This window comes from Streptomyces sp. AC558_RSS880, from assembly GCF_019049255.1.
Lineage (GTDB): Bacteria > Actinomycetota > Actinomycetes > Streptomycetales > Streptomycetaceae > Streptomyces.
This window is the reverse complement of record NZ_JAGMUJ010000161.1, coordinates 425,640-482,678: the sequence shown is the minus strand read 5'-3', so window position 1 is coordinate 482,678 and position 57,039 is coordinate 425,640. Positions and strand designations below refer to the sequence as shown.

The window sequence follows — 57,039 nt, the reverse complement described above, 5'->3', positions numbered from 1 at the left end:
AGGGTGGTACCGGGGTCGTCGGGGATCCCGGCGGGCCGCCCCGACCGCGACAGGAGGATGCCCGTGCCCGCTGCCGCACTGAAGCCGAAGCCCTTGCCCACCCAGTCCACCGCGAAGCGTCCCGTGCTGCTCGAACTGCCCTGCGCCCCGGTGGAGAAGCGCCCGCTCCCGGCGGGCCGCCCGCGCGAGTGGTACATCACGCACAACCGCCGGCTCAAGGCGATGCGGCTCGCCATCGCCCTGCTCGACTCCGGCGTCTACCTGCCGGGCCAGGCCCGCAACGACAAGATCCGCACCACGGCGGCACTGATCGGCGTCCACCCGCCGTCGGACACCACGTGCCACATGGTGCGCGCGTTCATGCGTGACAACCGCTGAGCCGCGGACCGGTGCCGGGCGCCTCCCCGCGTGGGGTGCCCGGCACCGCCGTGCCGCGCGCTGAGGCAGTATGGGCGGGTGAGGACACCGTCCTCACCCCGAAGTCACCGCGGCCCGCGGGCACTTGTGCCGGCGGGCCACGCGGTCGCGCCCCTGCCGGAGGAGAAAGGTACGACGGTTGACTGAGGAGAGGACGGTCCCGGTCCCGTCGTCGTGGATGACGCTGTCCGGCCGGTACGGCCGCGCCGTCGCCCGGGCCTGCGACATCGCCATGGCGCTGGGGGTCCTGATCGCGGCGAATCAATACAGCGAGGACTACGACCTGGTCCTGGGCTTGCTGATGGCACTGTGCCTGCTGGCCCGCAGACGGTTCCCCGGCACGGTGATGGTGGCCGTCCTGGCGCTGACCGTCGTCCAGTTCGCCCTGGACGACGCGCCCGACACCCCGCTGGCGTCGTCGCCCGCCGCGTACGACGTGGCCGTGCTGTTCGCCATGATCTCGGTCGTCCATCATTCCCGGACCACCTGGATGCCGTATCTCGCGGGCGCCGCGGTGTTGTTGGCCACGTTGGCCGGAACGGTGGGGATGCCGCCCCTGGGTATCGAGCCGTTCGCCGATCTCGAGGTGCTGCTGACCTTCTGGGGACTGACGCTGACGGTCTGGCTGACGGCTTTCGTCCTGCACACGCGGCGGCTCTACGCCGAGAGCCAGGCGGACCGCGCCGTGCACGTCCAGCGGGAACAGGAGCAGCGCGTCCGGCTGGCCGCGGCCCGGGAGCGGGCCGACATCGCCCGTGAACTGCACGACGTGGTGGCGCACAGCCTGGCCGTGATGATCCTTCAGGCCGACGGGGCCGAGTCCGTGCTGCGGAAGTCGCCGGACATGGCCCGGTCCGCGCTGAAGACGATCGCCGCCACGGGCCGGGACGCGATCGACGACATGCACCGCATCGTCCGGGTGCTGCGCGAGGGAAACCCGGACTCCGCCGACAGCGGCCCGCCACGGCGCCTGGTCACCCTCGACGAGATCGAGGTCGTCGCCGAACGCGCACGGGCCGCCGGGCTGACGGTGGAGGTGTCGATCGAGGTCGGCGAGGGACGGCTGGCGCCGGCGGAGGAGATGACGGCCTTCCGCATCGTCCAGGAGTGCCTCACGAACGTGCTCCGCCACGCCGGAGCCGGGGCCGGGGTCGACATCCGGCTCCACGAGGAGCAGGGCACACTGCTGATCAGCGTGGCCGACGACGGGGCGGGCACCCTCGCCGGCCGCGGCGTCGGGGGCTCCGGAGGGAACGGACTCGTGGGGATGCGGGAGCGGGTGGAGCTCGCCGGCGGCACCTTCGAGGCCGGCCCCCGGCTCGGCAGCGGATGGCACGTACGTGCCTCGATTCCGACAAGGAAGAAGTGATGACGCAGGCAGACAGGCCGATCCGGGTGGCCGTGGTGGACGACCAGCCGCTGATCCGGGCCGGGTTCTCCATGGTGCTGGCCGGTCAGGACGACATCGAGGTCGTCGGGGAGGCGGAGAACGGGGCGGACGCCCTCGACCTGCTGCACAAGGTCGAGGCGGACGTCGTCATCATGGACATCCGCATGCCCGTCATGGACGGCATCCAGGCCACGGAGCAGCTGATGCTGCGGGACGACCCGCCCGGGGTGCTGGTGCTGACCACCTTCGACAACGACGAGGACGCGTTCGCGGCGCTGCGCGCCGGAGCCGGCGGCTTCCTGCTGAAGAACGCCCCCGCCGCGGAGGTCGTGAACGCCATCCGGGTCCTGGCCGCGGGGGAGTCGGTGGTGGCGCCGCGCATCACCCGGCTGCTCCTGGACCGGGTCTCGGACCGGCTGGCACCGGCGAACGGACAGGCCGAACGGCTGGACGCCCTGACCGCGCGCGAGCGGGACGTGCTCGCCCTGGTCGCCCGAGGGCTGTCCAACGCCGAGATCGCGGCGGAGCTGTACGTCGCGGGGGCCACGGTGAAGACGCACCTGGGCAACCTCATGGCGAAGCTGCACCTGCGGGACCGTGCCCAGGCCGTCGCGTTCGCCTATGAGTCCGGACTGGTCCGTCCCTCCCCCTGAGGGTGCAGAAGTGCCCCCGGGGTCTGCCCCCCGGGGGCGCAGGGATCACCCCGTCCGGTGTGCCAGATCCGCCGCCTCCGATCTCGGATCCGTGGCCGATGTCCGGCGGGCCGCCGAACTCCAGACTTCTCACTGTCGCCGAACGCGGCCGAGAAGACCTCTGGAGGACCCGATGAACACCACGCCCACCACGCGGAACCGCAAGCGCAACCGTCTCGTCATCGGCGCGGCCGCGGCCGTGATCGCCGCGGCCCTGGCCGCCGGGGCGGGCTACTGGTGGCTGGACCGCGACGAGCTCAGCCAGGCCTCCGCCGAGGACTGCCGGCTGGCGCAGCGCATCATCACCGAGGCCGAGGAGATCTCCACCGGCCCCGTGCCGGACGCGGAGAAGTGGTGGCAGGAGACCGGCGACGAGCGCCGCGCGCAGATGAAGGACGGCTACCTCGGAGCCAAGATCTCCCGGTACGAGGGATGGGCGCTCGCGACCGCCCAGAAGTCCCCCGAAGCGCCGTCCGCGAAGGACGTGAAGAACCTCCAGGAAGAGGCGCAGGGGCACTGCTCGGACTCCGGCGTCACCCTCTCCATGCCGCCGCTCGGCGCCTGACCCGGATCGCGAGAACCGTCCCCATGGCTGTCCACACCGCCGCCCGCGACCGCGCACCGGACGACGTCATCACCGCCACCGCCCTGGTGAAGACCTACCGTCAGGGCACCACCGAGGTACGGGCCCTCGACGAGGTGTCCGTCGGCATCCGGCGCGCCCGGTTCACCGCCGTCGTCGGCCCCTCCGGGTCGGGCAAGTCGACCCTGATGCACTGCGTCGCCGGACTCGACACCGTCACCTCCGGCAGCATCGTCCTGGACGGGACGGAGATCACCGGACTGTCCGACCGGCGGCTGACCCGGGTGCGCCGGGAGCGGATCGGGTTCGTCTTCCAGTCGTTCAACCTGCTGCCGCAGCTGACGGCCTACGAGAACATCGTGCTGCCCGTCACCATGACCGGCGGGCGCCCTGACCGCGAGCTGGTGGACCACCTCTGCGAGGTCCTCGGCATCGCCCACCGGGTCTCGCACCGCCCGTCCGAACTGTCCGGGGGCCAGCAGCAGCGGGTCGCCGTGGTCCGGGCGCTGGTGGCCCGGCCGGCCGTGGTCTTCGCCGACGAACCCACCGGCAACCTCGACTCCCGGGCCGGCGCCGAAGTCCTCACCATGCTGCGCCGGTCCGTCGACGACCTCGGGCAGACGGTCGTGATGGTCACCCACGACCCCGCGGCCGCGCGGTACGCGGACCGGGTGCTGACCCTCGCGGACGGACGCGTCGTGAAGGACGAGCACGCCACTCCCTCCGGGCGGGCCACCGCACTCACCACCGACGTCATGGGGAGGCGGCGATGAGGTATCCGTGGCGCGCGACCGTCCTGGGCTCCCAGGTGGCGGAACTCCTGAGACGGCCCGGACGGTTCATGGCGACCGGACTGTCGCTGCTGATCGCGGCGTTCGTCGTCTTCGGGACCGTCATGACCCAGCAGATCCTCACCGCGACCGCCGTCGAGAAGTTCCGCGGAACACCCGAAGCGGTGTCGATCGTGGTCACGCCCGGCGACGAGGGGGCGGACATCGGCGAGTCCCGCCTCCGTGAGATCCGGAAGACGCCCGGAGTCGTCGAGGCCGTCGGCCGGATCGACGACGGCATCCCGCTGGGCGGCAGCGCCGTCGACCGCTACCTCGGTCTGTCCGCGGACCCGGGCACCGGCGCCCTGGCGGAAGTCCGGCTGCTCGACGGCACGTACCCGTCCGGCCCGGGCAGGCTCGCCGTCAACACGCAGGCCGCGGAGGAATACGATCTCGCTCCGGGAACGTCGCTCACCCTGCTGCAGCCCGACGGCGAAGCCACCCGACGGGTGACGGTCGAGGTCAGCGGCATCGTCCGCAGCACCGCCACGAACGACGTGGAGCCCACCGGGTACGCTCCCGGGCCCCAGCTCCGGAAGATCCTCGGCGCGTCGGGCTACGCCCGCGTCGACATCCGCACCGACACCGCGTCCTCCGCGTCCGTCTCCGCGGAGCTGACCGAGCGGATCCGGCAGGCGGTGCCCGGAGCGGAGGTGCGGCCCGGGGACGAGGTGCGGGACGAGGAGGCCCGCGAGGCGGTGGCGGCGGCGCAGGACAACCTGGACCTGGTCACCGTCTTCCTCGCGGTCGCCGTCGGCGCGGCGGTCCTCGTCGCGACCTCCACCTTCCGCATCGTCTTCACACGGCGCGTACGCCAGCTGGCGCTGCTGCGCGCCATCGGGGCGACCCCGCGACGGCTCGCCGCCGCGCTCGTCGTCGAGGGGACGGTGGTCGGCCTGCTGGCCGGCGCGATCGGTGTGCTGGCGGCCTGGGGCTGCGGGCAGTTCGTCCCCCCGGTCGCCGGGCGGTTCGGGCACGACCTGTCCGCCGCCTCCCAGGTCCCGCTGACGGAGGCCGCTCTCACCGTGCTCGGCACCGGTCTGCTGGCCGTCCTGGCGGTCCTGGCCCCGTCCCTGAGCGCCTCCCGGGTCTCCCCGCTGCAAGCCCTGCGCACCGCGGCGTCCGAGGAGAGCACGGTGAGCGGCATCGGCCGGACCCTGCTGGGCCTGCTGTGCGCGGCGGCCGCCGCGTTCCTCGCCTGGCAGCAGTACGACGGGCTGCCCCAGCCGGGCGACACGGAGTACGACCGGTTCACGGCACTGACCGTCGTGGTCCTCTCGGGCGGGCTGGCCTTCCTGGCCCTGATCGCCCTCGGCCCCCATGCGGTCCGGCCGGTGCTGTCGGCCGTCGCCGTGCCCCTGCGCCGCACCGGTGCGGCCGGCCGCCTCGCGGTGGCGGGTGTCGGGGGTGCGCCGCGCCGAGCGGCCTCGGTCTCGGTCGTCGTGGCCCTCGGCGCCTGCCTGGTCGGCTCGACGCTGACCTGCCTCGCCTCCCTGGACGCCTACGAGCGGTACCGGCAGGCGGTGGAGGCACCCGCCGACTTCCGCCTGTACCCGAGGGACAGCGAGACGCTGGACAGGTCGCTGGCCGCCGATCTGGCCTCCCACCCCGGCCTGGCCGACGTGACCGCCTTCCGCACGGCGGAGGTCACCGAAGGCACCTACAGCGCGACGATCTCCGACCTCGACCTCGGCGCCGTCCGCTCCGGAGTGAGCCTGACCACCCGCACCGGCTCCCTCGACGACCTCGGCCCCGCCCACGTCGTCGTGGACGCCGACCGTGCCCATCGGCTCGGCGTCCAGGCCGGCGACCGCGTGACGCTGAAGTTCGAGGGCCGCCCCGTCGAGCTCACCGTGGCGGCGACGCTGACCGGAGCCGGCCCCTGGGGAGGACAGTTCTTCGTCCCCGCCGCCGATCTCACCCGGATGGGAGCGGACGCCGCGCCCACCGTGGTCACCGCCGACGCCGCGGAAGACGGCGCTCAGGGGCGGACAAGCGCACAGCGGGCCATCACCGACACCTTGACCGGCCCGGAGCGCGGCGACGGCCGCGTCGTCGCCGAGGACTCGGCCGGACAGGCCGGCGAGTCGGAGGACCTGCGGACGACGGCCACGACAGTGATCATGCTGCTGGGGCTGACCGTCCTGGTGGCGGTCGCCGGAGTCGCGACCACGGCGAGTCTCACCGTCGTCGAGCGCAAGCGTGAGTTCGGGCTGCTGCGGGCCCTGGGCCTCGGTGGAACGGCCGTGCACCGCATGGTCACGGTGGAATGCGCGCTCTACGGCGTACTGGGCGGGATCCTCGGTCTGGCCCTCGGGCTGCCGTACTCCTGGCTGGTGGTCCGTGTCACCCGGGCGGACGCCCCGTTCAGCGTGCCGGCCGGGGAACTCGCGGCGGTCTTCACCGCCCTCGTCCTGGTGACCGCCGCCGCGGGCATGATGCCCGCCCTCCGGGCCTCCCGCACCTCGCCGACGGTCGCCGTCGCCCAGACCGACTAGCCCGAGACGCGGGCCGGAGCCTGGCGGGCACGCCGCGTCGCCGGGATCAGTACGGGCGGAAGTTGACGTAGCCGAGCAGCACGATCACCGCGACGACACACCCGAGCACGACGGCCGTCGACACCCACGACGAGCGGCCCGACGATCCCCGGTACTCCGGTTCACCGCGGAACGGGACCGGTCCGGGCGGGTTGTCCTTCCAGCGCGCGGCGAGCATCCGGGCCCGCGCCGACGGCTCCTTGTGCGTGGCGCCGTCCGCCCACTTGATGTCGAACTCCCGCTCCTCGTCGTCCCTTTCGGACATCCCCGTGACCTTCTCTCGAACAACGGTGTCGGACCAAGGATCCCCCCTCCGGGTACGGAGAGGGAAGCTTTCCGGACACACGACGGCGCCCCGCCCCCGGAGGAACCGGGGGCGGGGCGCCGTGGCCCGATCACACGTCGAAGTAGAGCTCGAACTCGTGCGGGTGCGGGCGCAGCTGCAGCGGGGCGATCTCGTTGGCGCGCTTGAAGTCGATCCACGTCTCGATCAGGTCCGGCGTGAAGACGTCGCCCTGGAGGAGGAACTCGTGGTCGGCCTCGAGGCGGTCGAGGACCGCGCCGAGGGAGGTCGGGACCTGGGCCACGTTCGCGTGCTCCTCGGGAGCCAGCTCGTAGAGGTCCTTGTCGATCGGCTCGGCCGGCTCGATCTTGTTCTTGATGCCGTCCAGGCCCGCGAGCAGCAGGGCCGAGAAGGCCAGGTACGGGTTGCCGGAGGCGTCCGGGGCGCGGAACTCGACGCGCTTGGCCTTCGGGTTGGAGCCGGTGATCGGGATGCGCATCGCGGCGGAGCGGTTGCGCTGCGAGTACACCAGGTTCACCGGGGCCTCGAAGCCCGGCACCAGGCGGTGGTACGAGTTCACCGTCGGGTTGGTGAAGGCCAGCAGCGACGGCGCGTGCTTGAGGATGCCGCCGATGTAGTAGCGGGCGGTGTCCGACAGGCCGGCGTAGCCCTGCTCGTCGTAGAAGAGCGGCTCGCCGCCCGCCCACAGCGACTGGTGGACGTGCATGCCCGAGCCGTTGTCACCGAAGATCGGCTTCGGCATGAAGGTCGCGGTCTTGCCGTTGCGCCAGGCGACGTTCTTCACGATGTACTTGAAGAGCTGCAGGTCGTCGGCGGCGGCGAGCAGGGTGTTGAACCGGTAGTTGATCTCGGCCTGGCCGGCGGTGCCCACCTCGTGGTGCTGGCGCTCGACCTTCAGGCCGGCCTTGGCCAGCTCCAGGGACATCTCGGCGCGCAGGTCGGCGAAGTGGTCGACCGGCGGGACCGGGAAGTAGCCGCCCTTGTAGCGGACCTTGTAACCGCGGTTGTCCTCCAGCGCACCGGTGTTCCAGGCGCCCGCCTCGGAGTCGATGTGGTAGAAGGACTCGTTCTCGGACGTCTTGAAGCGCACGCTGTCGAAGACGTAGAACTCGGCCTCGGGACCGAAGTACGCGGTGTCCGCGATCCCGGTGGAGGCCAGGTACGCCTCGGCCTTCTTGGCCACGTTGCGCGGGTCGCGGGAGTACTGCTCGCCCGTGATCGGGTCGTGGATGAAGAAGTTGATGTTCAGCGTCTTGTCACGGCGGAACGGGTCGACCCGGGCGGTCGACAGGTCCGCGCGCAGCGACATGTCGGACTCGTGGATGGCCTGGAAGCCACGGATCGACGATCCGTCGAACGCCAGCTCCTCGTCCGGGTCGAACGCCTCGGCAGGGATCGTGACGTGCTGCATCACACCCGGGAGGTCGCAGAACCGGACGTCGATGAACTTGACGTCCTCGTCCGCGAGGTACTTCTTGGCGTCGTCGGCGTTCTGGAACATCCAGCTCCTCCTACTCCCGACCGTCCCGCCGGGGTGGTAGACCGTTCGTGTGGCCAGTGCGGGTGGCACACGCTCCCCTCGACCCTAGGGACGGGTCATTTCTCGGGCGTGACCCATTTGTTTCGCACAAGTTAACCGGCCCCTCTCCCACGGTAGCCCCGGCGCACCCCGCCGTCCTGTGGTCATATCCGGGCGCAGTACCGTGGACGGGTGGACAACAGGCAAGCAATCGGATCATGGCTCTCCGGGCCCCGCGCGGCCCTGGAGGACGCCGGTGCCGAGTTCGGTTACCGGGGTGAGCAGCTGGGGCTGCCGGAGGACGGACCGGGCTCGATCGCACGCCCCGGCCGCAGGCTCGGCGCCCTCGCCGTGGACTGGGGTCTGTGCGTCCTGATCGCATACGGCCTGATCACCGACGGCTACTACGGACAGACGACCAGCAACTGGGCGCTGCTGGTGTTCCTCGTGCTGAGCGTCCTCACCGTCGGCACGGTCGGCTTCACGCCCGGCAAGCGGTTGTTCGGGCTGCGGGTGGTCGCCCTCGACACCGGCCGGGTCCAGCCGCTGCGCGGGCTGGTGCGCTCCGCGCTGCTGTGCCTCGCCGTCCCCGCGCTGATCTGGGACCGTGACGGCCGCGGCCTGCACGACCGGCTGGCCCGTACGGTCGAGGTGCGGATCTGACACCCGCTTCCGGCGGATGTGACGGGGTACGCCGACGGGGGCGCCGGAAGTGATTCCGGCGCCCCCGTCGGCGTAGAGGAAGGGGTGGGTCAGCGGCCCCTCGGTCCGCCGCCCTTCGGCAGCCTCATGCCCTTGGGCATCGGGCCCTTCGGCAGCGGCATGTTGCTCATCAGGTCGCCCAGGGCGCGCAGCCGGTCGTTGGTCGCGGTGACCTGCGGGCCGGTGAGCACGCGGGGCAGCTTGAGCATGGTCGTGCGGACCTTCTTCAGCTCGACCTGGCCCTCGCCGGTGCCCACGATCAGGTCGTGCACCGGGACGTCCGCGACGATGCGGTTCATCTTCTTCTTCTCGGCGGCCAGCAGGCTCTTCACCCGGTTCGGGTTGCCCTCGGCGACCAGCACGATGCCGGCCTTGCCGACCGCGCGGTGCACCACGTCCTGGTTGCGGTTCATCGCCACCGCGGGGGTCGTCGTCCAGCCCCGGCCGATGTTGTCGAGCACGGCCGCGGCGGCGCCCGGCTGTCCCTCCATCTGCCCGAAGGCGGCCCGCTCGGCCCGGCGCCCGAAGACGATCGCCGTCGCGAGGAAGGCGAGCAGGAGGCCCAGGATGCCGAGATAGATGGGGTGCCCGATCAAGAAGCCGATCGCGAGGAAGACACCGAAGGTGACGATTCCGACAGCCGCGAGTACAAGACCGATCTTCTTGTCGGCCCTGCGGGTCATCTTGTAGGTCAGGGCGATCTGCTTGAGTCGCCCGGGGTTCGCAGCGTCCGCTGCGGTTTCCTTCCTCGCCATGCCATGAAGTCTACGTGTCCCCGCCGGGGGCGGTCGGTCAGGGGCGGGTCGTCAGGGACGGAGTGCTCAGGGGCAGGGTGCTCGGGGACGGGGCGCTCGGAGCCTGGTCGAGGACGCGCTGTGCCTCGAGCCGGTCCTTGGCGCGGCGGCGGTCCTCCAGCACCGAGGTCCAGGCGTTGCGGCGGGCGGTGCGCTGGCCGCCGCTCATCAGCAGCGACTCGACGGCGCGCAGTGCGGTGGTGAAGGACGGGATGGCGGTGGCGCGGACGGGCGCGGCCTGCATGGTGGAGGTCTCCCTCGGTGCCGGTGGACAGGGGTGTACGTGCGGTGATTCCAGGCTCACTGACTGGTGTTACCAGGGCGTGACCGACCGGTCAAACAGGCATGAAGCCTCGGTGGGAGGGTCCGGGACGCCGACGCGGCCCCGACCTGTGCCCTCAACTGCGAGGACGGTCGGGACCGCGTCGTCTCGGCCATTACTGGCGGGTAGGGCCTTGTGCGTGAATTCACACGCCGTCGGTGGCGTGGTGCCGGCCGGCTCCGGGCGCCGTCGGACGGGCCCGGGAGGGCGCCGTCGGACGGCCGGGGGAGGGTGCTGCCGGACGGGCCCGGGAGGGGGTGCTGCCGGACGGCCCGGGAGGGGTGCTGTCAGACGGCCTGGGAGGCCACGTACGCGCCGCGCTTCTCGACGGCCATCTGGTACAGGCGGCCGGCGCGGTACGAGGAGCGGACCAGCGGGCCGGACATCACGCCGGAGAAGCCGATCTGCTCGGCCTCCTCCTTCAGCTCCACGAACTCGTGCGGCTTCACCCAGCGCTCCACGGGGTGGTGGCGCACGGAGGGCCGCAGGTACTGCGTGATGGTGACCAGCTCGCAACCGGCGTCGTGCAGCTGCTTCAGCGCCTCGCTGACCTCCTCGCGGGTCTCGCCCATGCCGAGGATCAGGTTGGACTTGGTGACCAGGCCGTAGTCGCGGGCCTCGGTGATGACCTTCAGGGAGCGGTCGTAGCGGAAGCCGGGGCGGATCCGCTTGAAGATCCGGGGCACCGTCTCGACGTTGTGCGCGAAGACCTCGGGGCGGGAGGAGAAGACCTCCGCCAGCTGCTCCGGTACGGCGTTGAAGTCGGGGGCGAGCAGCTCGACCTTGGTGCGGCCGGCCTCGCGCTCCGCCGTCTGCGCGTGGATCTGGCGCACGGTCTCCGCGTACAGCCAGGCGCCGCCGTCCTCCAGGTCGTCGCGGGCGACGCCGGTGATGGTGGCGTAGTTCAGGTCCATGGTGACCACGGACTCGCCCACGCGGCGCGGCTCGTCACGGTCGAGGGCCTCGGGCTTGCCGGTGTCGATCTGGCAGAAGTCGCACCGCCGGGTGCACTGGTCGCCGCCGATGAGGAAGGTCGCCTCGCGGTCCTCCCAGCACTCGTAGATGTTCGGACAGCCGGCTTCCTGGCAGACCGTGTGCAGCCCCTCGCTCTTCACGAGGTTCTGCATCTTGGAGTACTCGGGGCCCATTTTCGCCCGGGTCTTGATCCACTCGGGCTTGCGCTCGATGGGGGTCTGGCTGTTGCGGACCTCCAGGCGCAGCATCTTGCGTCCGTCGGGTGCGACTGCGGACACGACCGGCTCCCTAGCGATTGATTCTTCGGCGTGCTCAAGCGTACGCCCGTTGATTTGAATGCCCGGCGAGGGTGTCGGCCTGCTGAGGGAAGCCGCCCCCGGTCCTCGCTGCGGCCTGTTCGGCCGTGACGTGCAACGCCGGACGGGCTGTTTTTATGCCGGTGCCTTCTCGATGACCCGGGGCTTCGGTTCCGCGTTCTCCAGGATGTCCCGGAGGTGGCGCTCCGCGACGGGGAGCACCTCGGCGATCGTGATGTCGCGGCCCAGCTCGTTCGCCAGGGAGGCGACGCCCGCGTCGCGGATGCCGCACGGGATGATCTTGTCGAACCACTTGTTGTCGGGGTTCACGTTCAGCGCGAAGCCGTGCATCGTGACGCCCTTGGCCACGCGGATGCCGATCGCGGCGATCTTGCGGTCCTCGCGGCGCTGGCCGGCGTTGGAGGGCGCGTACTCCGGGCCGTTGAGGCGGGGGTCGAACTCGTCGTCGTGCAGCCGGGGGTCGAAGTCCAGGGAGAGTCCGCCGAGCGCCGGGCGCTGCTCCACCGGGTCGCCCAGCACCCACACCCCGCTGCGGCCCTCGACCCGCGTGGTCTCCAGGCCGAACTCCGCGCAGGTGCGGATCAGGGCCTCCTCCAGGCGGCGGACGTGCGCGACCACGTCCACCGGGCGGGGCAGCTTCTGGATCGGGTAGCCCACCAGCTGGCCGGGGCCGTGCCAGGTGATCTTGCCGCCGCGGTCCACGTCGATGACCGGGGTGCCGTCGAGCGGGCGTTCGCTGTCCGCGGTGCGGCGGCCGGCCGTGTAGACCGGGGGGTGCTCCAGGAGGATCACGGTGTCGGGCACCTCGTCGGCGAACCGTGCCGCGTGCACCCGGCGCTGCTCGTCCCAGGCCACCTGGTAGTCCACGGCCTCGGCCCCGAAGCCCATCCGCACGAACCGCAACTCGCTCACGGCAAGCGCCTCCCTAGAAGGTCGTCAGGCACGAAACGCGCCCACGCCACTGTACGACCGTTCGAGTGGGTGCCGGTCGGCGGCGTCCGGTCGGCGGCGTCCGTCCGGGGTGGCCGTCAGCTTTCGGGCAATCCTCACACGATCGGATGAATGCCGGGTGAAGCCCGCGATCGGGTGCTTACTCTCCGCTACATTCGCGCCGTCCACGTGGCCATAAGGGCTGCTCACAGGCAATCCGGGCACCTCGCTCAGCCGGAAGGCAGGAGACCGCACCGCAGATGACGGAACGACCCGCGCAGCGCACCCCCAACCGACAGCTCGCCGCGCTCATCGCAGAAGCGGGGTTCTCCAACGCGGGACTCGCCCGGCGCGTGGACCAGCTCGGTCTCGAACACGGGCTCGACCTGAGATACGACAAGACGTCCGTCACCCGCTGGCTGCGCGGGCAGCAGCCTCGCGGTACGACGCCGGCGCTGATCGCCGAGGTCTTCACCCGGCGTCTGGGCCGCCGCCTGACCGCGCAGGACCTGGGGCTGGACGCCTGTGCGCCGGTCTACGCGGGGCTGGAGTTCGCCGCCACCCCCGAGGAGGCCGTCGACATCGTCAGCGGGCTGTGGCGCAAGGACTCCGGCAGCCACGCCGAGCTGCGGAAGATCGCCTTCACCTCGGCGGGGCTGGTCGTGCCGAGCCGGGACTGGCTGATCGGGCGGGCGGACGAGAAGGTGGCCCGGGCGGAGCCGCCGGTGCCGGTACGGGTGCCGGCGCAGGGCCGGCCGCCGGTCCGTCCGGCCGAACTGCTCGCGCGCCGGCGTGCCACGGCCGAACGCGGTCCGGGCCACCGGGTCACCGGCGGCGACATCGCGGCGCTGCGTTCGGTCGGTGAGCTGTTCCGCACGCTCGACGACGCGTACGGCGGCGGGCACGCCCGCCAGGCCCTCGTGCGGTACCTGGAGCACGAGTGCGAGCCGATGCTGCGCGGCACGTACGGCGAGCAGACCGGGCGGCGGCTGTTCGCGGCCGCCGCGGACCTGACGCGGCTGGCCGGGTGGACGTCGTACGACATCGCGGCGCACGGGCTCGCGCAGCGGTACTTCGTGCAGGCACTGCGGCTGGCGCAGGCGGCGGGGGACCGGCCGTACGGTGCCTACGTCCTGGTCACCATGAGCCGGCAGGCCGTCTACCTCGGGCACGGGCGGGAGGCCGTGCAGCTCGCGCGGGTCGCCCAGCAGGGGGCGGGCGGGTCAGGGCCGCCGGTCGTGCAGGCCCTGCTGCACGCGGCCGAGGCGCGGGGGCACGGGGTGCTGGGGGAGGTGCGGGCCTGTACGGCGGCGCTGGTGCGCGCGGAGCGGGCGCTGGAGGGCGCGCGGCCCGGTGACGAGGTTCCGTACTGGGCGCGCTTCTTCGACGAGGCGCAGCTCGCCGACGAGTTCGGGCACTGCCACCGGGACCTGCAGCAGTTCCGGGCCGCCGCGCAGCATGCGGAGCGGTCGCTGCGGTTGCGGGCGCCGGGGTACGCCCGGAGCCGGCTCTTCTGCCGGATGGTGCTGGCGACCGCCCGGCTCGGCCTGGGGGAGCTGGACCAGGCGTGCCAGCTGGCCGCCGAGGCGGCCGGTCAGGCGGCGGAGATGCGGTCGGTGCGGGCCGTCGAGTACGTCCGGGACTTCGAACGGAAGCTGGAGCCGTACCGGGACGCGGCTCCCGTGCGCACGTACCGCGACAGGATCGCGGCGTACGGCTGAACCCGCGTCCGACGCCTGCGGCGGGTGGGGGTGCGGGGCGCGGACGCGCCGGCCACTACGGGCGCCCACCCCCCGCCTCGTCGCTTTGCGAGTGCCCCGTGTTGGTGCGGGCCGGGGGTGGGTCGCGCGGCCCGGCGCTTGCGGGGTACCGTCGCGCCCACCCGTGCCGCCCCAGCGGCACGACTGCCCGCGGTCGCGGGAGACGGAAGGGGCCGGGCGCGCCCCCACCCCCGGCTCACGCCGCGCGAGCACTCGGTACCGGATCCGCCGTGTGCATGGACCGGTCCACCCCCAGATCCGCCAGGATCGCCGCCGCCGCCCGGTGCGCCGAGTGCAACGCCCCCTGCACCGTCCCGGTGTCCCGATGATCACCACACACGTACAGCCCCGCCAGCAACCGCACCGGCCGCCGCAGATCGTGCGGCGGCCGCATCACCGGCACCGCCTCCGCGGTGTGGTGCACGCCCAGCGTCTCCCAGCGCGCCGTCGACACGCCGTACAGCCGGGCCAGGTGCATGCGCACGGCCGTGTCGATGCCCGGTGCGGGCGGCCCCAGGACCGTCGAGCTGACCAGTGTGCGCCCGGCCGGGGCCCGGGACGGGTCGACCCGGCTGACGACCGCCGTGTGCGCCACCGGCCCGCCCCGCTCGGCGTCGAGCAGCAGCGAGGCACCGGTTCCCGGGGCCTCGTCGGTGCTGTGGTGCACCACCGTCACGGGGTGGAAGTCCGGCACCCGCAGCCCGGGCAGCAGCTCGGCGGCGGCCCGCGCCCCGGTCGCGACCAGCACCGCGCCGCACCGGAACTCCCCGTGCTCCGCGGTGGTCACCGAGGTCGTCGACACGGAGGTGACCCGTACCCCCGTGTGCACCGTGCCCGGCGGCAGCGTCCGCGCCAGCGTCCGCGGCAGCGCCTCGGCACCGCCTTCCGGCACGCACAGCCGTCCGCTCGCGAACGCCCGCAGCGCCAGATCCGCGCACCGGCTGGACGTGGTGAGATCCGGATCGCACAGCAGGGCGGCGAGCAGGGGGCGCAGAAAGCCGTCGATGGTCCGGGCGGGCAGGCCCCGGGCCGGCAGCGCCTCGGCCGCCGTCGTCTCGGGCCGGGCCAGCAGCCGTTCCACCGGCGTGCCCGCGAGCTTGCTGAACGCGGCCCCCAGGCGGGCCTGGTCGACCGCCGTGCCCAGCGGGGCACCGGTGCGGCTGCGGGGCACGGACACCTGCCGTCCGGGCACGGCCACCGGCCTCCTGGGCCCGCCTCCCGGCCGTGGGGCGCTCGCCAGGGCGCGTACGGCATGGAGTGCGCTCCTCGCGCTCCGCGCCCCCCTCACGCCCGGCTGCACCCCCGCACGATGGTGCCGTCCGTCGCTGTGCAGCAGGACGCCGGGCGCGAAGGGCCGCAGCACCAGCCCGTCGAGGCCCGAGGACGGCCGTAGTTCGGGATACGCCGTGGACAGCAGCCGTCCGATCCGGTCGAGCCGGAAGCCGTCGACCTTCTCGGTCGCCATCCGGCCGCCCACCTCGTGGGCGGCCTCCAGGACCAGGGTGGTGACTCCTGCGCTGGTCAGCCGTCGCGCCGCGGAGAGTCCGGCGACCCCGGCTCCCACGACGACGACGTCCGCCTGGTACGTGGGCTCAAGCACGTGCCCCTCCTCGAGGTTGCGCGGGCGCTGGAGACGTCATGCCCTCAACAGGCCCCAGGGATACCCGAGTTCTGCTCGAGGTTAGGGCCGTGGCCGAGCACCTGGTCAGTCGCGCATGGACAGAGCACGGGCGCACGACGGTCGCATACGCACGCCGGTTGGGCACGATGTGGTCGCAGAGGGCTCAGAGCCGGATCGGTTCCGGGCGGACCGTGGTCACGTCCGTGCGCTCACAGCGCCGCCCGGACCGCCCCCTCGATCCGGGGGAACGCGAACCGGAAGCCGGACTCCAGCAGCCGTGCCGGCAGCACCCGGGCGCTGCCGAGGACCTCCCCGGCCATCTCCCCGAGCACCGTCCGCAGCACCGGTGCCGGCACCGCGAACACCGCCGGCCGGTGCAGCACGCGCGCCATCGCCCCGGTGATCTCACGGTTGGTCACCGGATGCGGGGCGGTCAGGTTGAACGGCCCGGACAGCCCGTCGGTGTCCAGCAGATGGCGCAGCGCGGCCACCTCGTCGTGCAGCGCGACGAACGACCAGTACTGGCGTCCGTCACCCAGCCGGCCGCCCAGCCCGGCCCGGAACAGCGGGAAGAGCCTGCCCCATGCCCCGCCCCCGCGCGCCACCACCAGGCCGGTGCGCGCGAACACCGTCCGCACGCCCGCCTCCCGCGCCGGTGCCGCGGCCGCCTCCCACTCGACGCACAGCTCCGGCAGGAAGCCCTCGCCCGGCGGAGCGCTCTCGTCCACCGTCCGGTCGCCGGTCTCGCCGTAGTAGCCGATCGCGCTGCCGTTGAGGAACACCCGGGGCCGTACGTCCTCGGGCAGCCCGGCGACGGCCTCGGCGAGCGCGGTCGTGCCCACGACCCGACTGGTCCTGATCCGTGCCTTGTAGGCCGCCGTCCAGCGCCGGTCGCCGACCCCGGCGCCCGCCAGGTTGACCACCGCGTCGCACCCGGCGAGGCCGGCCGCGTCCACCGACCCGCGCTCCGGATCCCACCGGACCTCGTTCGCCGCCCGGGGCGCGCCCCGCACCAGCCGGACCACCTCGTGCCCGTCCGCCGTCAGGGACCGCGCCAGCGCGCCACCGATGAGCCCGGACGCACCGGCCACCGCGATTCGGGAACGTTCCATGGCGTCCATCCTGCCCCTCACGGCACGGAAATCACGGCCGGGACGTCAGGGCCCGGCCGTACAGTGGCCCTCATGTCCGAGCCGTCCATACGCATCGCCCGTTCCGGTGACGAGGGGGAGCTGGCCCGCCTCGACCGGGAGACCTGGTCCACCGTGCACGCCGTCGTCCCGCGGCCGGCGGACGACTCGTTCTTCAGCGAGCGGTCCGGGCCCCGGGAGCACCTCGTCGCCGAGTACGGGGGACGGATCGTGGGGTACGTCCGCCTCGGCTTCGCCACCGAACTCGCCAGCAACGCGCACGTGCGGCAGATCCGCGGCCTCGCCGTCGCCGAGGAGGCGCGCGGCCGGGGCGTGGGCCGGGCCCTGGTGCGGGCCGCCGTCACGGAGGCACGGGAGCGCGGCGCCCGCCGGATCACCCTGCGCGTGCTCGGCCACAACACCGTCGCCCGCACGCTGTACGCGTCCGAGGGCTTCGTCGTGGAGGGCGTGCAGCCGGAGGAGTTCTTCGTCGGGGGCGAGTACGTCGACGACGTCATGATGGGCCGGTCGCTGGTCTGACGGGGCAGACGGGGCCCACGAGGCAGACGGGGCCCACGAGGCATACGAGGACTACGACGTCACCGGCTCCCCGGTGTCCACCGGTGCCGTCGCGTCCGCCGCGCGCTCGGCGTCGCCGGCCACCTCGTCCGCCGTCAGCACGTAGCCGGTCTCCGCGTCCGAGGTGGAGCGCGCGAACACCACGCCGTACACCCGGCCGTCCGTGGTCAGCAGCGGGCCGCCGGAGTTGCCGGGGCGGACGGTCGAACGGATCGAGTAGATCTCGCGGGTGACCGCCGCGTCGTTGTAGATGTTCTGCCCCCGGGCCTGGAGCCGGCCGGCGACCGTCGCCGCCTGCAGGTTGAGGTCGCCGTCCTGCGGGTAGCCCGCGACGACCGCCGAGTCGCCGCGGTCGGCGTCGTCGTCGAACTCCAGGACGGGGGCCCGCAGCTCCGGCACGTACAGCACGGCCACGTCCTTCCGCGGGTCGAAGAGCACCACCCGGGCCTCGTGCGTCCGTCCCACCCCGCCCACGCGCACGGTCGGCTCGTCGATGCCGGCCACCACATGGGCGTTGGTCATCACGTGCTCCGTCGCGTACACGAAGCCGCTGCCCTCGCGGCCCTGGGCGCCCGCGACGCCCTCGACCTTCACCGTGCTGCGCTGCGCGGCCCGGGTGGCGGCCGCGGTGACGCTGTCGCCGGTGGGCGCGGCGACCTCGGCGGTCGACTCGTTCTCGAACGGGTTGAAGACCTGCGGGAAACCCGCCTCGGTCAGCGCCGACGTGGCCCGGGAGAACCATCCCGGGGTGGTGTCCGGCATCGCGTCCTGCACCGCGCCCAGCAGCCGCGAGTCCCGGATCGCCGACGTCACCAGCGAGGAGGAGGACGCGCCCAGCACGCTCGCCACCACCCACGCCACGATCAGCACGGCCACCGAGTTGGCCACCGCCCCGCCGACCCCGTCCGCCACCCGCAGCGGGCCCCGGTCCAGCTCCCGCCGCAGCCTGAGCGCCAGCCGCCCCGCCAGCTCGTGGCCCGTCACGGCCGGCAGCAGCACCGTGAACACGGCCGTCAGCGTCGCCCGGGTCGTCCCCGGCGTCACCGGGTCCATCACCCACGGCAGGATCCACACGCCGACGACCGCACCGCCCACGAAACCGGCCAGCGAGACACAGCCCGCCAGCAGCCCGCGCCGGTAACCGGACGCCGCGTAGGCCAGGACGACCAGCAACAGCAGGATGTCGAGCAGGTCCACGCACGCCGCCTTTCTCTCGGGACCACCGGCCCATCAGTACGTGGGGGAGGGGCCCGGTGATCAGCCACGCGCGCGACGGCCGCGGAAACGCGGCCACGCGCGCGTGTACCGGGGAAAACGTCGCGGACCAAGGCGATGGTTCCACCGGGTGGCGCAGCACGGATCGCGGACGTGGGCGGACCGGCCCACAGTGGGCTCATGCGTGTCCCCAGGAGACCGCGCGGAGCGCGGCAGCGCCGCCCCCACCGGATACCCGGCGGGCCCGGCGTCCCGCGCCCGCCACGGGCCGTCACGGTGTCGCTCGGCTGTCTGCCGGGCGTGGCCGCCGCCGTCGCCCTGGTGCTGTGCGCCTACGGCGTCGAGCACGCCGCCGAGGACGCCGCCGCCCTTTCCGCTTCCGCCGCGCGGGCCTCGGCCCTCCACCAGGCGCCCCGGCCGGCCGTCGTGCCCCGCTCCGCCTGGCTGGGCGACACCGCGCGGGAACAGCCGCCGCCGCGCTACGACGACGAGGTCGTCGCCGTCTTCGTCCACCACACCGACTCGCCCAACGGCTACGACTGCGCGGACGCCCCCGGCATCATCCGGAGCCTGTACGACGGCCAGACCGGCGCCCGTGACTGGGACGACCTCGGCTACAACTTCGTCGTCGACCGCTGCGGCACCGTCTACGAGGGCCGCGCGGGCGGCACCGACCGCCCCGTCACCGGCGCCCACACCCAGGGCTTCAACCACCGCACCACCGGGATCGCCGCCCTCGGCACCTTCACCGAGGGCGTGGAGGTGCCGCCGGAGATGCTGCGCGCGATCGCCGCCGTGGCCGCCTGGAAGCTCGGCACGTCCGGCACCGACCCGCGCGCCGACGTCCGGCTGGTCTCCAGCAACGGCGGCAGCCGCTACGCGGCCGGCACCACCGCCACCCTGCCCGCGGTCGCCGGCCACAGTGACGGCTACATGACCGACTGCCCGGGCGCCGCCCTCAAGGCCCGCCTCCCGGAGATCAGGACCCTGGCGGCCCGCCTCCAGGGACGCGCGACCGAGGACACCGTGCCCGACGACACCCAGACCGCAGTACGGAACGACAACGACACACGGAACGAAGAGCAGGTCCCATGAACGACACGCCTGACCGAAGTACCACCTGGGCGGACGCCCTGCGCCGCCCCTGGACGGCCCTGTGCGCCGCCGCCGCCGTCGTCCTGGGCCCGGCGGCCCACACCGCCTCCGCCCTCATGCAGGCCAACGCCGCCCCCCTGCGCCACGCGCCGACCCCCCACCGGCGCCTGTGAACCGGCAGGCGGCTCAGCTCCCGAACCGCTCCCACAGCCGCGGGTAGCGTTCGGCGAGCAGGGCCTCGTTCTCGAAGTCGAGCGGCGTGCCCTCCGGCTCCACGGGGGCCGGGGGCAGGTCGAGGTCGGGCGCCACCGTGCCGGTGAGCTGCTCGTACGCCTCGTCCGCCGCGTAGCCGAGGTCCTCGCCGTCGCCGTCGATCTCCTCGTCGAAGTCGTCCAGCAGCTCGGCCAGCGCGTCCGGGTCGTGCAGCGCCCCCTCGAACACCTCCCGGCCCTGGCCGATCAGCCAGCACCGGAAGTAGTCGAAGGCGTCGTCGCTCGCCCCGCCCAGCAGCACCCAGGCGGCACCCCACAGGTCCCAGTGGTACGCGCGGTGGTAGCGGGACTCGAAGTGACGGGCGAAGTCCAGGACCGCCTCCGGGTCCAGCCGCACGAGCCGCTCCACCAGCAGATCGGCCTGCTCCTCCGGATCGCCCCCGGCGTCCTCGCGGGCGGTGTCCACCAGCTCCCAGAACTCCGTCTCGTCCATCACGAGGTCAAGCATCGGCCCTACGGCCCCCGGACGCACTCTAGGGGCGCGGGGAACTGCGCAAACGGGGGTCCGGGGGCAGCGCCCCCCGGGGACGGGACGGGAAGGGGCGGCGGGGGCGAAAAAACAGGGACCGAAGACCCCCGTCACCCCCCGTACAACCCCGCCAACCGCACAGCCTCCGCCGCGAACCGCTCCCGCAGGGACAAAGGCGCCAGCACCTCCACCTCCGCCCCCAGTGCCGTCAGCTGCTCGTGGGCGACCTCCTCGGACTCCACCGGCAGGGTCACCGTCACCCGCCCGTCGTCGCCGTCCGGCTCACCCGCCCGCGCCAACGCCTCCCGCGCGGCAACCGGATCCACGGCGTGCGGCAGCCGGCGCACGCCCTCCGCCGACAGCCGCACCACCACCTCCGCGCGCAGGATGGACCGCGCGAACTGCTCCGCCCGCTCCTCCCAGAACGCCGGCAGATCGAAGTCCGGCTCCCGCTCGAAACGCTCCTCATCCGCCGCCACCGCCGTGAACCGGTCGATCCGGTACACCCGGAAGGAGCCGCCCCCGGCCACCCGCGCGCACAGGTACCAGACGCCCGCCTTGAGCACGAGTCCGTACGGCTCCAGCTCCCGCTCCACATCGTGCTCGCCGCGCCGGTAGCGGGCGGTGATCCGCCGGTCGTCCCACACCGCGTTCGCGACCGCCGGCAGCAGCTCGGGCGTGACCGGCTCGCGGAACCAGTTCGGGGCGTCCAGGTGGAACCGCTGCGCCGCCGTACGCGACGCGTCCCGCAGGGACGGCAGCAGGGCGGCCGACACCTTCAGCCGGGCCGCCGAGGCCGCGTCCTCCAGGCCCATCTCGCGCAGCGCCCCCGGCACCCCGGACAGGAACAGCGCCTCCGCCTCGCCGCGCGCCAGCCCGGTCAGCCGCGTCCGGTAGCCGCCGACCAGCCGGTAGCCGCCGATCCGCCCCCGGTCCGCGTACACCGGTACCCCGGCCTCCGACAGCGCCTGCGCGTCCCGGGTGACCGTACGCTCCGACACCTCCAGCTCCCGCGCCAGCTCGGCGGCGGTCATGGAGGGCCGGGACTGGAGCAACAGCACCATCTTGATCAGCCGGGCGGCACGCATGGGCCCCATCATGCAGGAGGCCCCCGCCGAGTGGGCGGGGGCCTCCTGTCGTGATCCGAGCCTTACAGGCCGTACTTCTCGCGCGCTTCCTTCACGGACGCCGCCTGGACCTCGCCGCGCCGGGCGAGCTGGGCCAGGGCCGCGACGACGATGGACTCGGCGTCGACCCCGAAGTGGCGGCGGGCCGCGTCACGGGTGTCCGACAGGCCGAAGCCGTCGGCGCCCAGCGACGTGTAGTCCTGCTCGACCCACTGCGCGATCTGGTCCGGGACCTGGCGCATGTAGTCGGAGACCGCGAGGACCGGACCCTCGGCGCCCTGGAGCGCCTGCCGGACGAACGGCACCCGGTCCTCGCCGCGCAGCAGCGCCTCGTCGGCCTCCATGGCGTCCCGGCGCAGCTCCGTCCACGAGGTGGCGGACCAGACGTCGGCGGCCACGCCCCACTCCTCGGCGAGCATCCGCTGCGCCTTCAGCGCCCAGTGGATCGCCGTACCGGAGCCGAGCAGCTGGATGCGCGGCGCGTTCGCGGCCGGGGACAGGCCCGCGGACTCCGCCGTGTTGAAGCGGTACAGGCCCTTGACGATGCCCTCGTCGATACCGGCGGCCGACGGCTTGGCGGGCTGCGGCAGCGGCTCGTTGTAGACCGTCAGGTAGTAGAAGACGTTCTGGTCCTCACCCGGCAGGGCCTCGCCGAACATCCGGCGCAGACCCTCCTTGACGATGACGCCGATCTCGTACGCGAACGCCGGGTCGTACGTCAGTGCCGCCGGGTTGGTCGCCGCGATGACCGGCGAGTGACCGTCGGCGTGCTGGAGGCCCTCGCCCGTCAGCGTCGTCCGGCCCGCCGTGGCGCCGACGAGGAAGCCGCGGCCGAGCTGGTCGCCGAGCTGCCACATCTGGTCGCCGGTGCGCTGCCAGCCGAACATCGAGTAGTAGATGTAGAACGGGATCATCGTCTCGCCGTGCGTCGCGTACGACGTCGAGGCGGCGACGAACTCGGCCATGGCACCGGCCTCGGTGATGCCCTCGTTGAAGATCTGGCCGTTCTTGGCTTCCTTGTAGTACATCAGCTGGTCGCGGTCGACCGGCTCGTACGTCTGGCCCATCGGCGAGTAGATGCCGAGGGACGGGAAGAGGCTCTCCATGCCGAAGGTGCGCGCCTCGTCGGGGACGATCGGCACCCAGCGCTTTCCGGTCTCCTTGTCGCGGACCAGGTCCTTGACCAGGCGGACGAACGCCATGGTGGTGGCCACGTTCTGCGAGCCGGAGCCCTTGTCGAAGGCGGCGAACGCCTTGTCGGCGGGCTGGGGCAGCGGCGCGACCGGGTGCACGCGGCGGGCCGGGGCCGGACCGCCGAGGGCGGCGCGGCGCTCCTGGAGGTAGCGGACCTCGGGGGAGTCGGCGCCCGGGTGGACGTAGGGGACCACGCCGTCGACGAACTGCGCGTCCGAGATCGGCAGTTCGAGCCGGTCGCGCATCGCCTTGAACTCGTCCACCGTCAGCTTCTTCATCTGGTGGTTGGCGTTCTTGGAGGCGAAGCCCTCACCGAGGGTGTGGCCCTTGACGGTCTGCGCCAGGATCACGGTCGGCGCGCCCTTGTGGGCGAGCGCGGCCTTGTAGGCGGCGTAGACCTTGCGGGACTCGTGGCCGCCGCGCGAGAGGTGGAAGCACTCGAGGATCTTGTCGTCGCTCAGCAGCTTCGCCATCTCGACGAGCGCCGGGTCCTTGCCGAAGAAGTCCTCGCGGATGTAGGCGGCGTCGCGCGTCTGGTACGTCTGCACCTGCGCGTCGGGTACCTCGCGCAGCCGGCGTACGAGGGCGCCGGTGGTGTCGAGCCGGAACAGCTCGTCCCAGGCGGTGCCCCACAGGGTCTTGATGACGTTCCAGCCGGCGCCGCGGAACTGGGCCTCCAGCTCCTGCACGATCTTGAAGTTGGCGCGGACCGGACCGTCGAGGCGCTGCAGGTTGCAGTTGATGACGAAGGTCAGGTTGTCCAGCTGCTCGCGGGAGGCGAGGGTGAGCGCGGTCGTCGACTCGGGCTCGTCCATCTCGCCGTCGCCGAGGAACGCCCAGACGTGGGAGTCGGAGACGTCCTTGATGCCGCGGCTGGTCAGGTAGCGGTTGAACCGCGCCTGGTAGATCGCGGAGATCGGGCCGAGGCCCATGGAGACGGTGGGGAACTCCCACAGCCAGGGCAGGCGGCGCGGGTGCGGGTACGACGGCAGGCCGTTGCCGCCCGCCTCACGGCGGAAGTTGTCGAGCTGCTGCTCGCCGATCCGGCCGTCGAGGAAGGCGCGGGCGTAGATGCCGGGGGAGGCGTGGCCCTGGATGTAGAGCTGGTCGCCGGAGCCGTCACCCTCCTTGCCGCGGAAGAAGTGGTTGAAGCCGGTCTCGTAGAGCCAGGCCGCGGAGGCGAAGGTGGCGATGTGGCCGCCGACGCCGTACTTGCTGCCGCGGGTCACCATGGCCGCCGCGTTCCAGCGGTTCCAGGCGGTGATCCGCTGCTCCAGCGCCTCGTCGCCGTCCACGGCGGGCTCGGCGGCGGTGGGGATGGTGTTGACGTAGTCCGTCTCGAGGAGCTTCGGCAGCGCGAGGCCGGCGCCCTCGGCACGCTCCAGCGTGCGGCGCATCAGGTACGCGGCACGGTGCGGCCCGGCCGCCTTGGTGACGGCGTCCAGGGAGGCCTGCCACTCGGCGGTCTCCTCGGGGTCGCGGTCCGGGAGCTGGTCGAGCTCGCTCGGCTGGATGGCGTTGGGGTCGGTCGTCATGTCGCCGCCTTCCTCAGTCGAAGGGGGTTCCCTCATCGGTAAGGGTTCGGGGATGCCCTTGGTCTTTGGCAGGACAGGGCGGAGGGCTCGGGTGCGAGCCCGGGGCGACTGTAACCCCCTGATCGATGATCGATCAAAGGGTTGAGGGCGATAATCTCTTGATGACAAGAAAGTAGGCACGCGGTGCCTTGGGAAGTGGCACTCGGTGACGCTTTTGTGCCATGTTTTTCCAGGTGAACGGGCGTTTGAGCGATGGTTCGCTCGGGTGGGATGCGTGAGGAGCCGGGTCAGGGCCGCGGCGCGCACCCCAGGACGTGCGCCTTCACGAGCTCCGCGATGCGCGGGTCCCGCCTGTGGAACGCGGCGACCAGTTCCTCGTGCTCCTCGGCGTACGACTGCTGGACCGTGCCCAGCCAGCGGATGGACAGCGCGGTGAAGACCTCGATGCCCAGGCCCTCCCAGGTGTGCAGCAGCACCGAGTTGCCGGCCGCGCGGACCAGCTCACGGTGGAAGGCGACCGTGTGCCGCACCTGGCCCGTTCCGTCGGTCGTGCGGTCGGCCTCGTACAGGGCGGCGACGTGCGACTCCAGCGCCGAGCAGTCCCGTGCCAGCCGCTCCGCCGCCAGCTCCGCCGCGATCGCCTCCAGGCCGGCCCGGACGGGGTAGCTCTCCTCCAGGTCGGCGGCCGTCAGGTTGCGCACCCGTACGCCCTTGTTCGGTGCCGACTCGATCAGCCGCAGCGACTCCAGTTCGCGCAGCGCCTCCCGCACCGGCGTCTGGCTGACCTCCAGCTCGGTCGCGATCCGCCGCTCCACGATCCGCTCGCCCGGCTGCCAGCGTCCGCTGATGATCCCCTCGAGGATGTGCTCGCGGATCTGTTCGCGCAGCGAGTGGACGACGGGCGCTGTCATGAGGGCTCCTTAGGGGCGTTTGACGCTTAGACAATAAGGCCGGCCCGCCGCGGTCGAGGGGCGCTCGGTGATGCTTTCGCGCAGGTGAGACAAGGCTTACACGCCGCCCTCTCTGCGCCGAACAGGTGGTTTGATCCGATTTTCGGATCAGATGGAGTACATCATGTGCTGTGAGTGATTTGCCCGTATCAAAATGATCGTGCAACTTCCCTTGAGTCAGACGGGACACAAGCGACGATGATGCGAGTCAAACGGTCCAGACCCCCGCGCCCCCGGGCCTTCGCCCGGCGGCATGCTCTTCACCTGGGTGGCGCGATGCTCTTCGCCGCGACACTGGTCGGCGTCTCGCCGTCCGGGGTCGCGGCGGCACCCGGTCCCAGCTGGGTCGACTACGACCCCGGCAAGTGCGGCTACAGCCCTCACCACCTCTGCAAGGGCGAGCAGGGGCCCCCTGGTCCGCCCGGGCCTCCCGGTCCGCCCGGACCCGCTGAGCCGTGCGTGAGCATCGACAGCTACAACCGCGGCTCGCAGCAGTACACCGGCGTCATCAACCCCGACCGTGAGATCTCGGTCGGCACGCGGAGCCTCCAGCCGAGCCCGGGCGCGTACACGTGGTCGAACCTGTCGGACAACCAGAACGCCCCGACGAACGGCTGCAGCATCACGGTGAGCGAACAGGGGAACACGCTGAACGTCCAGGTGATCACCACCACCGGCACGGTGGTCGAGACGTTCTGCAGCGTCCCCGGGAACCAGCTCGTGTGCACGTCCCCGTGGACCGCGGTCAACCCGCAGCCACCGGCGTGATCCCCCGCTGACCGACGCGGCCCCGCGCCCCCCTACGTCGGTGCCCCCACCCGGAGACTCCGGGTGGGGGCACCGACGTATGTGCCGAAGGCGTTTACAGACCGAGCTCGACCTCGAACTCGCCCGCCTCCAGGATCGCCTTGACCGCCGTCAGGTAACGGGCCGCGTCGGCACCGTCCACCAGGCGGTGGTCGTAGGAGAGGGTCAGGTAGGTCATGTCGCGGACGCCGATGACCGTACCCTCCTCGGTCTCGATGACGGCCGGACGCTTGACCGTGGCACCGATGCCGAGGATCGCGACCTGGCCCGGGGGCACGATGATCGTGTCGAACAGCGCGCCGCGCGAACCGGTGTTGGAGATGGTGAAGGTCGCGCCGGCCAGCTCGTCCGGGCTGATCTTGCTCGCCCGGACCTTGCCCGCCAGGTCGGCCGTGGCCTTGGCGATACCGGCGATGTTGAGGTCACCGGCGTTCTTGATGACCGGGGTCATCAGGCCCTTCTCGGAGTCCACCGCGATACCGATGTTCTCGGTGTCGAAGTAGGTGATGGTCCCCTCGGCCTCGTTGATCTTGGCGTTGATCGGCGCGTGGGCCTTCAGCGCCTGGGCCGCGGCCTTGACGAAGAACGGCATCGGGGAGAGCTTGACGCCCTCACGCGCCGCGAACGCGTCCTTGGCGCGGGCGCGCAGCTTCATCAGGCGGGTGACGTCGACCTCGACCACCGAGGACAGCTGGGCCTGCTCGTGCAGGGCCTTGACCATGTTGTCGCCGATGACCTTGCGGATCCGCGGCATCTTCACGGTCTGACCGCGCAGCGGGGAGGCCTCGAGGGACGGGGCCTTCTTCGCGGCGGGCGCCGCCGCTGCGGCCGGGGCCGGGGCGGCGGTGGCGGCCTTCGCGGCCTCGGCGGCGGCGATGACGTCCTGCTTGCGGATGCGGCCGCCGACGCCGGTGCCCTTGACGGTGGACAGGTCGACGCCGTTCTCGGCGGCGAGCTTGCGCACCAGCGGGGTCACGTAGGCGCCCTCGTCCGTCGGCTGGGCGGCGGCCGGGACGGCCGGAGCGGCAGCCGGGGCCGGGGTGGGCGCCGGAGCGACCGGGGCCGCGGGCGCCTGCGGGGCCGGGGCCGGAGCCGGAGCGGGGGCCGGAGCCGGAGCGGGCGCCGGGGCGGCCGGAGCCGGGGCGGCCGGAGCCGGGGCGGCCGGAGCCGGGGCGGGCGCGGGCTGCGCCGGGGCCTCGGGGGCGGCCGGGGCGGGGGCGGCGGCCGGAGCGGCACCCGCCTCGCCGATGACGGCGAGCTTGGCGCCGACCTCGGCCGTCTCGTCCTCGCCGACCACGATCTCCAGCAGCGTGCCGGAGGCGGGGGCGGGGATCTCGGTGTCGACCTTGTCCGTCGACACCTCCAGCAGCGGCTCGTCGGCCTCGACGGTGTCACCGACCGACTTCAGCCAGCGGGTGACGGTGCCCTCGGTGACGGACTCGCCGAGCGCGGGCAGGACCACGTCCGTGCCCTGGGCGGAGCCGCCGCCGGCGGTGGCCTCGGCGGTGGGCGCCGGGGCCGGGGCGGGCTGCTCGGTGGAGGGCTGGGCCTGCGGCTCCGGGGCGGGAGCCGGCGGGGCGACCTGCTCGGCGGCGGGGGCCTGCTCGGCCGCAGGGGCGCCGCTGCCGTCGTCGATCAGCGCCAGCTCGGCGCCGACCTCGACGGTCTCGTCCTCGGCGACCTTGATGGAGGACAGCACGCCGGAGGCGGGAGCGGGGATCTCGGTGTCGACCTTGTCGGTGGAGACCTCGAGCAGCGGCTCGTCGGCCTCGACGCGCTCGCCCTCGGCCTTCAGCCACCGGGTGACAGTGCCCTCGGTGACGCTCTCGCCGAGCGCCGGAAGGGTTACGGAAACCGCCATGGTTTCGGTTGCTCCTTTAAAAGTGCGGAAGTCTGTGTCGTCGCGCCCGATGACCGAGAGCGTCAGTCGTGGGAGTGGAGGGGCTTCCCGGCCAGCGCCAGGTGGGCCTCGCCCATCGCCTCGTTCTGCGTCGGGTGGGCGTGGATGAGCTGGGCCACCTCGGCCGGCAGCGCCTCCCAGTTGTAGATCAGCTGGGCCTCGCCGACCTGCTCGCCCATGCGGTCGCCGACCATGTGGACGCCGACCACCGCACCGTCCTTGACCTGGACGAGCTTGATCTCGCCCGCGGTCTTCAGGATCTTGCTCTTGCCGTTGCCCGCCAGGTTGTACTTCAGAGCGACGACCTTGTCCGCACCGTAGATCTCCTTGGCCTTGGCCTCGGTGATGCCGACGGAGGCGACCTCCGGGTGGCAGTACGTCACCCGCGGGACACCGTCGTAGTCGATCGGAACGGTCTTCAGACCCGCCAGACGCTCCGCCACCAGAATGCCCTCGGCGAAGCCGACGTGCGCGAGCTGGAGGGTCGGGACCAGGTCACCGACGGCGGAGATGGTGGGAACGTTGGTGCGCATGTACTCGTCGACCAGGACGTAGCCGCGGTCCATGGCGACGCCCTGCTCCTCGTAGCCCAGGCCCTGCGAGACCGGGCCGCGGCCGATGGCGACGAGCAGGACCTCGGCCTCGAACTCCTTGCCGTCCGCCAGGGTGACCTTGACGCCGTCCTGGGTGTACTCGGCCTTCTGGAAGAAGGTGCCCAGGTTGAACTTGATGCCGCGCTTGCGGAAGGCGCGCTCCAGCAGCTTGGAGCTGTTCTCGTCCTCGACCGGGACGAGGTGCTTGAGGCCCTCGACGATCGTGACGTCGGCGCCGAAGGACTTCCACGCGGAGGCGAACTCGACGCCGATGACGCCGCCGCCCAGGATGATCGCGGACTTCGGCACGCGGTCCAGGACGAGGGCGTGGTCGGAGGAGATGATCCGGTTGCCGTCGATCTCCAGGCCCGGCAGCGACTTCGGCACGGAGCCGGTCGCCAGCAGGACGTGGCGGCCCTGGACACGCCGGCCGTTGACGTCGACGGAGGTGGGGGAGGACAGCCGGCCCTCACCCTCGATGTAGGTGATCTTGCGGGAGGCGACCAGACCCTGCAGGCCCTTGTACAGGCCGGCGATCACGTCGTCCTTGTACTTGTGCACGCCCGCCATGTCGACGCCCTCGAAGGTCGTCTTGATGCCGAACTGCTCGCTCTCGCGGGCCTGGTCGGCGATCTCGCCCGCGTGCAGCAGGGCCTTGGTGGGGATGCAGCCGTTGTGCAGGCAGGTGCCGCCGAGCTTGTTCTTCTCGATCAGGGCGACGTCCAGGCCCAGCTGTGCCCCGCGCAGGGCCGCGGCGTAGCCACCGCTGCCACCGCCGAGGATCACTAGGTCGAAAACGGTGCTGGCGTCGTTCGCCACGTCACGTCCTCCATGCATGTGCGCCACGCCGGTCTCCAGTGACCGGTCGGCGGCTGGTGTCCGGCCGCTCTATGTTCTCGGCCCTTAGGTGGGGCCCTGTCCTGCCGAGCCCCATCTTCGCACCTGTGGGACCCGAACGAGACGCCGGGCCGTGGTGTGAGACACCCCACGTCCCCGAAGGGGGCTGCCCCTCCGACCCCGGACGCACGGGCGTGCGGGGGTTCCCCGTGCCCCGCAGCCGACCTGAAGGGGCGCTGCCCTTTCGGCCCCGGACCTGCGGGCGGGTGGGGGTGGCTCGCGCAGTTCCCCGCGCCCCTTCAGGGGCGCGGCCGGCGGGCGGCGCGTGCAGAAGAGGCCGGGCCGCAGCCGACGGAAAAGGGGCGCGGGGAACTGCGCGACCAGCCGCAACGGACCCGCGGTCGCGCAACTCCCCGTACCCCCGACCCATAAGGCGTCCTCAGCCGAGATCACCCGAAGCCGCCAGCTCGGCGACCCGCACCAGCGTGCGCACGGCCGACCCCGTCCCGCCCTTCGGCGTGTACCCGAACGGCCCGCCCTCGTTGAACGCCGGCCCGGCGATGTCCAGGTGCGCCCAGGTGATCCCCTCACCCACGAACTCGCGCAGGAACAGCCCGGCGACCAGCCCGCCGCCCATCCGCTCGCCCATGTTGGCGATGTCGGCGGTCGCCGAGTCCATCCCCTTGCGCAGGTGCTCCGGCAGCGGCATCGGCCACGCCGGCTCGCCGACCTCCTCCGCCGCCTCGTGCACCGCGGAGCGGAACGCGTCGTCGTTCGCCATGACCCCGAACGTGCGGCTGCCCAGCGCCAGCATCATCGCGCCGGTCAGCGTGGCGACGTCCACGATCGCGTCCGGCTTCTCCTGGGAGGCCGCCCACAGCGCGTCGGCCAGCACCAGCCGGCCCTCGGCGTCGGTGTTGAGCACCTCCACGGTCTTGCCGCTGTACATGCGCAGCACGTCACCCGGGCGCGTCGCCGAGCCGGACGGCATGTTCTCGGCCAGCGCCAGCCAGCCGGTGATGTTGACCTCCAGGCCGAGGCGCGCGGCGGCGACGACCGCGGCGAACACGGCGGCGGCACCGCTCATGTCGCACTTCATCGTCTCGTTGTGACCGGCCGGCTTCAGCGAGATGCCGCCCGAGTCGTAGGTGATGCCCTTGCCGACCAGCGCGAGGTGCTTCTTCGCCTTGGACGAGGTGTACGACAGCTTCACCAGCCGCGGGCCCGACGCCGAACCGGCGCCCACGCCGAGGATGCCGCCGTAACCGCCCTTGGTCAGGGCCTTCTCGTCGAGCACCTGCACCTTGATGCCGTGCTCCTTGGCCGCGGCCTGGGCGACGGCCGCGAACGCCTCGGGGTTGAGGTCGTTCGGCGGGGTGTTGACCAGGTCGCGGGCGCGGTTGAGTTCCTCGGCGACGGCGACGGCGCGCTCGACCGCGGCCTTGTACGCCTTGTCGCGGGGCTTGCCGCCGAGCAGCGCGGCCTCGGCGAGCGGCGCCTTGCCGTTCTTCGCGTCCTTGCCGCGCTCCTTGTAGGCGTCGAAGGAGTACGCGCCGAGCAGCACGCCCTCGGCGACCGCGCCGGCGTCGGCGGCGTCCGTCAGGGGCAGGGCGAACGCGGCCTTCTTGACGCCGGCGAGGGTACGGGCGGCCACACCGGCCGCCTTGCGCAGCGCCTCGGTGTCGTAACCGGCGTCCTTCTCGGGCTGGGCGCCGAGGCCCACCGCGACCACGAGCGGCGCCTTGAAGCCGGCCGGCGCGGGGAGCTTCGTCACCTCGCCCTCGGCACCGGACGCGCCGAGGGTCTCCAGGACGCCGGCGAGCCCGCCGTCGTACGCCTGGTCCACGGCCTCGGCGCCCGGTGCGACGACGGGGCCGCCGGACTTGGACGCGGAGTCCTTGGCGACACCGATCACGATCGCGTCGGCCCGCAGGCCGGGGACCGCGGCGGTGCTGAGAGTGAGAGCAGTCACGGTGGTGAAATCTCGCTTCCGATGTGAAGTTGCTGTGGCCGAAGGGTGTGGGTCGACCGGGCCCGGCAGCCGACCCTAGTTGCGATGTGCGGGCGCGGTCCCGTCGGGGTCGTCCCCGGTGCGGCGAACACTCGGGACGAGCCTACGCGCGTGTGTGCGTTCGCTCATTCCCGTGGGTGTTCACCCCGTGGTGACGCCGTGGCCATGTTCCGGGCCCCGCCGCCGCGCCCGGAGGCGGCGACGATCATCCTTGACGCTCCTGTGTACCGCCCGCGGTGCCACCCGCACCGCCACCCGTTCCGGAGACCGCCCGGTGAGACGACCTTTCCTCCTTGTCCCGCTGCTCGCCCTGCTGCTGGCGGCCTGTACGGCCGCGCCCGGCGCCGACGACGCGGCCGACGCGAAGACGTCGGCCGGCGACCGTTGGCGGCCCCGGCCCGGCACCGACTGGCAGTGGCAGCTCAGCGGACGGCTCGACACCTCCGTCGACGTCCCGGTCTACGACATCGACGGCTTCGACCACTCGAAGGAGACGGTCGCGGAGCTGCACCGCGACGGCCGGAAGGTCATCTGTTACCTCTCCACCGGCGCCTGGGAGGACTTCCGCCCGGACGCGGACGACTTCCCGAAGTCGGTGATCGGCCGCGGCAACGGCTGGGAGGGCGAGCGCTGGCTCGACATCCGCCGTACCGACGTGCTGGAGCCGCTGATGGCGGAGCGCCTCGACATGTGCCGGGAGAAGGGCTTCGACGCGGTGGAGCCGGACAACATGGACGGCTACCGCAACCGCACCGGGTTCCCGCTCACCGCCGACGACCAGCTCCGCTACAACCGGCTGATCGCCCGGCTCGCCCACGAGCGCGGTATGGCCGTCGGTCTGAAGAACGACCTGGACCAGATCCCCGAGCTGGTCGACGACTTCGACTTCGCGGTCAACGAGCAGTGCGCCCAGTACGGCGAGTGCGCGGAGCTGACACCGTTCGTCGAGGCGGACAAGGCCGTCTTCCACGTCGAGTACGAGCTGACCACCGGCCGCTTCTGCGCCGACTCCCGGCGGCTGGGGCTGAGTTCCCTGCTCAAGAAGTACGAACTGGACGCATGGCGTCAGGCCTGCTGAGGCCCGGTCCCGTCACCGACGTGCCCGCCACCCGGCCGGCGAGGGAGCGGCGGCCACCGCGCCCGTCGCCGGCACCGCTCCGCGACCTACGGGGCGGAAAACCCGGCGTCACCCGATTGCCGAGTGGAAAGTGCGCCACAACGTCCTGTTTCGGGCACGGCGGGGAATCGTCCCGTCATGCTGCCTTCGGAACTCTCCCCGGGCCCATAGGAGGACTTGGACAGTGGCGGACAAGAGCACGGTGGGCTCATTCGACAAGGAGACCTACGAGGACGAGCTGCCGGTGCGGCGCCAGAGGCGTGGCTACGTCGTCGTCAAGTGGCTGACGACCACGGACCACAAGACGATCGGCACGCTGTACCTGACGACGTCGTTCGGTTTCTTCGTACTGGGCGGGATCCTGGCGCTGGCGATGCGCGCCGAGCTGGCCCGGCCGGGTCTGCAGGTCCTCTCGAACGAGCAGTACAACCAGTCGTTCACGATGCACGGCGCGATCATGCTGCTGATGTTCGCGACGCCGCTGTTCGCCGGTTTCGCCAACTGGATCATGCCGCTGCAGATCGGCGCGCCCGACGTCGCCTTCCCGCGGCTGAACATGTTCGCCTACTGGCTGTACCTGTTCGGCTCGCTGATCGCGGTCGGCGGTTTCCTCACCCCCAACGGGGCGGCCGACTTCGGCTGGTTCGCCTACACCCCGCTGTCGACCTCGCACTATTCGTCGAACATCGGCGCCGACCTGTGGATCATGGGCCTGGCGTTCTCCGGCTTCGGCACCATCCTCGGCTCGGTCAACTTCATCACCACGATCATCTGCATGCGCGCGCCCGGCATGACGATGTTCCGCATGCCGATCTTCACCTGGAACGTGCTGCTGACCGGTGTGCTGGTCCTGCTCGCCTTCCCCGTCCTCGCCGCGGCGCTGTTCGCCCTGGAGGCGGACCGCAAGTTCGGCGCGCACATCTTCGACGCGGCCAACGGCGGGCCGCTGCTGTGGCAGCACCTGTTCTGGTTCTTCGGCCATCCCGAGGTGTACATCATCGCGCTGCCGTTCTTCGGCATCATCACCGAGATCATCCCGGTCTTCTCCCGCACGCCGATCTTCGGCTACATGGGCCTGGTCGGCGCGACCATCGCGATCGCGGGCCTGTCGGTGACGGTGTGGGCGCACCACATGTTCCCCACCGGTGCGGTGTTGTTGCCGTTCTTCTCCTTCATGACGTTCCTGATCGCGGTGCCGACCGGTGTGAAGTTCTTCAACTGGATCGGCACCATGTGGAAGGGCAGTCTCTCCTTCGAGACCCCGATGCTGTGGGCGCTGGGCTTCCTGGTCACCTTCCTCTTCGGTGGTCTGACCGGCGTCCTGCTGGCCTCGCCCCCGCTGGACTTCCACGTCACGGACTCGTACTTCGTGGTGGCGCACTTCCACTACGTGGTGTTCGGCACCGTGGTGTTCGCGATGTTCGCCGGCTTCCACTTCTGGTGGCCGAAGTTCACCGGCAAGCTGCTCGACGAGCGCCTGGGCAAGATCACCTTCTGGACGCTCTTCGTCGGCTTCCACGGCACGTTCCTCATCCAGCACTGGCTGGGTGCCGAGGGCATGCCGCGCCGTTACGTGGACTACCTGGCCGCGGACGGCTTCACCGCGCTGAACACGGTCTCCACGATCGCCTCGTTCCTGCTCGGCGCGTCGATGCTGCCGTTCTTCTACAACGTCTGGAGGACGGCCAAGTACGGCGTGCCGGTCGGCGTCGACGACCCGTGGGGCTACGGCCGCTCCCTGGAGTGGGCGACCTCCTGCCCGCCCCCGCGCCACAACTTCACCACCCTGCCGAAGGTCCGCAGCGAGTCCCCCGCGTTCGACCTGCACCACCCGGACATCGCCGCACTGGACGACATCGAGAACCATCCCGGGGCCTCCGTGACCGTGGCCCCCGGTGACAAGCAGCGATGAGACCGGGGCGCGGAACGTGGAGGAGCGTGTGAACCCCCGTCAGGACAGCGCCCACGGCCTGGCCCGGCTCGAGGGCCACCTCCTGTGGGCCGCCGAGGTCGAGGAGGCCCGGCGGCAGGCCGTCCGGTTCGCCGGCGAACTGCCGTGGCTGACGACCGCGCAGCGCGAGGAGGTGGAACGGGTGTACCGGGCCGACCGGATCGCCGCCTCCCGGGCCACGCTGGTGCGGATCTGCGACCGGGCGGCCGAGCTGCGCACCGAGTACGAGGCCCGCTACCGGCTGCTGAGGGCGCGCTGCGTCGCCCTGACGGTCATGGCGGTGGCGGGCGGCGCGGGCACGGCGACCGCCACGATCCTCACCCGGCGGTGACGAGCCGGCTGCGGGGCGGTCTCAGCCCAGTGAGGACACGACGAGCGCGGTCGTCGCCGCCGTCTCCGCGAGGCCGCCGAACACATCGCCCGTGACCCCGCCGAAACGGCGGACACAGCGCCGCAGCAGCACTTCGGCCACGGCGACGGCCAGGACCACCGCGAGCACGGCACGCAGGACGTCGTACGCCCCCAGGAACGCGCCCCCGGCCACCGCGAGCCCGGTGACCGCGAGCGCGGCACCCACCGCGCCCGGCACCGGCACCACCCCCGCGACCGCCGCGCCCAGGCCCTCCGGCCGGGCGGGCGGCACGCCGGTGCGGGCGGCCAGGGTGAGCGCCAGCCGCGCCACGACCGCCGAGACGACGGCGGCGAACGCGCCCCGCGTCCCGTCGTGGCCGTACGCCTGTGCCAGCGCGGCCACCTGGGCCAGCAGGACCAGGACGAGCGTGAGCACACCGAACGGGCCGATGTCCGACTGCTTCATGATCCGCAGCGCGTCCTCGGCGGGCTTGGCGCTGCCGAGCCCGTCGGCGGTGTCGGCGAGCCCGTCGAGGTGCAGGCCCCGGGTCAGGGCGGCCGGTACGGCGACGGTGGCGACGGCGGCGAGCAGCGCGCCCGCGCCGAGGAACAGCAGGAGGAGCCCCGCGGCGGCGGCGAGAACGCCGACCGCCAGCCCGGCCGCCGGGGCGAAGAGCATGCCCGCGCGCGCGGCCGGCCGGTCCCAGCGGGTGACCCGGACCGGGAACACGGTGAGGGTGCCGAAGGCGAAGCGGAGGCCGTCGGCGGGGGAGGCGGGGGCCTCGGGGGATTCGGGAGGCTCGGGGGAGGGTGCGGGCACCGGCGCAGATTACCCGGCGGTCACCGGGGCGTCCGCGGCCACCATGATTAAAGTGCGCATATGGGACATTGGCTGGATCGGAACATCATCGAGCCGGGCAAGCTTCCGCTGCTCCTCGCGCTCGCCGCCTTCGTCCTCACCTTCGTGATCACCCGGGCCGTCACCCGTCTGATCCGGGCCGGCAAGGGGCCCTTCGGCAACGTCACGGCGGGCGAACTGCACATCCACCACGTCGTGCCCGGTGTCGTCCTCACGGTCGTCGGCGGCTTCGGCTCGGTGGCGAGCGGCGGGGAGGGGGTGGGTTCCGTCTTCGCCGCAGTGCTCTTCGGCATCGGCGCGGGGCTGGTCCTGGACGAGTTCGCGCTCGTCCTGCACCTCGACGACGTGTACTGGACCGAGGCCGGCCGCAAGAGCGTCGAGGCGGTCGTGCTCACCGCCGCGCTGGTCGGCCTGCTGCTGGCGGGGTTCGCGCCGTTCGGCGTCAACGACCTGTCCCAGGAGGAGCTCCAGAACCGCGCGGGCGCCGCCGCGAGCGTGGGGGTGAACTTCCTGTTCGCGCTGATCGCCCTGAGCAAGGGCAAGGCGCGCCTCGCCGTCTTCGGCGTGATCGTTCCGGCCGTCGCCCTGATCGGCTCGCTGCGGCTGGCGCGTCCGGAGTCGCCGTGGGCCCGGCGTTTCTATCGCCGCCGTCCTCGCGCGCGGGCCCGGGCGATTCTGCGTGCCTACCGCCACGACCGCCGCTGGTCCGGCCCGCGCCGGGCCTTCGAGAACTGGCTCGGCGGCACACCGGACCCCCCGCCGCGTCCCCTGGAACGGGGCTGACCCGAAGTTTCTTCGCCCCCGCAGCCCTTTCCCGTCCCTGGGGGCAACGCGCTGAAGGGGCGCGGGGAACTGCGCGAGCAACCACCCACCCACCCGCGCGTCCGGAGTCAAAGGGGCAGCACCCCTTGAGGACGGGACGGGAAGGGGCGGCGGGGCGAGGAAACAGCGCGGGCACCCGCTCCCCTTGTCACTCCGGCGAAGCCGGAGCCTCCGGCTTCGCCGGTTCTTCCGGCAGCTCCGCCGCCAGAGCCGCCGCCGCCTGGACGAGGGGCAGTGCCAGCAGACCGCCCATCCCCTCCCCGACCCTGACACCGTGCGACAGCACGGGGTCCAGCGCCATCCGGTCCAGCGCCTTCGCCTGCCCCGGCTCCCCGCTGTCGTGCGCCGCCACCCACCAGTCCGGTGCCCGGAACGCCACCCGCTGCGCCACCAGCGCACACGCCGCCGTCACCACCCCGTCCAGCACCACCGGCACCTTCCGCACCGCCGCCTGCAACAGGAACCCCGTCATCGCGGTGAGGTCCGCCCCGCCGACCGTCGCCAGCAACCGCAGCTGATCACCCAGGACCGGCCGCGCCCGCCGCAACGCGTCACGGATCGCCGCACACTTGCGCATCCACGCCAGGTCGTCGATCGCCAGCCCCCCGCGCCCGGTCACCACCGACGCGTCCGTCCCGCACAGCGCGGCCACCAGCACGCCCGCCGCCGTGGTCCCGCCCACGCTCACATCGCCGAGCACCACCAGATCCGTACCGGAGTCGGCCTCCTCGTCGGCCACGGCCGCCCCCGCGCGGAACGCCTCCTCCGCCTCCTGAAGGGTCAGCGCGTCCTCGATGTCGATGCGCCCGCTGCCCCGCCGCACCCGGTGCCGTACGACGTCCTCGGGCAGCGCTTCCGGATCGCAGTCCAGGGACATGTCGACCACCCGCACCGGCACCCCCTGCCGCCGGGCGAGCACGGACACCGGACGGCCGCCCTCCAGGACGTCCCGCACCAACTCCACGGCACTGCCCGCACCCCGCGCGGAGACACCCAGTTCGGCGATCCCGTGATCGCCGGCGAACAGCACGACCCGCGGCCGTTCGATCGGTCGCACCGGCACCGCGGACTGCGCCGCCGCCAGCCACTCACCCAGGTCGTCCAGGCGGCCCAGCGATCCGGGCGGCACGATCTGGCGCTCCCGGCGCGCCTCCGCGTCACGGCGCACCCCGCCGTCCGGACGCTCGATCAGATCGGTGAAGTCGTCGAGATTAAGCGAGCTCATTCGCCGAACAGTACCGGCCCCGGTCGAACACGACGGCGCACCGGTCAGCCGGGCGTGCGGAGCCTCACCCCCACCACGCCGCCCCGGCGCCGTTCCACCCTGTGACGCCCTCCCGTCCGTAACGTTTTGCCGTGGATCACCGGACATCCACCCGTCCGTCCCACCTGTCCCGTACGTCGCCCCACCCGAGTGCCGTACGCCCTCACGCCGGGAGCCGCCCATGTCCGCAACCGACCCAGCCCGTGCGGTCCCCGCCCCCCACGGCTCCGTCCGGGTGCACGAGCCGCGCCGCGCGGACTGCCCCTGGTGCGGTTCCGCGCGGTTGCGCAACCGGCTGAGAACGGGCGATCTGCGCCGGCACCGGCCGGGCCTGTTCACCGTCGACGAGTGCCGGGACTGCGGCCACACCTTCCAGAACCCCCGCCTCACCGCCGAGGGCCTCGCCTCCTACCGGCGGGCCGTGCGCGACGCCCCCCGCGACCCCGCCACCGAACGCGTCCTCGCGCTGCCCGCCGTCCGGCACCGCCGCCGGGGCGCGGCCCGCGCGATGCTCCCCTTCGGCGAACCGGAGAGCTGGCTGGACGTCGGCACCGGACTCGCCCGCTTCCCGCTGACCGCACGGGAGTTCTTCCCGTACACCGCCTTCGACGGCACCGACCCCACCGCGCGCGTCGAGAGGGCCCGCGGCCTCGGCCGCGTCGAGGAGGCCCACATCGGGTCGCTGACCGACCCGCAGGTCATGGCCCGGCTGGCCGGCCGCTACGACGTCGTCAGCCTGCTGCACCACCTGGAACACACCACCGACCCCCGCGCGGAACTCCACGCGGCCCTCGACGCCCTGCGCCCCGGCGGCCATCTGCTCATCGAGACACTGGACCCGCGCTGCGCCTTCGCCGCCCTGTTCGGCCGCTGGTGGCTGCCCTACGACCAGCCCCGCCGGCTGCACCTGCTGCCCCTGCGCAACCTCCGCGCGGAGCTCGAGGGGCGCGGCTGCGCCATCGTCACCGCCGGGCACCGCGCCGGGCACGTACCGCACGACCTGGCCGGCCTGACCGCCCTCGCCCTCTCCCACGCGCTGCCCGCCCCGGACACCCCCTGGCGTGCCGCCCCGCCGACCCCGTTCCAGCGGCACCTGCGCACGGTGCTGCTCCGCGCGGGCACCCCGCTGGTGGTCGCGGCGGCGGTGGCGGACCTGGCCCTGGCGCCCGTGGTGCGCCACACCCCGTTCGCCAACGCCTACCGGATCATCGCGCGCAAGCCGAGACCGTAGGGCCGCCCCGGGGTCTCATCCCCGCAGGACGACCGCCTGTCCCGCCACCACCAGCAGCACCTGCTCGCACTCCCGCGCGAACGCCGCGTTCAGCCGCCCGAGTTCGTCCCGGTACCGGCGGCCGGACGCGGTCGCGGGCACGATGCCCGAGCCGACCTCGTTGGACACGGCGACCACCGTCCGCCGTGTCCCGCGCACCGCGTCCGTCAGCTCTCCCGTCCGGTCCCGCAGCGCCCGTTCCCCGCCGTCCGCCCACTCCGCGTCGTCCCACGCCCCCACGGCGTCCATCGCGTCCGTCAGCCACAACGACAGACAGTCGACCAGCAGCGGCGGCCCGTCGTCCTTCAGCAGCGGCACCAGATCGCACGTCTCGACGGTCCGCCACGACCCCGGCCGCCGCTCCTGGTGCGCCGTCACCCGCGCCGTCCACTCGGTGTCCCCGCCCCGCGTCCCGCCGGTCGCCACGTACAGCACCTCCGGGAACGACTCCAGCCGCCGCTCGGCCTCCACCGACTTGCCCGAACGCGCCCCGCCCAGCACCAGCGTCCGCCGCGGGACGTCGGGCACGTCCTCGTAGGCGCCCACCTCCAGCGCGGTCCCGTCCGGCACGGCGCGCGCCCCGGCCGCCGCGAGCCGCCGCCGCGACTCGGCGCCCGGCGGCACGTCGTGGTCCAGGTGGACGGCGACGACGTCCGTGGCCGGGCCCACCGCCCCCGCCTCCCGCAGCCTCGCCAGCGCGTCCGGCCGCCCCACGACGTCCAGCAGCACCATGGCGTACGGCTCGGCCGGCTCCTCGAGACCGGCCGGCGCCCCGCCCGGCGGCAGGTACAGCAGCCGCTGCCCGTCCGGACCGGTCACCGCGTACCCGGTGCCGGGCGCGTCCAGCGCCACCGCCCGCACCCGATGCCCCGTCAGCAGCGCCAACTCCCGCCCGTCGGGCACCCGTCCCGGCTGCGGCAGCCCGGCCGGCACCTCGAGAGCGGGGCCGTCGTGCGGGTGCGACAGCAGCACCTGGCGCACACCGCCCAGCGAACGGCCCGCGCGGGCGGCCGCGAGCGCGGTGCCCGGCGTGAGGTCGAGCAGCAGTGCCCCGTCCACGAGCAGCGAGGTGGCCGCCCGCGCGTCCGCGCCGAGCGCGGACGCGCACGCGGCGCAGGGACAGTCGGGGCGGGGCAGTCCCGCCGGGGCACCGGTGCCGAGCAGAGTCAGTTCCACGCCCCGATTTTCACCTGTCCCCACGGTGGCTGCCCGTCCGACTAGGCTTTGGGCCCGGTGTGATCACACTCTTGGGAGGCGTACATGGCGGCATGGACGTGGCGGTTCGAGAAGACCGACGGGACGCAGGTCGAGCCCGCGGTGACGCCGGAGGAGTTCTCCACACAGGGGGACGCCGAGTCCTGGATCGGGGAGAACTGGAAAGCCCTCGCGGAGGGCGGCGCCGACCAGGTGCGACTGCTGGAGGACACGACGGAGATCTACGGCCCGATGAGCCTGCACGCGGAGGCGGAGGCGGAGGCGGAGGCGGGCGCGGAAGAGGCGTGAGTCCCGGCGGCGGGGGCGGGGAGGCGCGGGCCCCCGCCCGTCCGGGGCCGAGGTCTCAGCCCCGGACCCCGCACAGGTGCAACAGAGCGGCGACCCCCCGGTAGGGGTCCGTGCGGCCGGCCCGGTCCTCGACCGTCAGCAGCGTGTCCAGGTCGGCCGGCAGACAGGCGTCGTCCGCCACGGTGTCCGTGAAGACCCGCACCCCATACCAGGTGTGCAACGGCGCCCCGATCCCCGCGAGCGTCGACGTCAGCCTCTTCAGCCCGTACGCCGTCGTGCAGAAGCCCGCCAGCGCCCCGGCCCAGTCGCCGGACAGGCCGGGCCGCATCGCCGGCGCGTCGCCGTTGCGCACCAGCAGGGACAGCAGGCCCCCGGGCGCGAGCACCCGGGCCATCGCCGCCAGCAGCGCGTCCGGCTCCTCGACGTCCATGAGCACGCCATGACACAACACGACGTCGAAGCTGCCCGGCAGGAAATGCACACCGGTCTCCCCGGCGTGGCCTTCGACGATCCGCATCCGCTCCCGGATGCCCTCCGGCTCCCCGGCGAACGCCTCCCGCGCGGCGGCGATCATCGTCGCGTCCTGCTCGACGCCGGTCACCTGGTGGCCGGCCCGGGCCAGCCGCAGCGCCTGCTTCCCCCGGCCCATGCCGACGTCGAGCACCCGCAGTCGCCGCCCGACCGGGAAGTGCCCGACTATCTGTTCCTCCAGCTGGCGGGCCACCAGCTCCTCCCGGACGACATCGCGCAGCCCGCCGGGCCCGCTCGGCGGGCCCGGGACCGCTCCGTCCGTGAACGGCGTGGTGCTCAGGGCCGCTCCCCGCGCTTGACCTGGGGCTTGGGCAGCCGCAGCCGGCGCATCTGGAGCGAGCGCATCAGCGCGTAGGCCACCGCGCCGCGCCGGTTGTCGTCGGGGAAGCGCTCCGCCAGCCGCTTCTTCAGCCGGAACCCGGTCACGACCGAGTCGAGGACGATCATCACGATCACCACGAGCCACAGCAGCAGCGCGACGTTCTGCAGCTGCGGCACCTGGATCATGCTCAGCACCAGGATGATCACGGCCATCGGCAGGAAGTACTCCGCGATGTTGAACCGCGCGTCCACGAAGTCGCGTGCGAACCGGCGCACCGGCCCCTTGTCGCGGGCGGGCAGATAGCGCTCGTCACCGCTGGCCAGCGCCTGGCGCTGACGCTCCAGCGCGGCACGGCGCTCCTCACGCTGCCGCTTGGCGGCCTCCTTGCGCGTCATCGTCGTGTTGGCGACGCTGCGACGCTGCGACTGGGCCACGCTCCGCTTGGGCGTGGGGCGGCCCTTGGGGGCCTCCGGGTGACGGGTCTGCTTGGAGTCGGTCATCGTCGCGTTGTCGGCGGCGGATGCCTTCTCTTCCTTGGCACGGCTACGGAACACAAAACCCAAGGGTACGGGGTGCCCGGGGTTGGACCCCAGCCCCATGGGGAACGATCCGGCAACACCGGACGTCTCCAAAAGGACAGAGGGGACGTTGTGGGGGCCTCCGGGTGGTCCGGTCGTCCGGCCCCGGGGAGCACCTACTCCCTACGCCGGATCGGGAGGGTACTCAGTCGTCCTTGGGGATGAGCGCATCCGTCCTCGAACAGTGCGGTAATGGATGCGGGGCCCGTACTGTGGGTTCTGTCGCAGGTGCTGGAGCTGGAGTCGGTCAGAAGGGGGCGCGCGAAGCCCATGAGCGGTGTCATGAAGCGTATGGGGATGATCTTCCGCGCGAAGGCGAACAAGGCCCTCGACAGGGCCGAGGACCCGCGCGAGACCCTCGATTACTCGTACCAGAAGCAGCTGGAGCTGCTTCAGAAGGTCCGCCGCGGCGTCGCCGACGTGGCCACCTCGCGCAAGCGTCTGGAGCTTCAGCTCAACCAGCTGCAGTCCCAGTCGGGCAAGCTGGAGGACCAGGGCCGCAAGGCGCTCGCGCTCGGCCGCGAGGACCTGGCCCGTGAGGCGCTCTCCCGCCGCGCCGCGCTCCAGCAGCAGGTGACGGACCTGGAGACGCAGCACGCCACGCTCCAGGGCGAGGAGGAGAAGCTCACCCTCGCGGCGCAGCGCCTCCAGGCCAAGGTGGACGCCTTCCGCACCAAGAAGGAGACCATCAAGGCCACGTACACCGCCGCCCAGGCGCAGACCCGGATCGGCGAGGCCTTCTCGGGCATCTCCGAGGAGATGGGCGACGTGGGGATGGCGATCCAGCGGGCCGAGGACAAGACCGCGCAGCTCCAGGCGCGGGCCGGCGCGATCGACGAACTGCTCGCCTCGGGCGCCCTGGACGACCAGTCCGGGATGCACAAGGACGACATCCAGGCCGAGCTGGACCGGCTCTCCGGCGGTACGGATGTAGAGCTGGAACTGCAGCGCATGAAGGCCGAGCTGGCCGGTGGTGGTACCGGCCAGCAGCAGGCCATCGAGGGCGGCAGCGGCCAGCAGCAGGCTGAACAGCGGTCGCAGGACACCCCGCGCTTCGACAAGCATTGACGCCCTCTCCTGCCCGAGGGCAGGAGATTCCGGTCCGTACCGCGATGCGGCACCACCTCGGGTTCCTGTTTCACAGGCCTCTGCCGACCGGTGAGGATCGGTCTTACGTGGCCTCCGCAGGCCTGACTTCCCGCCCGTCCGGCGGTAGGTCGGACACATTGCGTCGCCCGGCATGGCGAGCGTAGCCATGCCGATGCGGCGCTCGGGTCGGGATGCCCTGCACTTCCACCCTGAAGGGTGGAACACTGGGCGGGTGTTCGGTAGCTCACGCCGAGGAGGGCGACATGATCGTACGGATCATGGGGGAGGGGCAGGTGACGCTGGCCGAGAGCCGGCTCGCCGAGCTGGACGAGCTGGACGAGGAACTGCTCGCCGAGATGGAGAACGGCGACGGGCCGGGCTTCCGCGCGACCCTGAAGGCGCTGCTGGCCAAGGTCCACGAACTCGGCGAGCCCCTGCCGGACGACTCCCTGGAACCCTCCGACCTGATCCTCCCGTCCCCGGACGCGACGCTCGAGGAGGTCCGGGACCTCCTGAGCGACGACGGCCTGATCCCGGGGACCTCGTAACCGCGGGCAGTCACTGCCGTCACCCTCCCGCTCCCGCGGGCAGTCGTGCCGCTGGGGCGGCACGGGTGGGCGCGGCGGCACCCCGCGAACGCCGGGCTGCGCGACCCCACCCGGGCCGGAGCACTCGGCACGACTGCCCGCACCGACGCCCACCCCGGCTACCGTAAACAGCCGTGAGCACCCTGACCCGCGCCCGGTGCCGAGCCCAGGCACACCCCTTCGCGCTGGACGCGGCCCTCGCCGCAGGCGTCCTCATATGCATGGTCGCCGGCTCCTTCGCCGACCCCCACGGCCCCGAGGGCGTCACCTGGGGCCTGCGCACCCCCGACCCGCTCAGCCTCGTCCTCATGACCCTCGGCGCCGCGGCGCTGGTCTTCCGCCGCCGTGCCCCCCGTACGGTCCTCGCCCTCGCCGGCGGCTTCTCCGTCGCGGAGTCCGTCACCGGTGACCCCCGCACCCCCGTCGCCATGTGCGCCGTGATCGCGCTCTACACGGTCGCCTCCACCACCGACCGCCCCACCACCTGGCGCATCGGCCTGCTCACCATGACCGTCCTCACCGGTGCCGCGATGGCGGCCGGCCCCCTGCCCTGGTACGCCCAGGAGAACCTGGCGATCTTCGCCTGGACCGGCATCGGCGCCACCGCCGGGGACGCCGTCCGCAGCCGCCGCGCCTTCGTCCAGGCCATCCGGGAACGCGCCGAACGGGCCGAGCGCACCCGCGAGGAGGAGGCCCGCCGCCGCGTCGCCGAGGAACGCCTGCGCATCGCCCGCGATCTGCACGACGTGGTCGCCCACCACATCGCCCTGGTCAACGTCCAGGCCGGAGTCGCCGCCCACGTCATGGACAAGCGGCCCGACCAGGCCAAGGAGGCCCTCGCCCACGTCCGCGAGGCCAGCCGCTCCGCGCTCGGCGAACTGCGGGCCACCGTCGGCCTGCTGCGCCAGTCCGACGACCCGGAGGCCCCCACCGAACCCGCGCCCGGCCTGGACCGCCTCGACGACCTCGTCGGCACCTTCCGCAGCGCCGGACTGCGCGTCGAGGTCGCCCGCAGCGACGAGGACACCGACCTCCCCGCCGCCGTCGACCTGGCCGCGTACCGGATCGTCCAGGAGGCCCTGACCAACGTGCAGAAGCACGCCGGCACCGACGCGCGGGCCGAGGTCAGCGTCGTACGCGTCGGACCCCACATCGAGATCACCGTCCTCGACGACGGCACCGGCGAGGACCAGGACCACACCCCCGGCGGCGGTCACGGACTGCTCGGCATGCGCGAACGCGTCACCGCGCTGCGCGGCACCCTCACCACCGGCCCCCGCTACGGCGGCGGGTTCCGCGTCCATGCGATCCTGCCCGTCAAGACCCGCACGTCCGCCGCCCGGGACAACAGCCCCTGACCCTCCCCCCGTTGGAGCCCGTATGACGATCCGTGTCCTGCTCGCCGACGACCAGGCACTGCTGCGCAGCGCCTTCCGGGTGCTCGTCGACTCCGAGCCGGACATGGAGGTGGTGGGCGAGGCGTCCGACGGCGCGGAGGCGGTCCGGCTGGCCCGGGAACAGCGCGCCGACGTCGTCCTCATGGACATCCGGATGCCCGGCACCGACGGACTCGCCGCCACCCGCCTGATCAGCGCGGACCCCGAACTCGCCGGGGTGCGGGTGGTGATCCTGACGACCTTCGAGGTCGACGACTACGTGGTGCAGTCGCTGCGGGCCGGTGCCTCCGGCTTCCTCGGCAAGGGCTCCGAACCCGACGAGATGCTGAACGCCATCCGGATCGCCGCCGGGGGAGAGGCCCTGCTGTCCCCGGTGGCCACCAAGGGGCTGATCGCCCGCTTCCTCGCCCAGGAGGGCCCGTCCGGGGCCGACCAGGACCCGGCCCGCGCCGAGCGGCTCGAGACGCTCACCGTGCGCGAGCGCGAGGTGCTGGTCCAGGTTGCCGGCGGCCACTCCAACGACGAGATCGCCGAACGCCTGGAGGTCAGCCCCCTCACGGTGAAGACCCACGTCAACCGGGCCATGGCCAAACTGGGCGCCCGCGACCGGGCCCAGCTGGTGGTCATCGCCTACGAGTCGGGGCTGGTCCGTCCGAGGGTGGAGTGAGCCCCACGGGGCGTACTACGACGGGAGTATGCGCCGGATAAGGGATGGGACCTCGGGTCTACGGATCGGCCCCTGCCGATGGCTCAGGGTGTAGAGCGGGCGCCCACTTGTGCGCGCGCCCGCTTGCCGGACTTCTGCCGCTCCACGGAAAAGAGACCCTGACCATGTCCTGGCTGTCCAGATTCAGCCTCGCGCAACGGGCGCTGATCGGACTGATGTCGATCATCGCGCTCGTCTTCGGGGCGATCGCGATACCCCAGCTCAAGCAGCAGCTGCTGCCCACCATCGAACTGCCCATGGTGTCCGTGATCGCCCCGTACCAGGGCGCCTCCCCGGACGTGGTGGAGAAGCAGGTCGTCGAACCCATCGAGGACAGCCTGGAGGCCGTCGACGCCATCTCCGGCGTCACCTCGACGGCGAGCGAGGGCAACGCCGTGATCATGGCGTCCTTCGACTACGGCAACGACACCCAGCAGCTCGTCGCCGACGTCCAGCAGGCCGTCAACCGGGCCGGCGCCCGCCTCCCGGACGACGTCGACCCGCAGGTCGTCGCCGGTTCCACGGACGACATCCCGACCGTGGTGCTCGCCGTCACCTCCGGCAAGGACCAGCAGGCGCTCGCCGACCAGCTTGACCGCACGGTGGTGCCGGCGCTGGAGGAGATCGACGGCGTCGGCCAGGTCACCGTGGACGGCGTACGCGACGTCCAGGTCACCGTCACCCCCGACACCGCGAAGCTGACGAAGGCCGGTCTCACCGCCCAGTCGCTGTCCACGGCCCTCCAGGCCGGCGGGGCGACCGTCCCGGCCGGCTCCTTCGACGAGGACGGCGCCAACCGCACCGTCCAGGTCGGCGGCGGCTTCACCTCGCTGCAGCAGATCGAGGACCTGCTGGTCACCGGCGAGTCCGGCAAGGGGAAGCCGGTCCGCCTCGGTGACGTCGCCACGGTCAAGGAGGAGGAGGCCAGGGCCGACTCCCTCACCCGGACCAACGGCGAGCCCAGCCTCGCCGTGATGGCGACCATGGACCACGACGGCAGCGCGGTCGCCATCTCGGAGGCGGTCGAGGAGAAGCTGCCGGACCTGCGCGAGGACCTCGGCGACGGGGCCACCCTCACCGTCGTCAGCGACCAGGGCCCGGCGGTCTCCAAGGCCATCGACGGCCTGACCACCGAGGGCGCGCTCGGTCTGGTCTTCGCCGTGCTGGTGATCCTGGTCTTCCTGGCGTCGGTCCGCTCGACCCTCGTCACGGCGGTCTCCATCCCGCTGTCCGTGGTCCTCGCCCTGATCGTGCTGTGGACGCGCGACCTGTCGCTGAACATGCTGACGCTGGGCGCGCTGACCATCGCCATCGGCCGGGTCGTGGACGACTCGATCGTGGTCCTGGAGAACATCAAGCGGCACCTCGGCTACGGCGAGGAGCGCCAGTCGGCGATCATGAACGCGGTGCGTGAGGTGGCGGGCGCGGTGACGTCCTCGACGCTCACCACGGTCGCCGTGTTCCTGCCGATCGGCCTGGTCGGCGGCATGGTGGGCGAGCTGTTCGGCTCCTTCAGCCTCACCGTCACGGCGGCGCTGCTGGCGTCCCTGCTGGTGTCGCTGACGGTCGTGCCCGTCCTGTCGTACTGGTTCCTGCGGCCCCCGAAGGGCACCCCGGAGGACGCCGAGGAGGCGCGCCGGATCGCGGAGGAGAAGGAGGCGAAGAGCCGCCTCCAGCGCCTCTACGTCCCCGTGCTGCGCTTCGCCACCCGGCGCCGGCTCACCAGCGTGGCGATCGCGGTCGTCGTGCTGATCGCCACCTTCGCCATGGCGCCGCTGCTGAAGACGAACTTCTTCGACGCGGGCGAGCAGCAGGTCCTCACCGTCCGGCAGGAACTGGAGCCCGGCACCAGCCTGGCCGCCACCGACGCCCAGACCAAGAAGATCGAGAAGCTGCTCGGTGACACCGAGGGCGTCAAGGACTACCAGGTCACGGTCGGCTCGTCCGGCTTCATGGCGGCCTTCGGCGGCGGTACGGACACCAACCAGGCGACGTACCAGGTGATGCTGGAGGACGACGCGTCCTCCGAGGACGTGCAGGACGGCGTCGAGAAGGGCCTGGAGAAGCTCGACGGCATCGGCACCACCACCATCGCGGCCGGTGACGGCTTCGGCAGCCAGGACCTGAGCGTCGTCGTCAAGGCGGCCGACGCGCAGGCGCTGCGCAAGGCGGCGGACCGGGTCCGCGAGGCGGTGGCCTCCCTGGACGACGTCACGGACGTCACCAGCGACCTGTCGCAGAGCGTGCCCCGCGTCTCGGTGAAGGCCAACGACGAGGCCGCCGAGGCCGGTTTCGACGACCAGACCCTCGGCGCGGCCGTCTCCCTGGCGGTGAAGGGCACCCCGGCCGCCAAGGCGGTCCTCGACGACACCGAGCGCGACGTCGTCATCCGCTCGGCCGAGCCGGCCACCACCGTGGCCGAGCTGAAGAACCTGCGCCTGGGCCCGGTGAAGCTGAGCGACGTCGCCACCGTGGAGGTCGTGGACGGTCCCGTCTCCATGACCCGGATCGACGGTCAGCGCGCGGCCACCATCACCGCGAAGCCGACCGGTGACAACACCGGCGCCGTGGGCACGGACCTCCAGCAGAAGATCGACGCGCTGACGCTGCCCGCGGGCGTGACGGCGGAGATCGGCGGCGTGACCGAGGACCAGGACGACGCGTTCGCCAACCTGGGCCTGGCGATGCTGGCCGCGATCGCGATCGTCTTCATGCTGCTGGTCGGCACCTTCCGGTCGCTCGCCCAGCCGCTGATCCTGCTGGTGTCCATCCCGTTCGCGGCGACCGGCGCCATCGGCCTGCTGCTGGTCACGGGCACCCCGATGGGCGTCCCGGCGATGATCGGCATGCTGATGCTGATCGGCATCGTGGTCACCAACGCGATCGTGCTGATCGACCTGATCAACCAGTACCGCAAGCAGGGCTACGGCGTCGTCGAGGCCGTGCTGGAGGGTGGCCGCCACCGTCTGCGGCCGATCCTGATGACGGCCCTGGCGACCATCTTCGCCCTGCTCCCGATGGCCCTGGGCGTCACCGGCGAGGGCGGCTTCATCGCCCAGCCGCTGGCCGTGGTGGTGATCGGCGGTCTGATCACGTCGACGCTGCTGACCCTGCTGCTGGTCCCGACGCTCTACGCGATGCTGGAGCTCCGCAAGGAGCGCCGCGCGAAGAAGCGGGCCGCGAAGAAGGGCGCGTCCGCGCGGCCGGAGCCTGCACAGGAGCCGAAGCCGGCCCAGGTCTGACGTCCGTCCGTACGACGAAGGGGCGCCCCGTGCCTGCACGGGGCGCCCCTTCACGTGTGGCCCTACGGCAGCGCCAGCATCCGCTCCAGCGCCAGCTTCGCGAACGCCTCCGTCTCCTTGTCCACCTCGATGCGGTTGACCAGGTTGCCCTCGGCGAGGGACTCCAGGGCCCAGACCAGGTGGGGGAGGTCGATGCGGTTCATCGTGGAGCAGAAGCAGACCGTCTTGTCGAGGAAGACGATCTCCTTGCCCTCGGGGGCGAATCGGTTCGCCAGGCGGCGGACCAGGTTCAGCTCCGTGCCGATGGCCCACTTGGAGCCGGCCGGGGCCGCCTCCAGCGTCTTGATGATGTACTCGGTCGAGCCGACGTAGTCCGCGGCGGCCACGACCTCGTGCCTGCACTCGGGGTGGACCAGGACGTTCACGCCCGGGATGCGCTCGCGCACGTCATGGACCGAGTCCAGGCTGAACCGGCCGTGCACCGAGCAGTGGCCCCGCCACAGGATCATCTTCGCGGCGCGCAGCTCGTCCGCCGTCAGCCCGCCGTTCGGCTTGTGCGGGTTGTAGACGACGCAGTCCTCCAGGGACATCCCCATGTCCCGCACCGCCGTGTTGCGGCCCAGGTGCTGGTCGGGGAGGAAGAGGACCTTCTCGCCCTGCTCGAACGCCCAGTCCAGGGCCCGCCGGGCGTTGGAGGAGGTGCAGATGGTGCCGCCGTGCTTGCCCGTGAAGGCCTTGATGTCGGCGGAGGAGTTCATGTACGAGACGGGGACGACCTGCCCGGCCACGCCCGCCTCGGTCAGCACGTCCCAGCACTCGGCGACCTGCTCGGCGGTGGCCATGTCGGCCATGGAGCAGCCGGCCGCCAGGTCGGGCAGGACCACCTTCTGGTCGTCACCGGTGAGGATGTCCGCGGACTCGGCCATGAAGTGCACACCGCAGAACACGATGTACTCGGCCTGCGGGCGCGCGGCCGCGTCGCGGGCCAGCTTGAAGGAGTCGCCCGTGACGTCGGCGAACTGGATGACCTCGTCGCGCTGGTAGTGGTGGCCGAGCACGAAGACCTTGTCCCCGAGCTTCTCCTTGGCCGCGCGGGCACGCTCCACCAGGTCCGGGTCGGACGGCGAGGGGAGGTCACCGGGACACTCCACACCGCGCTCGCTCCTCGGGTCGGCCTCACGGCCGAGCAGCAGCAGGGCGAGGGGCGTCGGCTGTACGTCGAGCTCCTGGATCTGGGCGGTGGTCACGGCACGCACCCTTTCTGTTTCTGGCGACTTTTCGTCGAAATGACGCTATCTATCATAACCGGTTCACGTCACTTTGACGACGGCCATAGCGTCCATGTGACGTGAATCCCGAAGGGTGCCGATCCATTCCCGGAAGATCCCCACAAGGGCCGGTTTTCGCTCGGCACGGCGTGTGCGAGCATGAGGAGGGAGCCGGGGAAACCGCGCGCCCGGCCCGGAATGAATCCGCGGCCCCGGCGGTTGCAACCGTCGGCAAGCAGTCTCCGTACAACCCGGGAGAGATGTAGATGTCCGTATCGGACGAGACCAGCACCGTCACCGACGGCATCATCCTGTCCGACGCCGCCGCGGCGAAGGTCAAGGCCCTGCTCGACCAGGAAGGCCGTGACGACCTGGCCCTGCGCGTCGCCGTCCAGCCCGGCGGCTGCTCCGGCCTGCGCTACCAGCTCTTCTTCGACGAGCGCTCCCTCGACGGCGACGTCGTCAAGGACTTCGGCGGCGTCAAGGTCGTCACCGACCGGATGAGCGCCCCGTACCTGGGCGGCGCGTCCATCGACTTCGTCGACACCATCGAGAAGCAGGGCTTCACGATCGACAACCCCAACGCCACCGGCTCCTGCGCCTGCGGCGACTCCTTCAGCTGAGCCGGGTTCCCCCACCGGGCGGCACATGACGAAGGCGGCGGCCCTCTCCGAGAGGGTCGCCGCCTTCGGGCTTCTTCCCCGGGCTACCGGGTGGGCGGTGCCGGTAGCCGGGCGCCGTCCTTCCGCAGCGGAACCGGCTCGCCGTCCGTGCCCACGACCTCGCGGTCGCCGAGCGGCGCGTCCAGCCGCACCGTCTGCTGGTACTGCTTGGCGATCAGGATGCACACCTTGTCAGGCCAGGGCGTCTCGGTCACCCGCACCGTCACCCGGTCGCCGTCCTCGCTCGCCGTCGCCTCGTAGTCGGCGCACACCCCGCCCGTGAAGGTCACGGTCAGCTCGTCGCCCTCGGCGGTGTAGCCCTCGACGTCGACATCGCGGGTGGACGGTGCCGCGGTCGGCTCGTCACCGGGCCCGGAAGGCGCGGGACTGGCCTCCCCCGACCGGGTCCCCGAGGCGATGTACCGCGGGTCCACCGCGGGATGCGTCACGGTGAGCGTGCCCCGCGCGTTGGCCGGCACCACCTCGAACAGCCAGGACGGCACCAGGGCCGGCCGGCCGTCCACGCTGTGCGCGGCCAGCCCGAACACCGCCTTCTCGACCGCGATCGTGTCCTGGTCCGGCAGGGTGCCCGGAGTTTCGCACGGGGCCGCCTCCCGCTCCTCGTCCAGCGGTACGGGGCTGGCGCAGCCGCCGATTCCGGCGCGTCCGTCGGAGCGCGGCGCCGCGTTCATCAGATCCAGCGCCTTCCGGGCGCTCACCACGGGGTACGTGTCCCCCTTCACCGGCTCCGCGAGCCGGCCGCTGCCGCCGGTCACCTCGCCGCCCGCGTCGACCGTCACCGAGGTCGTCCAGCCGTGGGTCGGCAGCCCGCCGACCTCGGGGTCGGCGTTCACCACCCGGAAGACGCCGACGGACTGGCTCGCGTCGTACTTGGCGTCGTCCTGGCCCACCGCCTTGAAGACGGGCGCGGCGGCCTTCCTCGCGACCTCCTCACTCACCAGGGGGCCGCCGACGGGGGGCGTCTTGCACACGTGCCCCTTGCAGTTGTCGGTGCCCGGGGCGTGCCGGCTGAAGGTCCAGGCGCCCGGAGCGTCCCGGTCCACCCGCAGCGTGGGCCCGGAGCCGTCCTGGCCGCCGATCCGCCAGTCCCCGCCCTCCGCGACCGGCTTCCCGTCGAGCCCGAGGGCCTTCGCCAGCGTGACCACCTGCCCCTGGGTGATCTGCCCCCGGACGCGGTACACCGGCGCCGAACCGGGACCGTCCGGGAGCGGGCCGTCGGCGCGGTAGACGGCGCCGTAGGGGTTGGGCTCGCCGGGTGCGATGCCGTTCGCGGCGTCCTCGGAGGGACCGTCGAGGGCGAGCGGCGGGGGAGTGGCGTCCCCGTTCGCGCCAGGAGCCGCACCGTCTCCCGAACCGCCCGAAACACCGGCGGCGAGGTAGGCGCCACCGCCGCCGACCAGCAGCACGGCGGCCGCGACGGAGGCGATCAGCGCGGGGGAACGCCGCCGGCCCGCCGCCGGACCGTCGGGGTGCTCCTCCCCGGAGGGGCGGCCGTCGGCGGGGTGGTCCCCGACGAGGGGCCCACCCCCGCCGGAGTCCGGCTCGGCCTCCGCGGCGGGCTCGGATTCCGCGGTGGGTCCGGTCTGCTCGGCGGACTCGCGGGCCCCGGTGGGTCCGGCCTGCCGTGCGGGCTCGTGGGCCCCGGCGGGCTCGGTCTGCTCGACGGGCTCGCCTGCCCCGGCGGGCTCGGGCGCCCCGGCCGTCGCGGCGTCCGTCTTCCCGTCGTCACCCGAAGCGCCCCCGGTGTCGCGCGTGCCGCCGGAAGCAGGGCGCGCCTCGGCGTCGTCGTTGTCGGGTCGCTCGGTGTTCACCGCATCGCTCCTTCGGCTGCGCAGCTGTCCCGGAAAGGCCCTTCCCGGCCGCACCGGGACTGCTCGTGGGTCGTATCCCGCATCCCCTTTACGGGGGACAGCGATGGGACGCAGCGGGGGAGCGCGCGGTTCCCCGGGAGCGCCGGACGGGCCGGCGCCGGCTCAGTCGCCGTACTCCGACATCGCGTCCAGCAGCCGTGCCGACCCGGACGGCACGGTCACGCCGTGGATCGAGGACGGGGAGACCGGCCGGGCGGCCACCCGGTCGGGGACCGCCCAGTGGGGGACCATCCGGGCGCAGTCGCCGCGCAGCGACGCCAGGCCGCCTTCGAGGTCTGCCGGGGCGGGGGCGTGGACCCTGAGGTTCGTCATGTCGGCACCGTATGCACGGGAAAGGTCACGAAGAAAGATCTACTATCGGGTAGTTTTGCCCGCTTCTGCGGGACCTCCCCAACCGGTAGCGTGAAGTGTCAACCCGCCTCCCTCAGGAGAATCCCGCCGTGCGCATCGCAGTCACCGGCTCCATCGCCACCGACCACCTCATGACCTTCCCCGGGCGCTTCGCCGACCAGTTCGTCGCGGACCAGCTGCACACGGTCTCGCTGTCCTTCCTGGTCGACAACCTCGACGTGCGCAGGGGCGGCGTGGGCGCGAACATCGCCTTCGGGATGGGCCAGCTCGGCACCCGCCCGATCCTCGTCGGAGCCGCCGGCGCCGACTTCGACGAATACCGGGCCTGGCTGGACCGGCACGGCGTCGACACCGGGTCCGTCCGCATCTCCGACACCCTGCACACCGCCCGCTTCGTCTGCACCACGGACGCCGACCACAACCAGATCGGCTCCTTCTACACGGGCGCGATGAGCGAGGCCCGCCTCATCGAGCTGAAGACCGTCGCCGACCGCGTGGGCGGCCTCGATCTGGTCTCCATCGGCGCCGACGACCCCGAGGCGATGCTCCGGCACACCGAGGAGTGCCGCTCCCGCGGCATCCCGTTCGCCGCCGACTTCTCCCAGCAGATCGCCCGGATGGACGGCGAGGAGATCCGGATCCTGCTGGACGGGGCGACCTACCTCTTCTCCAACGAGTACGAGAAGGGGCTCATCGAGACGAAGACCGGCTGGAGCGACGCGGAGATCCTCGGCCGGGTCGGCCACCGTGTCACCACCCTCGGTGCGCGGGGTGTCCGCATCGAGCGGGCCGGCGAGGAGACGATCGAGGTCGGCTGCCCCGAGGAGGAGCGCAAGGCCGATCCGACGGGCGTCGGCGACGCCTTCCGCGCGGGGTTCCTGTCGGGACTCGCGTGGGGGGTCTCGCTGGAGCGGGCGGCGCAGGTGGGCTGCATGCTGGCGACGCTGGTCATCGAGACCGTGGGCACGCAGGAGTACCGGCTGCGCCGGGGGCACTTCATGGAGCGCTTCACCAAGGCGTACGGGGACGAGGCCGCGGACGAGGTCCGGGGGCATCTGAGCTGAGGCCGCCGGGTGCGGGGCGGGGCCGGTCGCGCCCGTGCGGTGGAGCCGCACGGGTGGCACGACGGCCCCGCGTCCCCGGGGCGGGTCAGCCGATCCGGCGGACCACGTAGGCCGTTCCCCGGTCCGCCGGTTCCTCGCCCACGTACTCCTGGCCGCGCATCTCGCACCAGGCCGGGATGTCCAGGCGGGCCGCCTCGTCGTCGGCCAGGACGCGGACCGTGCCGCCCAGGGGGACGTCTCCGATGACCTTGGCCAGTTCGATGACCGGGATCGGGCACCGTCGGCCCACGGCGTCCACCACCAGGGCCTCGTCCCTCTCCTCCGTGGGAACGGGACCGGCGGATACCGGCGCGCCGAGCTTCTCCCGCACCCCCGCCACCACCTCCGGCAGGACGGACAGGAAGCGCTCGACGTCCTCCTCCCGCGTCCCCGGCGGCAGCGAGAGGCGGATGTTGCCCTCGCTGAGCACGCCCATCGCCCTCAGCACATGGCTCGGCGTCAGCGTGCTGCTCGTGCAGGACGACCCGGACGAGACGGAGAAGCCGGCCCGGTCCAGCTCGTGCAGCAGTGTCTCCCCGTCGACATAGAGACAGGAGAAGGTGACGATCCCGGGCAGCCGCCGCTCCGGGTCCCCGACCACCTCCACGTCCGGCACCAGCCGCGGCACCCGCGCCCGGATCCGCTCCGTCAGTTCCCGTAGCCGTACCGCCTCCTCGGCCGCCTCCGCCCGCACCGCCCGCAGCGAAGCCGCCGCCGCCACGATCGCCGGCAGGTTCTCGAACCCGGCCGCCCGCCCCGACTCCCGTTCGTCCCGCGGCCCCTGGGGCGCGAAGCGCACCCCCTTGCGTACGACGAGCAGCCCCACCCCCGACGGCCCGCCCCACTTGTGGGCGCTCGCGGCGAGCAGCGACCAGTCGCCCTCCACCGGCCCCCACCCCAGCGACTGGGCCGCGTCCACCAGCAGCGGCACCCCCGCCGCCCGGCACACCTCGGCGACCCCGGCCACCGGCTGCACGGTCCCCACCTCGTGGTTGGCCGACTGCAGACACGCCAGCGCGGTGTCCGGCCGCAGCGCTGCGGCGTACCCGGACGGGCTCACGGCCCCCGTACGGTCCACCGCGACCTCGGTGACCGACCCACCGCCCGCCTGGTGAACTTCCGCCGCATGGAGCGCAGAAGAGTGTTCGACCGCGGACACGATCAGGTGATCCCCGGCGCGCCGCCGCCCGGCCAGCGCCCCCGCGATCCCGGAGTGCACCGCCCCGGTACCCGACGAGGTGAACACCAGCTCGTCCGCCCTGCACCCCACCGCCTCCGCGGCCGCCTCCCGCGCCGCGTCCAGCAGCAGGCGTGCCCGCCGTCCCTCCCGGTACAGCCGCGCCGGATCCGCCCACCCCTCGTCAAGAGAGGCCATCAGGGCCTGCCGGGCAACGGGATGGAGGGGGGCGGCGGAAGCGGCATCAAAGTAGGACACACCCCAACGCTAAGCGCCCCGAAGGGACGCGGGGAACTGCGCGACCGACCACGGCGGGGCGGCAGCCGCGAGACACCCCGTACCCCCGGATGGTGAGGCGCTCGGTGTAACCCGCGGCGCGTACGGCACCCCTCCCCGCGACCCCCCGGAGGGCGTCGGCTAGGGTTTGGTCCGCATAAACATCCAAACCCCTGCCCGACGCAGGGCGGCGACCGACCAGCGAGAAGGCAGGCCGCAGCCAATCCGCGCGGGCGAGACTCTCGGGAAGGCGCTACGTGAGTCCCAACGGCTCCGACCGCTCGCCGCGGCGCCCGATGCGGCGGAAGCTGCTGCAGGCACTGACCGCGGGCCTGGTCCTGGCGACCGCCACCGGTTGCACATGGGAGGACTTCCCCCGCCTTGGTATGCCCACCCCCACCACGGAAGAGGCTCCGCGGATCCTCTCCCTGTGGCAGGGATCCTGGGCCGCCGCGCTCGTCGTCGGCGTGCTGGTGTGGGGCCTGATCCTGTGGAGTGCTTTCTTCCACCGGCGCAGCCGCACCAAGGTGGAGGTTCCTCCGCAGACCCGGTACAACATGCCCATCGAGGCGCTGTACACGGTGGTTCCGCTCATCATCGTCTCGGTGTTCTTCTACTTCACCGCCCGCGACGAATCCGAGCTTCTGAGGCTCGAGAAGAGTCCCGACGTCACGGTCAACGTGGTCGGATTCCAGTGGAGCTGGTGCTTCAACTACGTCGAGAACGTCGACGGTTCCACGGGCGACGCCAAGACGTCCAAGGAACTGGAGTCGGTCCCGGAGCGCTACAAGAAAGCCTTCCCGGCCGATGCCGGTGGCGTCTACGACTGCGGCGTCCCCGGTACCCGGAACCCGCAGACCAACAACCCGGGCCCCACCCTGTGGCTGCCCGAGGGCAAGCGGGTCCGCTTCGTGCTGACCTCGCGTGATGTCATCCACTCCTTCTGGGTGGTGCCGTTCCTGATGAAGCAGGACGTCATCCCGGGCCACCCCAACGCCTTCGAGGTGACCCCCAACCGTGAGGGCACCTTCCTCGGCAAGTGCGCCGAGCTCTGCGGCGTCGACCACTCCCGGATGCTGTTCAACGTGAAGGTCGTCTCCCCCGAGCGCTACGAGCAGCACCTGAAGGACCTCGTGAAGAAGGGGCAGACCGGTTACGTGCCCGCCGGCATCGAGCAGACGGAGCACGAGAAGAACCGGGAGGCGAACATCCTGTGAGCATCCTCAACGAATCCCAGGGTGCCGCGGCACCAGGGTCCCACTACGAGGACGAGCTGCCGGTCAGGCGCCAGAGCCGTGGCAACGTCATCGTCAA

The 57,039-nt window shown here is 72.4% G+C and carries 51 protein-coding genes; 26 read left to right on the top strand and 25 right to left on the bottom strand.

From position 1 onward, the window contains the following. Window positions 1-63: 63 nt before the first annotated feature. The 6 genes from KUM38_RS38250 (at window position 64) to KUM38_RS38225 (ending at window position 6,410) form a co-directional block, all read left to right on the top strand. Window positions 64-378 carry a hypothetical protein gene (locus KUM38_RS38250; protein WP_217136735.1) on the top strand — a complete coding sequence of 105 codons (315 nt, stop codon included), beginning with the start codon at window positions 64-66 and terminating at the stop codon, window positions 376-378. 178 nt (window positions 379-556) lie between these two features. Continuing rightward, a complete protein-coding gene (locus tag KUM38_RS38245) occupies window positions 557-1,786 on the top strand; it encodes a sensor histidine kinase (RefSeq protein ID WP_217136734.1) in 1,230 nt (409 codons plus the stop codon). Continuing rightward, window positions 1,786-2,460, top strand: coding sequence for a response regulator transcription factor (locus tag KUM38_RS38240; protein ID WP_217136733.1), 675 nt, complete (start codon window positions 1,786-1,788; stop codon window positions 2,458-2,460). Before KUM38_RS38245 ends, KUM38_RS38240 begins: the two co-directional genes overlap by 1 nt. A gap of 172 nt (window positions 2,461-2,632) precedes the next feature. Beyond that, entirely contained in the window at window positions 2,633-3,064 is a 432-nt protein-coding gene (locus KUM38_RS38235; RefSeq protein WP_217136732.1) for a hypothetical protein, read from the top strand. An 86-nt stretch (window positions 3,065-3,150) separates the two neighbouring features. After that, a complete protein-coding gene (locus KUM38_RS38230; protein ID WP_374227129.1) occupies window positions 3,151-3,855 on the top strand; it encodes an ABC transporter ATP-binding protein in 705 nt (234 codons plus the stop codon). Then, the gene (locus tag KUM38_RS38225) at window positions 3,852-6,410 is read left to right on the top strand and encodes an ABC transporter permease (protein ID WP_217136730.1); all 2,559 of its coding nucleotides are present in this window, start codon (window positions 3,852-3,854) and stop codon (window positions 6,408-6,410) included. The genes KUM38_RS38230 and KUM38_RS38225 overlap by 4 nt, the downstream gene beginning before the upstream one ends. A 46-nt stretch (window positions 6,411-6,456) precedes the next feature. Here KUM38_RS38225 and KUM38_RS38220 read toward each other — a convergent pair whose 3' ends face one another. Together KUM38_RS38220 and glnA are read right to left on the bottom strand one after the other, a co-directional pair. Beyond that, window positions 6,457-6,714: a hypothetical protein gene (locus tag KUM38_RS38220; protein ID WP_217136729.1), complete on the bottom strand. Its 258-nt coding sequence runs from the start codon at window positions 6,712-6,714 to the stop codon at window positions 6,457-6,459. 130 nt (window positions 6,715-6,844) lie between these two features. Further along, entirely contained in the window at window positions 6,845-8,254 is a 1,410-nt protein-coding gene (gene glnA, locus KUM38_RS38215) for a type I glutamate--ammonia ligase (RefSeq protein WP_217136728.1), read from the bottom strand. 210 nt (window positions 8,255-8,464) lie between these two features. On the opposite strand from glnA, the gene KUM38_RS38210 reads away from it, so the two are divergent. Beyond that, a complete protein-coding gene (locus KUM38_RS38210) occupies window positions 8,465-8,935 on the top strand; it encodes an RDD family protein (RefSeq protein ID WP_217136727.1) in 471 nt (156 codons plus the stop codon). Between the two features lie 89 nt (window positions 8,936-9,024). Here KUM38_RS38210 and KUM38_RS38205 read toward each other — a convergent pair whose 3' ends face one another. The 4 genes from KUM38_RS38205 to lipB form a co-directional block, all read right to left on the bottom strand. Further along, window positions 9,025-9,729: a DUF4191 domain-containing protein gene (locus KUM38_RS38205; protein ID WP_073935628.1), complete on the bottom strand. Its 705-nt coding sequence runs from the start codon at window positions 9,727-9,729 to the stop codon at window positions 9,025-9,027. Between the two features lie 37 nt (window positions 9,730-9,766). Continuing rightward, window positions 9,767-10,012, bottom strand: a complete 246-nt coding sequence (locus KUM38_RS38200) for a hypothetical protein (protein WP_217136726.1) — start codon at window positions 10,010-10,012, stop codon at window positions 9,767-9,769. Between the two features lie 365 nt (window positions 10,013-10,377). Continuing rightward, complete coding sequence (lipA, locus tag KUM38_RS38195) at window positions 10,378-11,343, bottom strand: lipoyl synthase (RefSeq protein WP_217136725.1); 966 nt, start codon at window positions 11,341-11,343, stop codon at window positions 10,378-10,380. A 153-nt stretch (window positions 11,344-11,496) separates the two neighbouring features. Further along, window positions 11,497-12,294 carry a lipoyl(octanoyl) transferase LipB gene (gene lipB / locus KUM38_RS38190; protein ID WP_217136724.1) on the bottom strand — a complete coding sequence of 266 codons (798 nt, stop codon included), beginning with the start codon at window positions 12,292-12,294 and terminating at the stop codon, window positions 11,497-11,499. Window positions 12,295-12,572: 278 nt separating this feature from the next. Here lipB and KUM38_RS38185 point away from each other — a divergent pair, with 278 nt between their 5' ends. Beyond that, window positions 12,573-14,033, top strand: coding sequence for a regulator (locus KUM38_RS38185; RefSeq protein WP_217136723.1), 1,461 nt, complete (start codon window positions 12,573-12,575; stop codon window positions 14,031-14,033). A 235-nt stretch (window positions 14,034-14,268) separates the two neighbouring features. Here KUM38_RS38185 and KUM38_RS38180 read toward each other — a convergent pair whose 3' ends face one another. Both KUM38_RS38180 and KUM38_RS38175 read right to left on the bottom strand, forming a co-directional pair. Beyond that, on the bottom strand, window positions 14,269-15,672 hold the full coding sequence (locus KUM38_RS38180; RefSeq protein WP_217136722.1) for an NAD(P)/FAD-dependent oxidoreductase: 1,404 nt from the start codon (window positions 15,670-15,672) through the stop codon (window positions 14,269-14,271). A 230-nt stretch (window positions 15,673-15,902) separates the two neighbouring features. After that, window positions 15,903-16,805, bottom strand: coding sequence for a TIGR01777 family oxidoreductase (locus KUM38_RS38175; protein ID WP_217136721.1), 903 nt, complete (start codon window positions 16,803-16,805; stop codon window positions 15,903-15,905). A gap of 72 nt (window positions 16,806-16,877) precedes the next feature. Between KUM38_RS38175 and KUM38_RS38170 the strand changes: the two genes are divergently transcribed. Then, the gene (locus KUM38_RS38170; RefSeq protein ID WP_217136720.1) at window positions 16,878-17,363 is read left to right on the top strand and encodes a GNAT family N-acetyltransferase; all 486 of its coding nucleotides are present in this window, start codon (window positions 16,878-16,880) and stop codon (window positions 17,361-17,363) included. 51 nt (window positions 17,364-17,414) lie between these two features. Here KUM38_RS38170 and KUM38_RS38165 read toward each other — a convergent pair whose 3' ends face one another. Continuing rightward, window positions 17,415-18,599: a MarP family serine protease gene (locus KUM38_RS38165; protein ID WP_217136719.1), complete on the bottom strand. Its 1,185-nt coding sequence runs from the start codon at window positions 18,597-18,599 to the stop codon at window positions 17,415-17,417. Window positions 18,600-18,797: 198 nt separating this feature from the next. Between KUM38_RS38165 and KUM38_RS38160 the strand changes: the two genes are divergently transcribed. Both KUM38_RS38160 and KUM38_RS38155 read left to right on the top strand, forming a co-directional pair. Next, on the top strand, window positions 18,798-19,712 hold the full coding sequence (locus KUM38_RS38160) for a peptidoglycan recognition protein (protein WP_254398300.1): 915 nt from the start codon (window positions 18,798-18,800) through the stop codon (window positions 19,710-19,712). After that, entirely contained in the window at window positions 19,709-19,885 is a 177-nt protein-coding gene (locus KUM38_RS38155; protein WP_217136717.1) for a hypothetical protein, read from the top strand. The genes KUM38_RS38160 and KUM38_RS38155 overlap by 4 nt, the downstream gene beginning before the upstream one ends. A gap of 13 nt (window positions 19,886-19,898) precedes the next feature. Here KUM38_RS38155 and KUM38_RS38150 read toward each other — a convergent pair whose 3' ends face one another. The 4 genes from KUM38_RS38150 to KUM38_RS38135 form a co-directional block, all read right to left on the bottom strand. After that, a complete protein-coding gene (locus KUM38_RS38150) occupies window positions 19,899-20,417 on the bottom strand; it encodes a DUF4240 domain-containing protein (RefSeq protein WP_217136853.1) in 519 nt (172 codons plus the stop codon). Window positions 20,418-20,563: 146 nt separating this feature from the next. Next, window positions 20,564-21,541: a YafY family protein gene (locus KUM38_RS38145; RefSeq protein ID WP_217136716.1), complete on the bottom strand. Its 978-nt coding sequence runs from the start codon at window positions 21,539-21,541 to the stop codon at window positions 20,564-20,566. A gap of 62 nt (window positions 21,542-21,603) precedes the next feature. Next, complete coding sequence (gene aceE / locus KUM38_RS38140) at window positions 21,604-24,309, bottom strand: pyruvate dehydrogenase (acetyl-transferring), homodimeric type (protein WP_217136715.1); 2,706 nt, start codon at window positions 24,307-24,309, stop codon at window positions 21,604-21,606. 287 nt (window positions 24,310-24,596) lie between these two features. Further along, window positions 24,597-25,220 (bottom strand): GntR family transcriptional regulator, encoded by a 624-nt coding sequence (locus tag KUM38_RS38135; protein WP_217136714.1) that lies wholly within the window; start codon window positions 25,218-25,220, stop codon window positions 24,597-24,599. 315 nt (window positions 25,221-25,535) lie between these two features. On the opposite strand from KUM38_RS38135, the gene KUM38_RS38130 reads away from it, so the two are divergent. Then, complete coding sequence (locus KUM38_RS38130) at window positions 25,536-26,027, top strand: hypothetical protein (protein WP_217136713.1); 492 nt, start codon at window positions 25,536-25,538, stop codon at window positions 26,025-26,027. A gap of 94 nt (window positions 26,028-26,121) precedes the next feature. Here the strand turns inward: KUM38_RS38130 and sucB are convergent, their stop codons facing one another. The 3 genes from sucB to KUM38_RS38115 all read right to left on the bottom strand — a co-directional run bounded on the left by sucB (window position 26,122) and on the right by KUM38_RS38115 (window position 31,368). After that, window positions 26,122-27,927, bottom strand: coding sequence for a 2-oxoglutarate dehydrogenase, E2 component, dihydrolipoamide succinyltransferase (gene sucB / locus KUM38_RS38125; protein ID WP_217136712.1), 1,806 nt, complete (start codon window positions 27,925-27,927; stop codon window positions 26,122-26,124). 62 nt (window positions 27,928-27,989) lie between these two features. Continuing rightward, window positions 27,990-29,378 carry a dihydrolipoyl dehydrogenase gene (gene lpdA, locus KUM38_RS38120; RefSeq protein WP_217136711.1) on the bottom strand — a complete coding sequence of 463 codons (1,389 nt, stop codon included), beginning with the start codon at window positions 29,376-29,378 and terminating at the stop codon, window positions 27,990-27,992. A gap of 457 nt (window positions 29,379-29,835) precedes the next feature. Beyond that, on the bottom strand, window positions 29,836-31,368 hold the full coding sequence (locus KUM38_RS38115; RefSeq protein ID WP_217136710.1) for a leucyl aminopeptidase: 1,533 nt from the start codon (window positions 31,366-31,368) through the stop codon (window positions 29,836-29,838). Window positions 31,369-31,681: 313 nt separating this feature from the next. Here KUM38_RS38115 and KUM38_RS38110 point away from each other — a divergent pair, with 313 nt between their 5' ends. From KUM38_RS38110 to KUM38_RS38100, 3 genes are all read left to right on the top strand, one after another. After that, complete coding sequence (locus tag KUM38_RS38110; protein ID WP_217136709.1) at window positions 31,682-32,485, top strand: endo alpha-1,4 polygalactosaminidase; 804 nt, start codon at window positions 31,682-31,684, stop codon at window positions 32,483-32,485. Between the two features lie 223 nt (window positions 32,486-32,708). Continuing rightward, window positions 32,709-34,436, top strand: a complete 1,728-nt coding sequence (gene ctaD / locus KUM38_RS38105) for a cytochrome c oxidase subunit I (RefSeq protein WP_217136708.1) — start codon at window positions 32,709-32,711, stop codon at window positions 34,434-34,436. 28 nt (window positions 34,437-34,464) lie between these two features. Further along, entirely contained in the window at window positions 34,465-34,806 is a 342-nt protein-coding gene (locus KUM38_RS38100) for a hypothetical protein (RefSeq protein ID WP_217136852.1), read from the top strand. Window positions 34,807-34,827: 21 nt separating this feature from the next. Here KUM38_RS38100 and KUM38_RS38095 read toward each other — a convergent pair whose 3' ends face one another. After that, complete coding sequence (locus tag KUM38_RS38095; protein WP_217136707.1) at window positions 34,828-35,646, bottom strand: adenosylcobinamide-GDP ribazoletransferase; 819 nt, start codon at window positions 35,644-35,646, stop codon at window positions 34,828-34,830. A gap of 60 nt (window positions 35,647-35,706) precedes the next feature. On the opposite strand from KUM38_RS38095, the gene KUM38_RS38090 reads away from it, so the two are divergent. Continuing rightward, window positions 35,707-36,468, top strand: a complete 762-nt coding sequence (locus KUM38_RS38090; RefSeq protein WP_217136706.1) for a hypothetical protein — start codon at window positions 35,707-35,709, stop codon at window positions 36,466-36,468. Window positions 36,469-36,655: 187 nt separating this feature from the next. Here the strand turns inward: KUM38_RS38090 and cobT are convergent, their stop codons facing one another. After that, window positions 36,656-37,732: a nicotinate-nucleotide--dimethylbenzimidazole phosphoribosyltransferase gene (gene cobT / locus KUM38_RS38085; protein ID WP_217136705.1), complete on the bottom strand. Its 1,077-nt coding sequence runs from the start codon at window positions 37,730-37,732 to the stop codon at window positions 36,656-36,658. A gap of 220 nt (window positions 37,733-37,952) precedes the next feature. On the opposite strand from cobT, the gene KUM38_RS38080 reads away from it, so the two are divergent. Beyond that, the gene (locus KUM38_RS38080; RefSeq protein ID WP_217136704.1) at window positions 37,953-39,002 is read left to right on the top strand and encodes a class I SAM-dependent methyltransferase; all 1,050 of its coding nucleotides are present in this window, start codon (window positions 37,953-37,955) and stop codon (window positions 39,000-39,002) included. 15 nt (window positions 39,003-39,017) lie between these two features. On the opposite strand, the gene KUM38_RS38075 is transcribed toward KUM38_RS38080, so the two are convergent. Further along, window positions 39,018-40,217, bottom strand: coding sequence for a bifunctional adenosylcobinamide kinase/adenosylcobinamide-phosphate guanylyltransferase (locus KUM38_RS38075; RefSeq protein ID WP_217136703.1), 1,200 nt, complete (start codon window positions 40,215-40,217; stop codon window positions 39,018-39,020). A gap of 84 nt (window positions 40,218-40,301) precedes the next feature. On the opposite strand from KUM38_RS38075, the gene KUM38_RS38070 reads away from it, so the two are divergent. Further along, complete coding sequence (locus tag KUM38_RS38070) at window positions 40,302-40,544, top strand: hypothetical protein (RefSeq protein WP_217136702.1); 243 nt, start codon at window positions 40,302-40,304, stop codon at window positions 40,542-40,544. 55 nt (window positions 40,545-40,599) lie between these two features. On the opposite strand, the gene KUM38_RS38065 is transcribed toward KUM38_RS38070, so the two are convergent. Continuing rightward, the gene (locus KUM38_RS38065; protein ID WP_217136701.1) at window positions 40,600-41,268 is read right to left on the bottom strand and encodes a bifunctional 2-polyprenyl-6-hydroxyphenol methylase/3-demethylubiquinol 3-O-methyltransferase UbiG; all 669 of its coding nucleotides are present in this window, start codon (window positions 41,266-41,268) and stop codon (window positions 40,600-40,602) included. Window positions 41,269-41,351: 83 nt separating this feature from the next. After that, window positions 41,352-41,996, bottom strand: coding sequence for a DUF3043 domain-containing protein (locus tag KUM38_RS38060; protein WP_217136700.1), 645 nt, complete (start codon window positions 41,994-41,996; stop codon window positions 41,352-41,354). 261 nt (window positions 41,997-42,257) lie between these two features. On the opposite strand from KUM38_RS38060, the gene KUM38_RS38055 reads away from it, so the two are divergent. The 5 genes from KUM38_RS38055 to KUM38_RS38035 all read left to right on the top strand — a co-directional run bounded on the left by KUM38_RS38055 (window position 42,258) and on the right by KUM38_RS38035 (window position 48,996). Then, complete coding sequence (locus KUM38_RS38055; RefSeq protein WP_302181326.1) at window positions 42,258-43,043, top strand: PspA/IM30 family protein; 786 nt, start codon at window positions 42,258-42,260, stop codon at window positions 43,041-43,043. 284 nt (window positions 43,044-43,327) lie between these two features. Next, window positions 43,328-43,612 carry a hypothetical protein gene (locus KUM38_RS38050; protein ID WP_217136699.1) on the top strand — a complete coding sequence of 95 codons (285 nt, stop codon included), beginning with the start codon at window positions 43,328-43,330 and terminating at the stop codon, window positions 43,610-43,612. A gap of 173 nt (window positions 43,613-43,785) precedes the next feature. After that, the gene (locus tag KUM38_RS38045; protein ID WP_217136698.1) at window positions 43,786-45,009 is read left to right on the top strand and encodes a sensor histidine kinase; all 1,224 of its coding nucleotides are present in this window, start codon (window positions 43,786-43,788) and stop codon (window positions 45,007-45,009) included. 22 nt (window positions 45,010-45,031) lie between these two features. Continuing rightward, window positions 45,032-45,715 carry a response regulator transcription factor gene (locus KUM38_RS38040; protein ID WP_217136697.1) on the top strand — a complete coding sequence of 228 codons (684 nt, stop codon included), beginning with the start codon at window positions 45,032-45,034 and terminating at the stop codon, window positions 45,713-45,715. 164 nt (window positions 45,716-45,879) lie between these two features. After that, complete coding sequence (locus tag KUM38_RS38035) at window positions 45,880-48,996, top strand: efflux RND transporter permease subunit (RefSeq protein WP_217136696.1); 3,117 nt, start codon at window positions 45,880-45,882, stop codon at window positions 48,994-48,996. Between the two features lie 62 nt (window positions 48,997-49,058). On the opposite strand, the gene nadA is transcribed toward KUM38_RS38035, so the two are convergent. Then, the gene (gene nadA / locus KUM38_RS38030) at window positions 49,059-50,243 is read right to left on the bottom strand and encodes a quinolinate synthase NadA (RefSeq protein WP_217136695.1); all 1,185 of its coding nucleotides are present in this window, start codon (window positions 50,241-50,243) and stop codon (window positions 49,059-49,061) included. Between the two features lie 287 nt (window positions 50,244-50,530). Here nadA and KUM38_RS38025 point away from each other — a divergent pair, with 287 nt between their 5' ends. Further along, entirely contained in the window at window positions 50,531-50,887 is a 357-nt protein-coding gene (locus KUM38_RS38025) for an iron-sulfur cluster assembly accessory protein (protein ID WP_030582488.1), read from the top strand. Between the two features lie 83 nt (window positions 50,888-50,970). On the opposite strand, the gene KUM38_RS38020 is transcribed toward KUM38_RS38025, so the two are convergent. Beyond that, complete coding sequence (locus tag KUM38_RS38020; RefSeq protein ID WP_308409147.1) at window positions 50,971-52,758, bottom strand: hypothetical protein; 1,788 nt, start codon at window positions 52,756-52,758, stop codon at window positions 50,971-50,973. Window positions 52,759-52,920: 162 nt separating this feature from the next. Then, window positions 52,921-53,130 (bottom strand): hypothetical protein, encoded by a 210-nt coding sequence (locus tag KUM38_RS38015; RefSeq protein WP_217136694.1) that lies wholly within the window; start codon window positions 53,128-53,130, stop codon window positions 52,921-52,923. A 128-nt stretch (window positions 53,131-53,258) separates the two neighbouring features. On the opposite strand from KUM38_RS38015, the gene KUM38_RS38010 reads away from it, so the two are divergent. Continuing rightward, window positions 53,259-54,233: a carbohydrate kinase family protein gene (locus tag KUM38_RS38010; RefSeq protein WP_217136693.1), complete on the top strand. Its 975-nt coding sequence runs from the start codon at window positions 53,259-53,261 to the stop codon at window positions 54,231-54,233. Window positions 54,234-54,318: 85 nt separating this feature from the next. Here the strand turns inward: KUM38_RS38010 and KUM38_RS38005 are convergent, their stop codons facing one another. Then, window positions 54,319-55,707: a cysteine desulfurase/sulfurtransferase TusA family protein gene (locus KUM38_RS38005; protein ID WP_217136692.1), complete on the bottom strand. Its 1,389-nt coding sequence runs from the start codon at window positions 55,705-55,707 to the stop codon at window positions 54,319-54,321. A gap of 275 nt (window positions 55,708-55,982) precedes the next feature. On the opposite strand from KUM38_RS38005, the gene coxB reads away from it, so the two are divergent. Next, window positions 55,983-56,942: a cytochrome c oxidase subunit II gene (gene coxB, locus KUM38_RS38000; RefSeq protein WP_217136691.1), complete on the top strand. Its 960-nt coding sequence runs from the start codon at window positions 55,983-55,985 to the stop codon at window positions 56,940-56,942. Window positions 56,943-57,039: the final 97 nt, after the last annotated feature.

Coding starts and splice junctions, on each gene's coding strand:
- KUM38_RS38205 (WP_073935628.1), bottom strand. CDS start 9,729: ATGGCGAGGAAGGAAACCGCAGCGGACGCTGCGAACCCCGGGCGACTC.
- sucB (WP_217136712.1), bottom strand. CDS start 27,927: ATGGCGGTTTCCGTAACCCTTCCGGCGCTCGGCGAGAGCGTCACCGAG.
- KUM38_RS38150 (WP_217136853.1), bottom strand. CDS start 20,417: ATGGACGAGACGGAGTTCTGGGAGCTGGTGGACACCGCCCGCGAGGAC.
- KUM38_RS38175 (WP_217136721.1), bottom strand. CDS start 16,805: ATGGAACGTTCCCGAATCGCGGTGGCCGGTGCGTCCGGGCTCATCGGT.
- KUM38_RS38220 (WP_217136729.1), bottom strand. CDS start 6,714: ATGTCCGAAAGGGACGACGAGGAGCGGGAGTTCGACATCAAGTGGGCG.
- KUM38_RS38070 (WP_217136702.1), top strand. CDS start 40,302: ATGGCGGCATGGACGTGGCGGTTCGAGAAGACCGACGGGACGCAGGTC.
- KUM38_RS38170 (WP_217136720.1), top strand. CDS start 16,878: ATGTCCGAGCCGTCCATACGCATCGCCCGTTCCGGTGACGAGGGGGAG.
- KUM38_RS38235 (WP_217136732.1), top strand. CDS start 2,633: ATGAACACCACGCCCACCACGCGGAACCGCAAGCGCAACCGTCTCGTC.
- KUM38_RS38145 (WP_217136716.1), bottom strand. CDS start 21,541: ATGCGTGCCGCCCGGCTGATCAAGATGGTGCTGTTGCTCCAGTCCCGG.
- KUM38_RS38060 (WP_217136700.1), bottom strand. CDS start 41,996: ATGGGGCTGGGGTCCAACCCCGGGCACCCCGTACCCTTGGGTTTTGTG.
- cobT (WP_217136705.1), bottom strand. CDS start 37,732: ATGAGCTCGCTTAATCTCGACGACTTCACCGATCTGATCGAGCGTCCG.
- KUM38_RS38090 (WP_217136706.1), top strand. CDS start 35,707: ATGGGACATTGGCTGGATCGGAACATCATCGAGCCGGGCAAGCTTCCG.
- KUM38_RS38040 (WP_217136697.1), top strand. CDS start 45,032: ATGACGATCCGTGTCCTGCTCGCCGACGACCAGGCACTGCTGCGCAGC.
- KUM38_RS38135 (WP_217136714.1), bottom strand. CDS start 25,220: ATGACAGCGCCCGTCGTCCACTCGCTGCGCGAACAGATCCGCGAGCAC.
- KUM38_RS38055 (WP_302181326.1), top strand. CDS start 42,258: ATGAAGCGTATGGGGATGATCTTCCGCGCGAAGGCGAACAAGGCCCTC.
- KUM38_RS38200 (WP_217136726.1), bottom strand. CDS start 10,012: ATGCAGGCCGCGCCCGTCCGCGCCACCGCCATCCCGTCCTTCACCACC.
- KUM38_RS38160 (WP_254398300.1), top strand. CDS start 18,798: ATGCGTGTCCCCAGGAGACCGCGCGGAGCGCGGCAGCGCCGCCCCCAC.
- glnA (WP_217136728.1), bottom strand. CDS start 8,254: ATGTTCCAGAACGCCGACGACGCCAAGAAGTACCTCGCGGACGAGGAC.
- KUM38_RS38130 (WP_217136713.1), top strand. CDS start 25,536: ATGCTCTTCGCCGCGACACTGGTCGGCGTCTCGCCGTCCGGGGTCGCG.
- aceE (WP_217136715.1), bottom strand. CDS start 24,309: ATGACGACCGACCCCAACGCCATCCAGCCGAGCGAGCTCGACCAGCTC.
- KUM38_RS38225 (WP_217136730.1), top strand. CDS start 3,852: ATGAGGTATCCGTGGCGCGCGACCGTCCTGGGCTCCCAGGTGGCGGAA.
- KUM38_RS38080 (WP_217136704.1), top strand. CDS start 37,953: ATGTCCGCAACCGACCCAGCCCGTGCGGTCCCCGCCCCCCACGGCTCC.
- KUM38_RS38050 (WP_217136699.1), top strand. CDS start 43,328: ATGATCGTACGGATCATGGGGGAGGGGCAGGTGACGCTGGCCGAGAGC.
- KUM38_RS38035 (WP_217136696.1), top strand. CDS start 45,880: ATGTCCTGGCTGTCCAGATTCAGCCTCGCGCAACGGGCGCTGATCGGA.
- KUM38_RS38185 (WP_217136723.1), top strand. CDS start 12,573: ATGACGGAACGACCCGCGCAGCGCACCCCCAACCGACAGCTCGCCGCG.
- KUM38_RS38240 (WP_217136733.1), top strand. CDS start 1,786: ATGACGCAGGCAGACAGGCCGATCCGGGTGGCCGTGGTGGACGACCAG.
- KUM38_RS38015 (WP_217136694.1), bottom strand. CDS start 53,130: ATGACGAACCTCAGGGTCCACGCCCCCGCCCCGGCAGACCTCGAAGGC.
- KUM38_RS38155 (WP_217136717.1), top strand. CDS start 19,709: ATGAACGACACGCCTGACCGAAGTACCACCTGGGCGGACGCCCTGCGC.
- KUM38_RS38025 (WP_030582488.1), top strand. CDS start 50,531: ATGTCCGTATCGGACGAGACCAGCACCGTCACCGACGGCATCATCCTG.